This window comes from Thalassospira marina, from assembly GCF_002844375.1.
In the GTDB taxonomy this organism is placed as follows: domain Bacteria; phylum Pseudomonadota; class Alphaproteobacteria; order Rhodospirillales; family Thalassospiraceae; genus Thalassospira; species Thalassospira marina.
Genome location: NZ_CP024199.1, coordinates 3,233,700 through 3,291,370 on the forward strand (window position 1 = coordinate 3,233,700; position 57,671 = coordinate 3,291,370).

Below are 57,671 nucleotides of genomic sequence, written 5' to 3' on the forward strand. Positions count from 1 at the left end.
CCGCTTTTGCGATGTGACACGCTGGAAGTAAGGTGCTGCCTGCCAAGCGGCACCGATAACCCCAAATAAATGCCGGTTTCGCCATCTTCGCCCAGATTTTTGTAAACATTGCCAAAAAGCGTCCAGTTGCCTTCCATCCGGCGGTTAAACGCAGCAGATACGATACGCGCTGGCGTTTCGCCGTTGTTTTCAAGATTGGTGAAACCAAGATTGATCACTGATGGATCAAAAGACAAAGGCAGCGAAAGTGCCACCTGATCAAGCGCACGGGGCGGCAGCATATAGGCGTTTTGGCCATCTGTGCCGGAATCGCTGCTATCGACCATTTCGGAAGCCAGTGCTGCCACATCGCTATATTCGGCAAAGCTGCGCTGGGAACGCAGATACAAATAAAACCCGTCAAAGGTAAATTCGCTTGATGCCGAAAGCTGCATGCCTGATCCCAACTTGCCGCTGGAGCCCGCCGCAGCAAAAGACAGAATACCGCGATCAAAGGCATTAAAAACAACCCCGCCCCCGGCAAGGGCCACATCAGGTGAAACTTCTGCATGGGAAGTTAGGGTTACATCGTCGGAAAACCCATAGCGCAATGTGCCAATGGATGCAGGGCCGCCATGATAATCGTTTGATTTGATGCCGTAATTGCGCCGGGCGACCCCGGCTGAAAGCGTAAAATCCAGCAGGTCCTTTCGCAACAGGCGTGGTGATGTAAAAAAGGGCAGCTCCATTACCTGTTGCTGCCCCATCACATCGCGAACCACCACTGTTGTCACCCCGTATCCGGACACAACAGGGATATTGGTAATTTCAAACGGCCCATCGGGAACGGAGGTGGAATATTGCCGGGCATTATTAACATATATATCAACCGTCGAGGGCACCGCCGCCGACCCGTTAACCGCTGGCAACGGGTTGGTCACGATATCGGGCCGCAAACCGAAATTACGCGAAATCTGCCCGCCCCCCAGCCGCACCGGGCGTGTCCAGATCAAACCGCCACTTACCAAGTCCCCCGCACGGTATTCCTGCATATCTTCGGGGTCCGAACGCACCCAGTAACTGTTAAGCCGGCGCATATCGGACCAGCCATTTTCGTCCAGGGTATCGATTACCACATTATTGGAAAACCGACCGACAGGGGAATAAAGCTGCATGTCAAAGGCACCTGAAATGCCAACATCATTGCCGCGTCCAAGCCCGGCACCATCGATGCTTTCGGTTTCGGCACGGACCAGATAATTCACAAGCCCGCCATAAAGCACCCCACCATCATGGTGGTCCGCCCCGCGATCGGTTACGGGATTAAGCATATTCACCCGCCTTGGCACGCGCGAGGCATCAAACACATTGAAATAGATGGCCTGTTCGGGTTCCGATATCCGGTAAAAGACCGACTGCATTTTCAGAAGTTCAACCAGCCCATCGTCATCGGTTGCCAGGGGGTCGGGGATAATACCCACATTGCGCAACTGCCCCGCATCAATCAGAAGGCCCCTTTCCGGGTCGCTTGAAAATGCCGCGACCCAGCCAGTGGACCGGCCATTGACAAACACCTCCAACTGCAATTCGCGGGGCATGTGGGAAATATCGGGTTTTTCCCCTTCCTGCGGCGTGGGTGACGCATAGGCAGGGGGAAATTCCTGGGCATTCCCGCAAGCCGGAATGATCGCATAACACATAACAGTCAGGGCAAATGCGTGACTAGTCGAGATCGACCGCACTGAACTGCCCTGCTTCGCTATCTGCGGTCAGATCATAGGGGCCAGCAAAGGCATGTGCGCCGTTTAAAACCCAGCTCATTTTTGAATTGCCCAGCACATATCCCAGCAAACCGGCATAGCGGACTTCCTCGTTCCCCTGCCCTGACAGGGAAAGGTTGGATATTTTCAGGCGTCGTGGCCCCCGATTTACCGCATCAAGGCGCATGGAACCATCGCTTTGGGTTTGGACATTCCATTCGACATCGGGCTGGTCCAACACCGCCTGCGAGAAAAACAGCGGGATCGAATGGCGCAAAACCACCGTCACATTGCCACCTTCCTGAAGGCTGGGAGATGGCAGTTCATCGACCACCAGACGATAGGATTCCTCGTTTACCACGGGTTGGCGGGACACACGCACAATGCGGATGATATTTTGCGACCCGGCCTGCAGGGTGGAAATGGGCGGACTTGCCACCACATCGGTCGTGGGCTGATAGGATTGCTGGCCATCCTTTTGCACCCAGCGAAAAACCCGAACCTGAATATCGACCGACTGGTTTGAATCATTCCATATTCGCAGGCCGGTTGCCGATGTTGGCGCGATCAGGTCCAGCAAAACAGGCGAAACGCGCAGGGCTGCCGCACTGGCGCCAGATGGAAAAGCACCAGAAACAAGCAAGGCAAGACCAAGCCAGACTGATGCCATAACGGAACCTGCAAAATGCAAGCAGCGCATGGGGAACCTCCGGTTGTTCAAATGCACGGATGATACTGGGCGTAAAATGCAGCGACGCCGTTTCGTACTTACCCGTTCGTACTTCCCGGTTCAGACTTACCCGTTCGTGCTAATAGGTGACTGTCACCGTAACGACATCGGCATACACCCCGGCACTGGGAGTAAGCTGGGCCGGGACCTGGCCATACACCGTGTAACTTTGCACATCCCCCGTCCCGACGGATGCAACCGTATCCGCGCCGACGGTATTGCCCCAGACCTGGGTTCGCCCGGCATCCTGATAAAGCTGGTAGGAAACGGTTTGTCCGCCAGGCCCGGTCATCAGGCGGCCAGCCACAGTGGCCCCAACGCCAAGGCCTGGGCTAAGCCCGACATTATAGGCCGTGTCATTGGTACACTGAACAGATACCGAGCTGCTGGATTGCACATTACTGTCAAGCACACCGAAGGATGCGAAATCCATATCCTCGGCGGAATCAACCTGGCATTCGGCGGTAATGGTTATCTGCACATTAAACTGGGCGGTAGATGTTTGCGCACGCGCCAGAGAAACGAAGCCAAAGACAAGCACCACGATGATGCAGTGCAGGATTCTGAATTTTCCCATGATATCGCACCCCAACGATCTTTTTGCGATCATTAATAATATTACAATTCTATAAAAAGACGTAAAAATCAACCTTAACGATTATAATTGGAAAAATTACAACATTATAATAACCAAAGGTTATCAACCCCACCTGACATCCGAATTGGTGCAACACACTATGCCCGTCCTGCCATGACACGCCCCACACAGCCGTAAATGCCCCAAGCCTCCCCGCCCGGCAGAAATGACCGGCATTTGGTTATTTTGCGGAAAACCACACAAACCGGCCTGCCATCCCCCTTGCCTGATCAGCCAGAAACACCGGCCTTGCCCCGCTTTAGACCTTGCGCAGGCATGGCGTAAAAATTGCTTGGTTTATCAACGCCTAACGCATCAGGCTGTTGAACCCGGCAAGATTTGCCGCCTTTTGGCATGCCCGGAACAGCACCTGGGGGGTTGGGTTGTGTTTCCCTTGTCAAACGGGAGATTTGAATGACGAGTGGCATAAGTGGTCTTGGGCTTGGCGGGCAGATATTTTCCAGCCGCAGCGCAGACAAAACGAGTGCCCTTGGTGCTATCGAAGATATCGCAGGTTTTAGCGCAGGAAGCGCGTCAACCGAGGACACAAAATCTTCCAGCAGCGTGTCTGGTACAGACAATCTGCTGAAGTATTCGCCGCAAATGTCTGACAGCTTGCAGGCATTTATGGTGGGGTTGCAGGAAAGTACGCAATCATCACAATCCAATGGCGCGGCCGAGGCCAGCCAGATGTTTGCCGACCTTGACAGCAATGGCGACGGAACGCTCAGCCGGGAAGAATTTCTGGCAGGCAAGCCCGATGACGTAAGCGATGAACAGGCCGAAAATCTGTGGAACCAGATTTCGGGCGGTTCGGAAAGTGGCGTCAGCCAGGATGATTTCGTAACCGCCATGCAATCGGGTGCCGGTGCGCCCCCGGCTGGTGGCGGAAGTGGCGGTGATGGCGAAGAAAGCTATGACGCACGCGACACCAACAAGGATGGCGTTGTCAGCCTTGAAGAATTGATGGCGGCAAGTTCAGGGATTGATTCGGTTTCCGATGACGACCTGGCAAACCTCATCAATTCCGATGCGGACGGGTCATCAGGCAGCAGTTCATCGGCCCGGACCGGGCAGGCAAATGCTGGCCTGTTTGGCGGGACATTCGCCACAACGGGATCGAATGTCAACTTTGACAATCGCGTGCTGGCACAAATGATGACAGCACAAAACAGCGCCTATCAGACCGGTGCTGGCGTGGCATAAGCCATCCTATACCCGTCTGCCAAAACATGACAAAGGGCACGCAATTGCAGGCGTGCCCTTTGAATTTCGCAATCAATTATCCGCACAACACCCCAATGCCACCCGTTGTGCCATGGTCGCGCAATAAGGGCGCGTGCCCCTAAAACAATTTGGGCGGGGCATCGCCGCGTTCTTCGCCATGCAGTTCCAGAAGCGCGCGGTTATAGGCCATCATCGCATCCTTTTCATGGACAAAGCCGATCATGAGGCGGTCTTCGGTACCGGCAACCACGGGCAAATGTTCCTCGCCAGTTTGCTCCATCAGGCGAATGGCATGTTCGATACTGTCTTCGCGGCAAACGGCGGGTGGTTTGACCCTTGCAAGCTGAATGGCGGTAACATCATCGCCAATTTCGGGGTCGAAGGCAGCATGTCGCAAATCAGCCAGCGTAATGGTCCCCAAAAGCTTGTCAGCGTCATCAAGGACAAACAGCTCGCCATAGGGCGCATTGATCAGCTTTTCGCGCAGGCGGCTAAGGGGTTCGTCCGGCAGGACCGTGGCAAATTGCCGCGACATGACATCGACCACCTTCAAACTGCGCAAAAGGTTTACTTCGCGGCCCCAGCGATGGCTAAGCCCGCGCTGGCGCAACTGCCAGCCAAAAAACGACCCGCCCTGGGCGTGATCCGCAATCATGGAGGCAATGACCGATGCCACCATGACCGCAATGGTCAGTTCGTAATCGCCGGTCAGTTCAAAAATGATCAGGGTTGTTGAAATGGGCGCGCCCAGCATGGCGGCTGCCACCGCCCCCATACCGACGAGCGTATAGGCCCCGTGACCGGAAGACAAATGTGGCAAAAGGGCCGTCGCCGTCAGCCCGAAGGCACCACCCAGCATTGCCCCCAAAAACAGGGCCGGGCTGAAAACACCGCCGCCAAACCCAAAGGCAAGGCATATCACCACCAGCACCGCCTTGACGGCCAGAAGCTGGCTAAGCAAGGACCAGGAATAAACCTCGTATAATGCATCGTTGATGGCGCCATACCCGACGCCAACCACCTGCGGATAGCCCACCGCCATCACACCCACGGCCAGCCCCGCCAATGCCGGGCGCCCCCAGACCGGAATGCGAGCGGCACGAATGAATTGCTGCGTGATACCAACGGAACGCACGACAAGAATGCTAAGGATACCAGCGCAAATACCCAGCAGGGCAAAGGCCGGAAATTCCAGAAAAGATGCGATTTCGTGCGCAGGGATCAGAAAGGCGACGTCATGGCCGAAATAAAGCCGGGTTAAAATGGTACCGCTGACCGATGCCAGAACAATCGGCGCAAATGCCGTCAGGGCATAATGACCCAGGGCCACCTCGTGGGCAAAAAGTGCGCCTGCCAGCGGGGCGTTAAAGGATGCCGCTACCGCCGAAGCCACCCCACACCCCAATAGGGTACGTGCGGCACTGCGCCGCAAATGCAAAATGCGCGTCAGCCAGGAGCCGATGGTCGCTCCCATATGCACAACCGGTCCCTCGCGCCCCAAAGATGCCCCACAGCCAAGTGAAGCAACATTAACAAGCGCAGCCTTAAGCCCGCCCCGCGCAGACATGCGCCCGTCATGGAAGGCGGCAGCATCGATCACATCAGCCACACCAAGGGCGCGGCGATCAGGCATAAAACGGTAAACAAACAGGCCAATCAAAAGTCCGCCCAAGGTTGGCACCAAAATAAGGTGCCAGGATGGTAAATCCTGCAGGAAATAATGCACGGCTTCATCAGACGAGCCATAGCCCAGCTTCTGGATCAGCAGCAGTCCTTCGCGAAAGACAATCGCCATCGCACCCACAATGGTGCCCACCACCAGCGCCAGAATGGACAGGACAAGCTGTTCGCCCTTCATCATGCGGCGCAAGCCAATAAATATGCGCGGATTTCGCAGCGAATTTTCGGCCAAAATACCCCCTGCCCCTATCATGCGGAACTACCAGGGCGCACACCCCAGACGAGTATATCGCATTGCACATCCACCACCGTCAATTTATCTGTCAGGAGACTTCGCCCACCCCCGCCAGATTGCGGTTTTTTCACATACATGCCAGCGCATCTGTGCGAAATTAAAAAAACGATCATTGATCTTTGGCTGCGCGATGCCCCATTCTGACAGCCAAATCAGATGCATACCAGATGCACGAACCTTTCGTTTCAGGACATTCAGTTAATGACCACCAGTCAATCGACGGGTACATCCGTGTCCCGCCCCATACCGCCTTTTGCCGAATTTGTCGCCCTGATGGCCCTGACAATGGGCATGGTGGCGCTTTCAATTGACAATCTTTTACCCGCCTTTGGCCCCATCGCGCGCGATTATGCCCTGTCTGATCCCAATGAAATCCAGCTTTTGGTTTTCATTTTCATGATCGGCTTTTCGCTGATGCAAATTGTCTATGGCCCGCTGGCCGATGTTTATGGCCGCAAAAGCACACTGATGCTGGGGCTGGTGATTTACAGCATTGGCACCGTACTATCATTTTTTGCCGACAGTTTTGAACATCTGCTGCTTGCCCGCTTTATCCAGGGGCTGGGGGCGGCGGCCCCGCGTGTTTTGACCCTGACCATCATCCGCGACTGTTTTGATGGGCGCGACATGGCGCGCGTGATGTCGCTGGTGATGATGGTGTTTATTATCGTACCGGTATTTGCCCCGGCCAGTGGCGGTTTGATCCTGTCTTTTGGCAGCTGGCACCTGATTTTCGGGTTTATGCTGTTGCTCGTGGTGGTGGTTGCGCTTTGGTACAAGCTGCGCATGCCCGAAACGCTGCACCCGGAATACCGGCATAAACTTTCCATTCGCCGCATCGCCCGTGATTTTGGCGTTACCGCCACCACCCGCCAAACTGTGGGTTATGCCACGGCCATGGGCCTGTGTTTTGGTTGCCTGATGTCCTATATCGGGTCGGCCGAGCAGATATTTGATTCATCGATCTACAAGCTGGGCGACTGGTTTCCGGTGGTTTTTGGCCTGATTGCAGCCGCCATGAGCGTGGCGTCCTTTGTCAATGCGCGCCTGGTGCGCAAGATCGGCATGCACAAACTTTCGCATTTCGGCCTGTGCGTTTTTATCGCGATGGGGGCCATCAATGTGGTGGTTGCGCTTGCCTATAATGGTGTCCCGCCACTTTGGATGTTTGGTCTTGGCCTGACGGTTGCGCATTTCGCCTTCATGCTGACCATGCCGAATTTCAATTCACTGGCAATGGAACCCCTGGGCGCAATTGCTGGCACGGCATCCTCGCTGATCGGGTTTTACACCACGCTGATCGGTGTGGTTTGCGGCACCATTGTCGGCCAGAATTTTAACGGCACGGTTATTCCGCTGGTTACGGGTTATCTTGCCCTGGGCGTTTTGTGCCTGGTGATTGTTCTGGCCACGGAAAAGGGCCGCCTGTTCCACCCCACCCATCAGGCGTAATGACGCGCCCCATGACGGAAAATCCACCCGTCATGGGGCCTTATCCCAAAGTTTGAAGCCGCTTTTAAAGGTGGCTTTTCCGGCATGGAAAAAGCCGAAATCAACCTTTGATTTCGTATGATTGCGCACCAAAGCGGGCATTTAACATTAACCAGCACAGCCTGTTTTAATCACATATAACTAATTCACGTCCTTGACGTTTTGCGCCAATTGATATTAGCTTTCAACTTGGGGTTTAGGGGCTTTTACGCGCACACCGCCATCTTCAGTCATCTTTCGCCCGGCAGGCGATGAGAGTGGAAAGATCGCAGTATGTCAAAGACGACCATATCATCCATCAGCACGGTCAAAAGCAAGCTGACCGCGATTATCGCCCGGACCAGACTGGTTGAAGCCGGGCGCATCCATATGGTTGGTTTTGATACCTTAAAAGATGCCCTTGGGGACCGCTGGGTCAGCGTGCGTGAACGGGTTTTGACCTATGCCGAAAACCGCCTGACACAGCATTTAAGCAGCCAGGATGCCTTTTTCCGCTATGGCGATGAAGAATTCCTGATCGTCTTTGCCAACCTTTCCAATCAGGCCGCGCAAATGCTGGTGGGCAAGGTGGCCGAAGAAGTCCATCAGTTCATTTTGGGGTCCCCTGATACCCAGTCCATTACCATCAAATCCGCCGTTCAGCAGGTGGATGGCGAATTGCTGTTTCAGGACCTGTCCCTGGCGGAAGTTCTGGCCGTTGCCCACAACCAGTCAACGGAAACACCCAAAAAACCGCGCGGAAACACTGCCTTTCGTGAAAAATCCCCGCCGGGTAAAATGCAGGGCAGCCTGCTGGTTGAGGATACAGGCGATATTACCGGTGAAATCGGCCCGCCGGAATTAACCCCAGTTTCCTTTGTTTTCCGCCCTCTTTGGGATGTAAAAAACAAACGCATCACGACATATCGCTGTGTGCCAACACGCAGAATGGCAGCGGGTTACACGGTCGAACAATATGCGGTTTTAAATGCCACTGACGGGCAGGAGACCGTTCTTGACCTTGATATCGCAACCCTGCATACCGCCGCACGCACCCTATCACGCGTGATGGATAGTGGTTTTGTTTTTGCCTGCAATGTGACGGTGCACTACGAAACCATGTCGCGCAATGATTCGCGCCGCGCCTATATCGAGGCGATTGATCAGATCCCCGTGCAATTGCGCCGGTTCTTTATCGTCGAACTGACGGAACTGCCCGTTGGTATTCCCATGGTGCGCTTTGCCGAATTTACATCGATCCTGAATGCGCGTATTCGCGCGATCAGCTGCCGCATCCCGCTTGATACCCGAAACCTGCAGGGATATGGCAATGCCAACCTGTTTGCCGTGACGATTGATCTGGGGGATATTCGCAAAAGCGAAGGCGAGATCATGAAGAAATTCGACCAGATCGCTGCGGCGGCGGCCAATACCGGGTTAAAAACCTGCATTACCGGCATCAAATCCACCAGCCTGGCCATTGCGGCGGCGGCATCGGGCATCACCTATATTGGCGGCAAAAGCGTGCGCGATGACCGCAAAATTCCCGGACGCGTCATTACCATGACATGGTCGGATTATTTCGGCTTTTAACCGGAATCAGCTGCAGGGGATGGTACAACACGCCCTTGCCCGCCGTGGCTGGCCCTGGTTTGCACGGCCAATTCACGGCCTTCCCCAAAATGCGCGCAATCACAACCAGTTCGATCGGGCGGGTTTGGCATTATCAAGCACCTTACGTATGGCGCGTGCTATGGCATCAGGGTTGACTGGCATTAACAGCGATGTTGCGTTTTTGGCCTGTTCGCGTACCACCGGCAATTCGATCTGGGTTAACAAAACAGCGGGCATTTCGGCATCAAGCAGGAAAAGTTGATCAAGAAACAGGCTGTGCTCTTCGTCTTCACGCGGAACACCTTCGGCGATAATGCCATCAAATTCATCACCCTCGCTCTGGGCTTTCATAAAATCGCGTTCGCCATCAAATTCGCGCACGTCATAGCCCAGTTCACGCAAACGCGCGACCAGTTGCAACCGGAAGGGGGCGTTTTCAACAATCACGGCCAGGCTTTCCGGCCCGCCCTTTAATTTGTCATGATTGATCACATGGGCCACAACCGGGGCCTGATTTTCGAAGCGCGGCAGATAAAGGATAATTTCGGTTCCCTTGCCCGGTTCGCTGTGCAGTTCCAGCTTGCCGCCGGACTGATACACAAAACCATGCACCATACTCAGCCCAAGGCCACTGCCCTTGCCGACTTCCTTGGTGGTGAAAAACGGTTCAAACACGTTTTTAAGGATTTCTGGCGGAATACCAGTACCGCTATCCTTAACATGGATTGCGATCATATCCTTTTCTTTGCCGGTGCCATCATTATGACCGTGGCTGTTGGCTGCGGTGATGGAAATTTTGCCGCCATCGGGCATGGCATCCCGCGCATTGATAGCCAGGTTAATCAGCGCGGTTTCAAGTTGCGCGGGGTCAACATAGGCCCGGCACAGGCCATAGGGCACATTACACACCAGCTGGATATTCTCGCCCAAGGTGCGTTCAAGAAGGCGCTGCACATTGCGTAACAATATATCCAGATCAACTGATTGCGGGGTTAATGGCTGCTTGCGCGAAAAGGCCAGCAACTGGCGAGTAAGTTCGGTTGCACGCTCAGCGGCCATTTCGCACAGGTCGATATTGACCCGCGCCTCGGCATCATCGGCAAAGCGAATGGCCAGTTCATCGATATTATTCAAAATGACGGTCAGCAGATTGTTGAAATCATGGGCAACACCGCCTGTCAGGCTACCGACCGCCTTTAATTTCTGGGCCTGAAGCAGTTCTTCCTGCATTTCAACGCGCCTTGTGATGTCGCGGAAATAAACCGATATGCCCCGTTCAAACGGGAAAATACGGTTCTGAAACCATTTGTGGCGCACTGCGGAATAAACTTCAAATTCCCGCATTTTGCCGGTTTCCCGCGCCTTGTGAAATTCAGCAAAAACCACGGTTTCACGGGCATGGGGCACCAGTTCCCAAAAGGACTTGCCGATTAATTCGCTTTCAGGCGCGCCAAAGCTTTCGCTGGCCTGATGATTGACATGGGTAAAACGCCAGTTTTCATCAAGCGAGAAAAAATTATCGGAAATGGAATTCAGGATTTCGCGGGTATTGCGTTCTTTCTGTTCGGCATCCTGGCGGGCCTCGGCAGCAATTTCGAGGGCCTCGATATTCTTGCCTTCCAGCAATAGATTTTCGATCACGACAAAACACAAATCGCCAAACTGGCGGGCAATAACCCGGCCGATTTTATCGCCGACGGGCAGGCCAAAAATGGTAAAATCGATATGGCGCACCAATTGCGCGCCCGACAGATGCATATGAAAATCTTCGACCTGAACCTGCCGGTCGGCGCGTTTGCGTTTGCCACTGGGCCGAAGCCCCGACGAAAACTTTGCCACGCCATCGCCCCAGGTCACCTTGCCGCCCATTTCAAAGGCGGTCTGATTATGCAGTTCCGACCGACCAACCGCTTCATGTGCCAGATTGCCATCCACCGATGACACCTCGATGCGCAATTTCTGGCAGTTTAGCAATTCAACGCAGTTCGCCCCCAATGCCTCCAGCGCGGCGGGGATATTATCGCTTTTTTGAATTTCAGTGGAAAACATGGCCAGATGGCGCAATCGCCGGGATTGCCGGGCGATCAGCGCTTCGCTACGGATATAGGTTTGCAAGCTGTAGCGCGCCAGCGACAGCACAATCGCCGCCACAATCAACGCGACCAGCACATCACCCATGATCGTGGACAGATAATGGTTATAAACCGACCAGTAAGGGGTGCTGAGAACCAGGCTAAGCTGCCCGGTTGGCACATAAAAATAGGCGCCAAGCAACATGTGGCTGAAATCATCGAAGGTGGATGATTTTTGCGCCCGGCGATCATCGGCGGTAAACAGCACAGATGCCGAATGCGCCGCATAGCGCCCCTGCACCCGCTGTTTTTCATCGATCGAATATTGGAAAAGCGGGCTGCCATTGCGGTTTAAAATTTCAATGATCCCGCCCGATGCCACCTTGAGCTTGCGAAACGCATCAACAAAACGCTGCACGCTGATGGTCGCCGTGATCATACCGGCAAAATCATTTCCGGGGGTTTTGATGGCACGCGAAATGCGCAGTACTGTCTGGTTGCGCGAGGCCCCAAACATGCCCACCGCCGGACCGCTGATATAGGTGCCGCTATCCGGTTTGTTTTTCAGATACAGAAAATCAACCCGGTTGCTGAAATCGGACCGTTCATGTTCAAAGGCAAGGTCGGAAACATATTTCATCTTGCCGTCATCACCAACGACGATGATTTCATCAATGCTGCTAAACACGTCGCTTTGACGTGCCAGCCTTTCGTCAATTTCACGTGGTGATTTTTCGCGCCCCGTTCCCAGTTCGTAATTGCGCACAATGCCAATCAGTGCGGCCTCAACATCGGCGAAAATGTAATTAGTGTGCTGGCCCAGGCTTTCGACCACGTCAAGAACGTGGGATTTCTGAACATGGACTTCTTCATACAGATAAAAGCCGATCTTGACCGGCACGACGATGCACAGCGAAAACAAAAACAGCCGCGATGCAATTTTATAGGCCTGAAGCGCGTTACGGGGCCGCGCGAAAAAGCGGTGCATATCCATCATAACGGTTGCCACCTTTGCCATTGTCGCGCGTCACAATAATCTGGTGATGATTTCGACCAGCATGCGCACCCGAAAAGGTTTGGGCAAAATCTCGTTCGCGCCGCTGCGTTTGGCGATTTCCAGAAATTCAAAATTCTGGGTTCGCCCACCGCCCGACATGGCAATGATCGGAATGGTGGCATCAAGCTTGCGAAGCTCGGGGATCGCCTCGATCCCGCCAAGGTCGGGCATGATGATATCCATCACCACAATATCGGGGCGATTGCGCTGGAACGATTTGATGGCCTGGTTACCATCAATAGCCAGACGCACATTAAACCCCGCCGTGTTCAGGCCACTGGCAATTGTTTGACGAACCATATTGTCGTCTTCCACAAGAAGTACATTTTTCATCTGCCTTCTTCCCCCTCTTGTGCACAGACAGGCCATCACCCGGCAGGCGACAAGCACTATCCGGTCTTAAAATGTGTTCTCCTTTTTCTTCTGCAGATGCGGGTTTGCCATGCCTTCTCGTTCGCATGTCTGTTTTGGCATTTGCCATATGCATGCGTGATATCGTCCCGGCAACAATACCACTCCTAGTTGATATATGATGTCAATATAAACCTTGGAATTACGTAACCCTGCCATTTGGCAGAGCATCACTGAGGAAGGAACGCAGTTGGCAGCATGACAGCACCGGCCACCAACCCAGCATATGCCGCTGGCAGAAAATATCAAAAAACCAGCAACTACCCCGTAATATTCAGGCGACTGATAATGCTTTGATTTTTCGGGCAAGCGCCAAAAACCAGCACGGCGCATCGCGGCATTGCAGGCATTTATGTGCGCTTCATCACTACTCGACCTATTGATTATACGTAGGGATAGTATATATAATCACAGGTATAAAAATGAAATAACGGCCAGGAGCAAGCTGCCGCAGACAGCCCGTAAAACTGCAAAAATAACAATGACCTGATGCCGAATAAGCACCGGGACATTGCCCGGATCCGGGAAAGCAGGCGAATCACCGCCGGTTTTACATACCGCGATCCAGAAATGCCGGTCCCCAGGGACTGGTCACACAGGAAACAAAGATACATTCATCGCAGCAGAAGCACGAACAAGAGACGACAATGCCGAAAAGTCCAATGTCCCAAATGGATTCTGTTAAAAGCAAGCTGACCAATATAATTGCCAAAAGCAAACTGGTTGAAGCAGGTCGCATTCACATGGTGGGCTTTGACACGGTCAAAGAAACACTGGGCGACCGGTGGGAAGCCGTCCAGGAACGGGTAATGAATTTTGCCGAAAACCGGCTTACCGCCCATCTTGGCAGCCAGGATACATTTTTCAGATATGACGGCGACCAGTTCCTGATTGTTTTTGCCAATCTGTCGCACGAAGCCGCACAAATGCTGGTTGGCAAAGTCGCCAGTGAGGTGCACCAGTTTATTCTGGGATCACCCGACCTTGAAACCATCAGCGTGAAAACCGCCGTTGAACAGGTGGACGGTGAATTGCTGTTTCGTGAACTGACCCTGGCCGAGGTTTTAACCAGCGCACATGATGCCGCACATCTTTGCCCGAACGGGGCAAAGGATGCCGCCAAAGCCAACGCAGCCCGCAAAAAACCGGTTGCCACCAAAAAGCAGGGCAGCATCCTGATCGAGGATGACGGCCTTGATGCAAGCAATATCGTGGTGCCGCAGCTCGCCCCGATCAGCTTTATCTATCGGCCGCTATGGAATGTTTATAACCAGCGCATCACCAATTATCACTGCATTCCCATTCGCCGGGTTTCCGCGGGTTATATCATTGAAGGATATGACGTTTTAGGCACCAGCGACGAAATTGAATGCATTGTTGATCTGGATATCGCAACGATCCAGGCGGCGGGCAAAACCATGGCCAAGGCCATTGAACATAACATGCTGTTTGCCTGTAACCTGTCGGTGCATCACGAAACCCTGTCGCGGGCGGAAACACGCCGCATTTACCTTGAGGCCCTGGACCGCATCCCGCCGCAAATCCGCCGGTTTTTCATTCTGGAAATTGATGGTTTGCCCGTCGGCATTCCCAGCATGCGCATTGCCGAATTCACATCGCTTTTGCACAGCCGTATCCGCGCGATTACCTGCAAGGTCGGGATGGAAGTGCGCAACCTGCAACCCTATGGCAATGCCAACCTATTTGGCGTGACCCTTGATCTGATCGATAACCGCAAGCCCGAAATTGACGTGATGAAGAAGTTCGACCAACTGGCGGCGGCAGCAAACAATATCAACCTGAAAACAGCAGTGACCAATATCCGCAGCACCAGCCTTGCCCTGGCCGCAGCGGCGGCTGGCATCACCTATATCGGCGGCAAAGGCGTGGGTGATGACAACAAACTCCCCGGTCGGCTGCGCAAGCTGACCTTCAATGACTTTTTCGGCATCCCCGATATGGTGCAAAACCAGTCCGCCTGATCCCGTTCCAAGAGGAAAAGGTACTCCAAAATCAAAGGCCGCAGCATTCATCGCTGCGGCCTTTGGTTTGTCAGCTATTTATCACGGCAAAATTACGGGGCAAATCGCCCAAACCATTCGCGCTAAGCCCCGTCGAACAAACCACGCAGGGCACGGGCTACTTCGGATGGCTGGGCTGGCAAATCGACCGATGCAGCATTAGCCGCCTTGCCTGGGCGGCTGACACCGGCATTAACCAGATAAACCACCTTTAACCCGGCATGCAGGCGGAAAAGCTGCTCTACATGTTCGGCCACTTCGGATTCTTCACCCAGCAGCAATTCGGCGATTACCCCGTCACAGACAAAGCCGGAACTGGCTGTTTTAAGGAAATCACGCTGGGAGCCAAATTCATCCACCCGATAGCCCAGACCGCGCAACCAATCCGCCAGATAACGGCGGAATTGCGGGTTTTCCTTCACCACAACCAGATGTTCCTTGCCTTCCAGCGATTTGATATCGGTGGGCAATTCGTTCTGGAACAGTTTGGCGCCGGTAAATTGCGGCAGATAAAGAATAACCTCCGTCCCCACGCCAACAGTACTGGCAATTTCCACCCGCCCGCCGGACTGATAGGCAAAGCCATGCACCATGCTAAGGCCAAGCCCACTGCCCTTGCCCACTTCCTTGGTGGTAAAGAAGGGTTCAAACACGTCTTTTCGGACTTCTTCTGGCATGCCGGTGCCGGTATCACGCACCGATATGCGCACAAAACTGCGCAGCTGATCGCTTGATGTGGCATCCTCGACCATTGCCATTTCAGCACGCAGGTAAATGGTGCCACCTTCGGGCATGGCATCACGCGCATTGACCGACAGATTGATCAATGCATTTTCCAGCTGAACCGGGTCAACAAAGGCATGGGCCAGGTCATCACCGGCTTCAATGACAATGGCAATTTCACTGCCCAGCGTTCGTTGCAGCAATTGACGAACCGTTGCCAGCAGGCTGGCAATATCAACTTCCTTGGGGCTTAAGGGCTGTTTACGTGAAAAGGCCAACAACTGCCGTGTCAGGCTTGCCGCACGGTCGGTTGCCATTTCACACAGTTCCAGGTTTTCAGCGAGGTCGTCATCCTCGGCCATTTTCATTGCCATCAATTCGATGTTGTTTTGCACCACGGTTAGCAGATTGTTGAAATCATGCGCGATACCGGCCGTCAGGGTGCCAATGGCCTTTAATTTACGGGTCTGGCGCAATTCATCCTGCATTTTTACGCGCCGGGTAATATCGGTAAAATATACTGAAATGCCGCGTTCAAACGGATAGACACGGTCCGCATACCAGCGTCCGCGCTCGTCCGAATAATATTCAAATTCGCGTTTTTCACCGGTTTCACGGGCCAGGTGAAATTCCGAATAAATGAACCCTTCACGCAAATGCGGCATCAGATCCCAAATCGAACGGCCCAGTAATTCACCCGCCGGAAAGCCCAGAACCTCCATCGCCTGCTGATTGACATGGGTAAAACGCCAATGTTCATCGAGCGCAAAGAAGTTATCGGAAATGGAATTAAGGATTTCCTCGGAAAAGCGTGCCTTTTGAACCGCATCCGTTCGGGCGACTTCGGCCTGCATCTGGCTTTTGCGGGCCAGTTCGGCAGATTCCAGGGTTTTGACCTGCAATAACAGGTTTTCAATCGCGGCCATCGCCAGGTGGCTGCATTGTTCGGAAATGGCCCAGCCGATGGTGTCTTCCTCGGGTTGGCCGGCCACCGAAAAATCAATATAGGCGACTTCGCCCGTACCATTCAGGCGCATGCCAAAATCGCCCCGGCGGGCAGAGTTTTCCTGTGGATTAGGGGCATCTTCATGGAAAAACAGGCGTCCCAACCAGTGATAAAACCGCCCCCGGCTGCCCTGAATGGCAAGGTCTGGCCACTGGTTATAATGCGAGCGATCATTGCGTTTCTTTTGCACAATCTGCTGCATAAATTGTCCGTCCGCACGCCGCACTTCGATCTTAACACGTTCACAATCCAGCACTTCCGCACTTTTGGTACAAAGCGCCTGAAGGGCATCGTCGACGGTTTTGCATTTTAAAATATCGGTCGAAAATTCGGCCAGGCGGCGCAGGCGATAGGACCGATAGGCAATCAACGCCTTGTCACGCCGGTAACTGCGGAAACTGTAATGTGCCAGCAGCAAAATGACGGTCGAAATCGCAATCGAAATCAGGATGTCAAAAAAGCTGTACCATAAAAACGGGCCATAGGCCGTGGCATAGGGCACGCGCACGACAAAGCACAAATCCCCGGTTGCAATCGGCTTGTAACCGCCCAGTTCCAGATTTTCGATATCGTTAAAGGCCTGGGCGGCATCGTCACGATACTGGGTGCACATCAGCGTCGTTTCATCACTTTCAAGAAGCGCGCCTTTCAGCATGCGGCCATCGCGAAACGACACCTGAACGAGCGGCCGGCCATAACGGTTCAGGATGGCGAGGTAACCATCATTGGCGATTTTGACACTGGTGAAAATTTCGGCGATCCGTGGCAGCCGGACCGTAGCCGAAATAATACCGTTAAACCGCCCGTCAGCGGTATGCAGCGGCAAGGATGCATGAATGGCCCGAACATTAACGCCATCCTCGACTGCAAAATGCACAGGCCCATCAATGAACAGATCACGGTCAGAATTCAGTTTCAGATATTTGAAATCCGAACGCTGCCGCACATTATGAAACAACGAATTGCTACCACCCGATGCATATAGCATTTCGCCATTGCGGCTATAGATATCAATCTCGTCGATAATGGCGATCACATCGCGCTGGCGCGTCAGGCTAAGGTTAATCTCATAAGCGTTTTTACCACTGGCAATATCGGCCGCCAGGCTTTGGCGTGTGGCCTTTAGCGATGTTTCAACATGGCCCAGCACATATTCGGCATTGTGGCTTAGGGTATCGACAACATTTAACAGATGGCCGCGCTGGTTACCGGTTTCGGCCTGAAAATAGAAAGCGCCGCGCAGCAGCACGATTGCCACCACAACGACCAGAAACAGCCGGGTTGCCAGGCGATAAACCCGTGCAGCATCCAGCGACCGGCCCAAAAACCGCCTGCGCCAGTTACGAATACCCGTCACGATGTCAGGACCGTGCGGATCAGGGCGACAAGCGCGCGAAGCTGAAACGGTTTGGGTAAAATCTCGGTCGCGCCACACCGTTTGGCAATTTCCAGAAATTCCATATTCTGCGTACGGCCACCGCCTGAAACCGCAATGATCGGGATGGTCGCATCGATCATGCGAATATCGCCGATGGTTTCAATACCACCACGGTCGGGCATGATCACATCCATGATGATCACATCGGGGCGGCGCAGCTTGAATTCCTTAACCGCCTGTAGCCCGTTATAGGCCATCGTGACCTCGAACCCCGCAGCCTTCAGGCCACTTGATACGGTTTTACCAACCAGCATGTCATCCTCGACAAGAAGAACCTTGCCTGCCATGCCCGAAACAGTCGCCGATGCCATCTAAACCTGTCCTCTAACTCAACCGAAATTATAACCATAAGTATATTAAACTATACCAATGGATATGACGGTTTAAGTAGAGATTTTCAACCGTAAAATGTCGCCCAAATGGCAGAACGACACGAAAAAGCCGAAGCCCTGATAAAAGGCTTCGGCTTTTCAGTAAGTTGCGAAATCGCACTCATCCTGCTGTGCGTATGATACGCACCCTGCCCGGATTAACGCGGATCGTAGTTCAGGTTCGGAGCCAGCCAGCGTTCGGCAACCGACAGGTCCATGCCTTTGCGCTTGGCGTAATCTTCGACCTGGTCGCGTTCGATTTTACCCAGGCCGAAATATTTGGCATCGGGGTTGGCAAAATAAAGCCCGCTGACCGATGCGGTCGGCGTCATGGCATAGCTTTCCGTCAGCGTTACACCGGTATTCTTTTCAGCATCCAGCAGGCGCCACAGGGTGCCCTTTTCGGTATGGTCCGGGCAGGCCGGATACCCTGGTGCCGGGCGAATACCCTGGTATTTTTCCGCAATCAGATCATCGTTGGACAGGTTTTCGTCGCTGGCATAAGCCCACACTTCGCGGCGAACCTTTTCATGCATGGTTTCGGCAAAGGCTTCGGCAAAACGGTCACCCAGTGCCTTCACAAGGATGGCATTGTAATCGTCATGCTCGGCTTCCATTTTGCGCGCGATATCCTCGACCTCCGGCCCGGCGGTAACAACAAAGCCACCGATATAATCGGTTTTACCGCTGTCTTTGGGCGCGATGTAGTCAGCAAGGGCGCGGTTGGGGCGCTTGTTATCTTCGCGATACATCTGCTGGCGCAGGGTATGGATGGTGATGGGTTCGTTTCCATCGGGTGCCGGGGTGATTTCAATATCATCACCCACCGAATTTGCCGGCCAAACACCGACAACCGCACGCGGCTTGAACCATTTTTCATCAACAATGCGTTTAAGCATCGCCTGGGCATCGGCATAAAGGTTACGCGCTGTTTCACCCACAACCGCATCATCAAGGATGGCGGGGAAACGGCCATGCAGTTCCCAGGTTTCAAAAAACGGCTTCCAGTCAAACCGTTTGACCAGTTCGGCCAGATCGAAATCCTCAAACACCGTCAGGCCCGGTTTGGCCGGGGCGATGGGCGTAAAGGCATCCCAATCCAGGCGGGCCTTGTTGGCGCGCGCATCGGTCAGGGCAAAGCGGCGTTTCTGCAATTGCTGGGCGGCATGGCGTTCGGCCATGGCAACATATTCATTACGCAATTCGTTAACAAAAACTTCGCGATGGGTTTCGGAAACCAGCTTGCTGGCAACACCCACTGCGCGCGATGCATCAATCACGTACACAACGGCCTTGTCGTAATTCGGCGCGATTTTAACCGCTGTATGCACCTTCGATGTTGTCGCCCCACCAATCAAAAGCGGAATATCAAGGCCTTGGCGCTTCATTTCGGCGGCGACAAAGGTCATTTCTTCCAGCGACGGTGTAATCAGACCGGAAAGCCCGATCATATCGACATTTTCGGCCTTTGCCGTTTCGATAATCTTTTGGGTCGGGACCATCACGCCAAGGTCGATGACCTCGAAATTGTTACATTGCAGAACAACACCAACGATGTTCTTACCGATATCGTGAACGTCACCCTTCACGGTTGCCAGCAGGATTTTACCGTTGCTTTCGCGTTTGCCGTCCTTTTCCTCCTCGATATAGGGGATCAGGTAGGCAACAGCCTTTTTCATCACGCGGGCAGATTTCACCACCTGGGGCAAAAACATTTTACCAGCACCAAACAGGTCACCAACAATGTTCATGCCATCCATCAGCGGGCCTTCAATCACATGAAGGGGCCTTTCAGCCTGCTGGCGGGCTTCTTCGGTGTCTTCCTCGACAAATTCGGCAATCCCGTTAACCAGCGCATGCGCCAGGCGTTCCGTGACCGGCTTTTTACGCCATTCAAGGTCGGCTTTCTTTTCGGCCCCACCGGCACCTTTGTATTTATCGGCAATTTCCAAAAGGCGGTCGGTGGCATCCGAACGGCGGTTCAGGATCACATCCTCGACCCGTTCGCGCAGTTCGGCAGGGATTTCTTCATACACCACAAGCTGGCCGGCATTCACGATGCCCATATCCATGCCAGCCTTGATCGCGTGATACAAAAACACCGAATGCATGGCTTCACGCACCGGGTTATTGCCCCTGAACGAGAAGGAAACGTTGGAAACCCCGCCCGATATTTTGGCGTAAGGCAGGTTCTTCTTGATCAGCTTACAGGCTTCGATGAAATCGACGGCGTAATTGTCGTGTTCTTCAATCCCGGTCGCGACAGCAAAAATGTTCGGATCGAAAATGATGTCTTCGGGCGGGAAACCGACTTCATCGACCAGCACACGATAGCTGCGCTGACAAATTTCAAACTTGCGGGTAACCGTGTCGGCCTGGCCTTTTTCATCAAAGGCCATCACCACAACAGCAGCACCATAACGGCGCAAAAGTTTGGCCTGGCGAATGAAGGGTTCAGGCCCTTCCTTCAGGCTGATCGAGTTAACGATGCCCTTGCCCTGCAGGCATTTCAGGCCGGATTCGATCACGTTCCATTTCGAACTGTCGACCATGATCGGCACACGGGCAATGTCGGGTTCTGCCGCCACCAGATTGATAAATTTCACCATCGCCGATTCAGCATCGAGCATCGCATCATCCATATTGATGTCGATGATCTGGGCGCCGTTTTCGACCTGTTCGCGGGCAACATCAAGGGCTGCTTCGTAGTTTTCCTCGACGATCAGCTTCTTGAATTTCAACGAACCCGCAACGTTGGTGCGTTCGCCGATATTGATGAATCTGGATATTTCGGACATCGTTCTCTCAGTCTCTCTCGGCTTTATTCTTATGCGGCATCAAACGGTTCAAGGCCCGACAAACGCATGCGCGGGGCAATATCCGGGCTTTTGCGCGGGGCGCTACCCTTTACAGAATTGGCAATGGCACGAATATGCGCCGGCGTCGTCCCACAGCACCCGCCCAACAGATTGATCAGGCCGCTTTCGGCCCATTCCTTGACCAAAGCCGCCATTTCATTGTCGGTCTGGTCATATTCACCAAATTCGTTGGGAAGGCCCGCATTGGGATAAACCGAAACGCGGCATTCGGCAACACGCGAAAGTTCAACCACATAGGGGCGAAGCTGGGCTGCACCCAATGCGCAGTTAAGGCCAATTGAAAACGGTTTGGCATGACGCACCGAATTATAAAACGCCTCGGTCGTCTGACCCGAAAGGGTACGGCCCGATGCATCGGTAATGGTGCCCGAAATCATCACGGGGATATCTTCGCCGCGTTCTTCGATCACTTCGGAAATCGCAAACAGGGCCGCCTTGGCATTCAGGGTATCAAAAATGGTTTCGACCAGCAGGGTATCTGCCCCGCCATCCAGCAGGCCATTTGCCGCTTCTTTATAGGCAGTATAAAGCTGGTCAAAGGTCACACCGCGATAACCGGGATTATTCACATCGGGCGAAATGGATGCTGTACGGTTGGTCGGCCCGATAGCACCGTTAACAAAGCGCACATCGCCGGGATGGGCCGCTTCCCATTCATCACAAGCCTGACGGGCAAGCTTTGCACTTTCGTAGTTGATCTCGTAAGCAAGGCTTTCCATGCCGTAATCGGCCTGGGCGATGGTCGTGGCACTAAACGTGTTGGTGCCATTCAAATCCGCCCCGGCGGCAATATATTGCAGGTGAATATCCTTGATGATTTCCGGCTGCGTCAGCGACAGCAGGTCATTATTGCCTTTGACATCCTGTTTCCAGTCCGCAAAGCGCTCCCCGCGGTAGTCTTCCTCGGTCAGCTTGTGTTTCTGGATCATGGTGCCCATTGCGCCGTCCAGAATCAGGATTTTTTCTTCGGCGCGCTGTTTCAGCAGGGCGATACGTTTCTGGCGATCAGTCATGATTGGTCATCCTGTCTTTGGGTCGTGGCGGCGCAATGGCACCTTTATATCGGGTCGTCAGGCAGAAGCGGCAACCTGTTTTGCGCGAATGCCCAACGCATGGCAAATGGCATAGGTCAGTTCGGCACGATTCAGGGTATAGAAATGGAAATCATTGACCCCTTCGGCGATCAGGCCTTCAACCTGTGAAATGGCTTCGTGGAAGGCCACCATCCGCCGGGTGTCGGGGTCTTCATCAAGGCCATCAAAACGGTGATGCAGGCGCTGCGGCACGCCCGCACCACACATATCGGCAAATTTCAAAAGCGATGCAAAATTGGTGACCGGCAAAATACCCGGCACAATCGGGGCCGTAATACCGGCCTTGTCGCATTTGTCGCGGAACCGCAAAAATACCTCGTTATCAAAGAAGAACTGGGTAATCGCGCGGTTGGCGCCGGCATCGAATTTGCGCTTCAGGTAATCAATTTCAAAATCGGCGGTCGGGGCATCGGGGTGGGTTTCCGGATAGGCGGAAACGGAAATATCGAAATCCTCGATCTTTTTAAGCCCGGCAACCAGATCAACCGCATAGTCGTAGCCACCTGGGGTGGGGACATATTTACCACCGGCATCGGGCAAATCACCGCGCAGGGCGACAATGGAACGAATGCCTTCATCCCAATAGGTCCGTGCGATCCGTTCAATTTCATCGCGGGTATGACCCACGCAGGTCAGGTGTGCGGCAGCGGCAATACCGGTTTCGCGCTGAATGCGGGTGACACTGGCATGGGTGCGATCACGGGTGGAGCCACCGGCCCCATAGGTTACCGACACAAAAGAAGGTGCCAGCGGCGCAAGCCGGTGGATCGAACGCCACATGGTTTCTTCCATCTTTTCCGTTTTGGGCGGAAAAAATTCAAAGGAAACCCGCAAATCGCGACTGTTAGAGGCGGTTTGTTGAGTGTTGTCACGCACTGGCGTCATTGTCGTCTACCTTGTGTTCAAATGCCCTTGCGGGCGATGTTCGTTATCTTTGGGCCAATACACCACCACATGCAGGCTGGCGAATTGGCAAATTCTGTTAGGTCCTCAAATACCCGGTTACTCGGCAGCCTTCCCGGCCCCTGTGGCGTTCCCGGCCCCGGCGACATTCGCCATGGCCGCACCCACGGCATGGCCACGCCACAGGCACACGGTTAAGGGCTTACCGGGCAGATTAACCACCTCGTCCATGGCAAGTTTCGAGGATGCAAACCAGTCCTTCATCGCGCCATCGTCAAAACCCAGGCGGCGATGGGCGTGCTGTTCGCGCAGTTCTTCCTGATCGTGCGGTGCAAAATCAACCACCAGCAGCGTCCCACCCGGTGCCAGCAGGCGTGCAGCCTCGGCTATCGCGGTTTCGGGTTTTTCGGCGTAATGCAAAACCTGGTGTAATGTAATCACATCAAAGGCCGCATCGGGATAAGGCAGCTGATACATATCAGCCTGGCGCACAAGGCAATTGGCAAGTTCGGCGCGTTGCAGGCGGGCACGCGCCACAGCCAGCATTTCGCGCGACATATCAACGCCCACCCCTTCGGCTGCGGTTTTACCCAGCAGTTCCAGCACCCGGCCCGTGCCGGTGCCAATATCAAGGATACGCTTGCCTTCAAGGTTACCAAGGGCAGCCAGAAGGGCGGCTTCGACTTCCGCCTCGTCAATATGAAGCGAACGGATGGTGTCCCATTCGCCAGCGTTGGCGCGGAAATATTCGGTTGCCACCTGTTCGCGCTGTTTTTTCACCTGATCCAGGCGGGTGCGATCCAGCGACAGGGTTTCATCGTCGCGGGGCAACAAGGCCAATACGGGTGCGACCAGATCAGCCCCCGGCCCGCTATGGGGTGTACGGTAAAAGACCCAGGTTCCTTCGCGAAAACGCACCAGCAGGCCCGCTTCGCAAAGCAGCTTTAAATGACGCGATACACGGGGCTGGCTTTGCCCGATGATCTGCGTGATTTCGCTAACGGTCAGTTCGCATTCAGCACAAATTGCCAGCAACCGCAAACGGGTTGCTTCTGCTGCAGCGCGCAAACCTGCCAGAACCTGTTCCATGACGCTCTCCAATTCCTCATGCAGATATAAAGATATGTTTATGTCTATTCAAGGAAAAAGTAACACCACCCAAACGGGGTGTGGCATAAATGTCATAGCCCGGAGGATAGTCCGCCATAGTTTTTTTGATGTATGGCGTTTAAACGCTCCATATGCTAACCACATGATATACGGGGCATATGCGGTATCGCAGGATGCAGATTTGATGGGTAGCGGGGTTGCAAGAGCAACGACCCTGCTTAAATCTGTAGCCGGGGATATAGCCGGGGGCCTTCAAATAGATTTGTAAACCGTTGGCGAAAAGAATGAATCTGAAAAGCATACGGGCACTTTGTGTTGGGGCATCGTTGTCCGTTTTGACAGCATGTGCGTCGACTCAGCCGGCGCAGGATCAGACTGTTTATGATCCGATCGAACCTGTGAATCGGGTGGTGCACAATGTTAATGGTGCCGTCGATTTCCTGATCCTGTACCCCGCTGCGATGTGGTACGGCGATATTGCACCGCAACCGGTGAAAAATTCTGTCAGAAGTTTTGCCAATAACCTTGGCGAACCGATCAATGCGATCAATGCCCTGCTGCAGGGGGACCCCGAGCAGGCAGCCGCATCGTTGCAGCGTTTTATTGTCAACTCGACCATTGGTCTGCTTGGCTTTAACGATGTTGCGACCGAATTTGGCATTCCCTATCGCGACGAAGATTTCGGTCAGACGCTGGCGCATTATGGCGTTGGTGCCGGCCCCTATATCGTATTGCCGCTTTTTGGTCCGTCCAACCTGCGCGATACCACGGGCCTTGTGACCGACTATCTGATGAACCCGTTCACCTATGGTGCGGATAACAGCGACAAGGTTGCTGCGGCCTATTACGGTGGCATGGTTGCGGGCGCAGTCGATTCGCGTTACCGCAACAATGAAAATCTCGAACAGTTGAAGCAGACATCGCTGGATTATTACGCCGCCCTGCGCAGCCTTTACCGGCAGCATCGCAACAGCGTGATCCGCAATGGTGGCCCGGTCATGAATGATGACCCAAATAATGCCATGAATGCTTCGTTTGATTTCGATGATCAAGATGCCCCGGCAGGAGACAAATGAAACACTTACATGGACGATTTCTGATTGCCGGCCTGATAATGGCCTCGGCAGTTGTTGCCATTCCCTTTGGGCACAGCGCCCAGGCAGCAGCACAGCCGTCCGGCAAACAGTCGGTTATGGAAGTTGCCGCCACCCAGGACCCGAGCGATTTTATCCGCGGGCTGGGTGATGAAGCCATTTCCGAACTGGCCGGCGACAAGATTGACGATAGCAGCCGTCAGGAACGCTTTGTCAATCTGATGGACAAATATTTCAAAATGGACCAGGTGGCCCGTTTTGTTCTCGGTCGTTACTGGCGCAATCTTTCCGATCAGGAACTGGCAAACTTTGCTGACCTGCTTCAGAAATATCTGGCGCTGAACTATGCCAGCAAGTTCAAGGATTTCGACGGCGAGAAATTCGTTGTCGGTGATTCCAACGAAAACAAGAAAGACATCTTCGTCAATTCACAGGTCGTTCGCCCCGATGGACCGCCCGTCAAAATCGTTTGGCGCCTGCGGGAATTTGACGGCAGCCTGCGCATTATCGATGTGTCGATCGAAGGTATCAGCATGGGCATCACCCAGCGCGACGAATTTGCAGCCGTTATCCAGAATAACGGTGGCAAAGTGCAGGCCCTGACCGACATGCTGAAGAAAAAGACCGGCGGGAATTAAACACACGAATCCAACCGGAATCCTTCCACCAAACAAAAAAGGCCTGCCAACCATGTTGGCGGGCCTTTTTATTTGGACACGAAGTCACCTCAGGAACAATCACTTTCAAAAACTATCCTTGCGGATAAAACTTTAATCGAAATTTACGTAGGTTTCACTTACCTTTCCATCAAACAAAAAAATATCAACTGTCAAAAACAAGCTTAAATCAAAATAAAAAAACAGACACAGCCCCACCCCACTTCAAATACAAAAAATCCTTCTTACAGCATTTTTCTAAACTTGTCGTATTCTTGAAAAAGCATAAAGTTGTTGCGCTGTTTTCACCTCTTACTCAACAAGTGCCGGATGGGTGAAACGGTTTAAGGAAACAAAAATACTATCAGTTCAACTCTGCGGAGAAATTCTGATGACTAAGCTTGGGGAAAATGGCCGTATGCGTTTGCATCTGCTGCTTGGGGTTTCAGCAGTTGCGCTCAATATCGCGCTAATGACCGCGCCGCCAGCACAAGCCGCGCCCTGCCCGCTGGAATCCAATACGACAATCACCACAAACCAAAGCTGCATTTCATGGACAGGCGGCGACCTGTCAATCAATTCCGGGGTTTCCGTATCAGGCACAATTACCAACGGCATAAGTGCTTCTGGTGTCGTGGGTAACCTTGAGAATAACGGCGTGATTTCAGCACCGGGAAACGACGGGTTTTACAGCAGCGGCGGAACCATTCAGACCCTTACCAACACAGGCACCATTTCCGGTTTTGTCGGCATTTATGCTGAAAACAGCGCCAGCATATCAACGATCATAAATGACACGAACGGAACAATAACCGGTACCTACACCTTATTCGCATCTGGCAACGCGAACATAAATTCGATTGAAAACAGAGGGCTGATCTCAGGTCAAACGGCTTTATATTTTACCAGCGCAACCATTGGCAGCCTTACCAATAGTGGAACGATTGCAGGTAATATCGACGCCAACATTGACCCAGGCTTGACCATAACAGGTAGCAATTCATCCTCTGCCTATGGTTTATTTACCGGCTCATCTGGCGGCACTTCAAGCAGCGACATCGGAATTATCACCCATACCCTCACAGATTTGACTTTCGATAGCGGCTATATATGGCTGAATGACAATGTTAATGTCGGCGCAAATCACACGGTTAAAGTCAATAACGCGACGATCAAACTGTCCAACACCATTTCGATCACCGGCGACTACACACAGACCGGCGGGGGCTTGGTTTCCTCCATCACCAGCGACAGTCAGTATGGTGCGCTGAATGTCTCCGGTCAGGCCAACATCAGCAACACCACGCTGGTCCTGCAGGGCAGCAACCTCCAGGCGGGTGATCACTACACCATTGTCAGCGTAAACGACCCAAGCGGCAATTCCAGCATAACGTCAGTATCCGTCATCGGCACTAACGGGCTCTCGGCAACAACACAGGATAACGGCGGCAATTTGGTCGTCACTCTGACACAGGGATCTGCCAAATACAGCCCCGTTGGCCAGGCAACGGGCGGGGCCGCATCCTCGTTTGGCAGCGTGCTTGACAAACTTAACGGGGGAAGTTCGCCACAGGCACAAGCTTTCCAAAGCAATGTTCTGGCGGTGATTGACAGCCTGGCAAACGACCAGCAAAAAGGGGCGGCAATCAAACAACTTGCCCCGGCAAACGCAGCCAACACCATGCAAATGTCGGCCCAATCAACCGCTATTGTGCTGGGTGCTGTGGATGCCCACCAGCAACTGGCGATGGGCGGAGATAACGGCATCTATGCCGGCACCGGCAAGGCGGCTGGTAATAGCACCGCCCAAAGCGCACTTTGGGGCCAGTTCCTGGGAGGATCATCCCATTTGGCCGGAAGTTCCGACAATGATGGCTTTACCAGCAAAAGTTTCGGTCTGACATCGGGCTTTGACCATCTGATCACACCAAACCTTCTGGGCGGTGTCGCGCTTAGCTGGCTGCGATCATGGACCGATGGCAGCAACGATTCCAGCGGATCAACCCAGCGCCTTGATAGCTACCAGCTTACAGCTTACAGCACCTATAGACTGGGACGTTTGGCCCTTGATGGACAAGCCGGAGTTGGCTGGAACCATTTTGATCAGAAGCGCAATGTCTCGTTCCTTGGCCAAACAGCCGGTGCCGATTATGACGGACAGCAATATATGGCCCGCACCCGGGCCGGGTATGATTTTTACGTTGGCGCCAATACCACCCTTACGCCATTTGGCAGCTTGCGCTGGATTCATGCTCGCAACGAATCCTATGACGAAACCGGGGCCGGATCGGCCAATCTGTCAGTTGATTCCCAAAATAGCGACGTTGTGACCCAGGAACTGGGCGCACGCGCACAATGGCAGCTTGATACCGCCTATGGCACATTAACCCCCGAAATTTCGGCAGCATGGGTGCATGACTATACCGATAGTGCCCAGACATCGACCGGGCAAATTGGCGGTGCGGCCTATTCGGTTGAAACCGAAGGCCTGCCGTCAGATGGGGTGCATATCGGGGCGGCCCTATCACTGGCTGCAACGGACAGCACCGATATTCGACTGGAATATGATGGCGAAATGCGATCCGGCTATCAAAGCCAGACGGCAACGCTTAAGGCAAACTGGAATTTCTAGGACGGGCGCTGCCCCACAATACCATGATCAAACGGCGACCTCTGGTCGCCGTTTTCTTTTGCCCAAATAAATAAGTTTTGGGAATAAAGGTTATTTTTCTTTGTGAATAACAGCAACGGTTAAAAACGCCATTGCCCGCGCGTATTTTTCCGCAAGACGCTTGGCATCCTGCGGGTTTACCGCATGCAGGCCATCCAGCTTCGCCATATTATGCTGCATATCGGACAGCTTCACGATACGGGCCAGGGCACTTTGCTGCAAACGGGGTAGGTAAACGTCAAAATAATCTTCATCCGCACGGCGCGTCATACCATCCACACCGCTGCGAATGGCTTTCCCAAAGCTTTCTTCGATCTCGGCCAGGGTAACGGGGGTGTCTTCAACAATATCATGCAGCCAGGCAACGATTTCCGCTTCACGGCCATGCACACTGGCGCGCTTTGCCACATCGCTTACGTGGTCGATATAGGGGCGGCCCAGTTTATCGACCTGGCCTGCGTGAAACCGTTGCGCCCATTGGCGCGCCAGTTCAATTTTGTCATCGCCTGAAACCCTACTTTCAACGCCCATGCCTGTCCCCACCCCTTTTCGCTGTTCGTTCACAATCCAGGTTACGTCATGGCGGGCAAAAATGGCAAATGACGGGCATGAAAAAAGGCCACCCGGAAATTCCGGATGGCCCTGATCAGATCGCAGCAGCGATTTACGCCATTAACCGCGGGTCAGCGGTTTGTATTTGATGCGGTGCGGGCGGGTGGCCTCTTCACCGTAACGGCGTTTGTAATCGGCTTCATATTCCTGATAGTTGCCTTCGAACCATTCGACATGCGAATTGCCTTCATAGGCCAGGATGTGGGTTGCGATACGGTCAAGGAAGAAACGATCGTGCGAGATAACCACGGCACAACCGGCAAATTCCAGCAGACCTTCTTCAAGGGCACGCAAGGTATCAACGTCAAGATCGTTGGTCGGTTCGTCAAGCAGCAGAACGTTTGCGCCGGATTTCAGCATCTTGGCAAGATGTACGCGGTTACGCTCACCACCGGAAAGCTGACCGACTTTTTTCTGCTGATCCGCACCTTTGAAGGCGAACTGCGAAACATAGGCACGCGAGCTCATCGGACGTTTACCCAAAAGGATTTCGTCCAGGCCGTCGGAAACTTCCTGCCAGACGGTTTTGTTTGAATCAAGCGCATCACGCGACTGATCAACATAACCCATCTTGACCGTTTCACCGATCTTCAGCGTTCCCGAATCCGGGGTGTCAGCACCGGTCAGCATTTTGAACAGCGTGGTTTTACCCGCACCGTTCGGACCGATCACACCGACGATACCACCCGGCGGCAGACGGAAATGCAGATCATCAAACAGAAGCTTCTCGCCAAATGCCTTGGTCAGGCCTTCTGCGGTGATAACTTCATTGCCCAGACGCTCGGACACCGGAATAACGATCTTGGTTGAATCCGGTACGGCCTTTGCGGCTTCGGCGACAAGATCATCATAGGCACGAACACGGGCCTTGGATTTCGCCTGACGGCCTTTCGGGTTCTGACGGATCCAGTCCAGTTCCGAAGCCAGCTGCTTCTGACGGTTGCCTTCCTGACGGGCTTCCTGCGCCAGACGCTTCTGTTTCTGTTCAAGCCAGGACGAATAGTTGCCTTCGTAAGGAATACCCTGACCACGGTCGAGTTCAAGGATCCAGCCGGTAACGTTATCGAGGAAGTAACGATCGTGGGTAACCAGAATAACAGTACCCTGGTAGTCCTCGAGGTGACGTTCAAGCCAGGCAACAGATTCAGCGTCAAGATGGTTGGTCGGTTCGTCAAGCAGCAGAATGTCCGGCTTGGCCAGAAGCAAACGGCAAAGTGCAACACGGCGGCGTTCACCACCTGAAAGCTTGGTCACGTCGGCATCTTTGGGCGGGCAACGCAGTGCGTCCATCGCAATTTCCAGCGTCCGCTCAAGATCCCAGCCATTGGCGGCATCGATGCGTTCCTGAAGCTCGCCCTGCTCGGCCAGCAGATCGTTCATTTCGTCGTCGGTCATCGGTTCGGCGAACTTGGCACTGATGTCGTTAAAGCGCGCCAGATCGTCAACAACCTGCCCGCAACCTTCCATCACGTTGCCCAAAACGTCTTTTTCCGGGTTCAGCTGCGGTTCCTGTTCAAGGTAGCCGACATTCACCCCCTCTGCCGGCCATGCTTCACCGGCGTAATCCTTTTCGATGCCCGCCATGATTTTAAGCAGCGTCGATTTACCGGCACCGTTGTTCCCGAGAACACCGATTTTAACGCCCGGCAGGAAGGACAGCGTAATACCTTTGAAAAGTTCGCGACCACCCGGAAGGATCTTGGTCAGGTCCTTCATGACGTAAATATACTGGTAGGATGCCATTAAATTCCCCATCCAAAATGAACCGCGCCCCGCGGTTGCGGGGCAAATATTGTGGGCCGTTTGTAACCGAGCTGCCTGCGACAAACAACGGCAAAGAAGCAAAACCGCCAATTTGCAACGCCATGGCAGCCATGCCTGAATGCACCGGGGCGATTCCGCCCACGCCAACCCCCATGGTTTTACCTGATCTGGCATTTGCGGTCCAATGCGCAACCGCAAGCCCGGAAAAAGGCCGAAAACACGCAAGCCCACCCCCAGCCATAACCAGACTTTAGTCGTAGCTGCCCGCTTCCAACACCGGTTGAAAGAACGAAAAACGGCAGTTTTTCAAGCTTTTCACGTTTCAAGACTTATCTGCGCGCCCTGTCATTCGACTAAGGGTTAGTACATGGGCCATACTCAAAGCTGATAGGAAAATTTCATGGTGTGCCGTGCAACCAGCACGATCATGCACCGCATTTTTCTAAAGTCCGGGTGATCAATAACAACATTACCCAGCCCGGCACGGGAAGGTTCATATCCGAGGAAGGAGACGCGCAATGGAAGACAAATCCGGCGCAGAGTACTGGAGACGCAACGTCAAACTGGTGCTGACCCTGCTGGTCATCTGGTTTGTTGTCTCTTATGGCTGCGGCATTCTGTTTGTAGATGCCCTCAATACCATTTCGATCGCTGGCTTCCAGCTTGGTTTCTGGTTTGCCCAGCAGGGGTCGATCTATGTCTTTGTGGCCCTGATCTTCGTCTATGTCCGGCAGATGAACAAGCTGGACCGTGAATTCAACGTTCAGGAAGACGAATAGGCCCACGCAGGCCATTTGTATTGGGGAGCTTTTTCATGGATCTTACGACCCTTACATATATTGCCGTGGGGCTTAGCTTTGCGCTTTATATCGGCATTGCCATCTGGGCAAAGGCCAGCACGACTGGCGAATTTTACGTTGCCGGCTCCGGGGTGAACCCGGTTGTTAACGGCATGGCAACGGCGGCTGACTGGATGTCGGCGGCATCATTCATTTCCATGGCCGGTTTGATCGCCTTTTTGGGTTATGGCGGTTCGGTCTATCTGATGGGCTGGACGGGCGGTTACTGCCTGCTGGCAATGTTGCTGGCACCGTATTTGCGCAAATATGGCAAATTCACCGTGCCGGAATTTATCGGCGACCGTTTCTATTCAAAAACGGCCCGTATCGTTGCCGTTGTCTGCCTGATCTTCATTTCCTTTACCTATGTTGCAGGCCAGATGCGTGGCGTTGGCATCGTGTTTTCGCGCTTCCTGGAAGTCGACATCCTTACCGGCCTGATCATTGGCATGGGCATTGTGTTTGTCTATGCGGTGCTGGGCGGCATGAAGGGCGTAACCTATACCCAGGTCGCGCAATATTGCGTGCTGATCGTGGCCTATACCGTGCCGGCAATTTTCATTGCCTTCCAGCTTACCGGCAATCCGCTGCCGCAGCTGGCATTTGGCTCAACCGTCACGGGCAGTGGCGATTACATGCTTGATCGCCTCAACCAGGTCGTTACCGAACTGGGCTTTCTTGAATATACGACCACCAGCAAATCCACGATCGACATTTTCGCCATTACCCTGGCGCTGATGGTTGGTACAGCTGGTTTGCCGCACGTTATTGTCCGCTTCTTTACCGTGCCCAAAGTGCGCGATGCGCGTTCATCCGCTGGCTGGGCGCTGGTCTTTATTGCCATTCTTTACACCACCGCCCCGGCTGTGGGTGCAATGGCCCGCCTTAACCTGACCCAGACGGTACAAACCGGCCCGGTTGGCTCGCCCGATGGCAACCTTGTGTTTGAACAGCGCCCGGACTGGATGAAACGTTGGGAAAGCACTGGCCTTCTGGCATTTGAAGACAAAAATGGCGATGGCAAAATCCAGTATTACAATGATGCCAATGCCGAATTTGCCGCCAAGGCCGAACAATATGGCTGGAAAGGCAATGAACTGAAGGTCGATAACGACATTATGGTTCTCGCCAACCCGGAAATTGCCCAGCTTCCGAACTGGGTGATCGCCCTGGTCGCAGCGGGTGGTATTGCCGCGGCCCTTTCAACGGCGGCTGGCCTGCTTCTGGTGATTTCGGCCAGTATCTCGCACGATCTGCTCAAAAGCACGTTTACGCCTGATATGACCGAAAAACAGGAACTGATGACTGGCCGTATTGCCGCGGCTGTTGCCATCGGCATTGCCGGTTACCTCGGCTATAACCCGCCGGGCTTTGTGGCACAGGTTGTTGCCTTTGCCTTTGGCCTTGCTGCAGCATCGCTGTTCCCGGTCATTATCATGGGGATTTTCTCCAAAAAGGTGAACCGCGAAGGTGCCATTGCCGGCATGCTGACCGGGCTTGTTTTCACCATGGGCTATATCATCGCCTATAAGGGTGTTTTCATTACCCCGATCCTTGCCAACACCGCCGATAACTGGCTGTTCGGGATTTCCCCGGAAGGCATCGGGTCGATTGGCATGGTGCTTAACTTTGCCGTGGCTTTCATTGTATCGAAAATCACGGCGGCACCGCCGCAGCACATTCAGGACATGGTCGAACAGATCCGTATCCCCAAAGGTGCTGGCGCGGCTGTTGATCACTAAAACCTGCAATGACCATGTCTGGTTGAAAATATTTCAGCCAAATTGATCAGGGACCCCCGCGATGTCAAAGACATGCGGGGGTCTTTTACGTTAGGCTGGGCGCCGGTAAAGTGACATACCATCTGGCAGCCTTGACCGGCCCTTTTGCAACCGGGGAATGACATGAGCCTTGAACTGAAAGACATCCGCGATTTTCTGGCAGCCCACCATCCCTTTGACCTGTTGCCCGAAAGCGACCTGGACCAGATCCCCGGTCGCCTGACCGCGCGGTATTTCCGCAAGGGTTCGGTTATTTTGCAGCCCGATATCACTTGCCTTCATTTGCACATCGTGCGGACTGGCGCAGTTGAAACCCATTCACCCGATGGCCAGTTGCTTGCCCGCCTGTCAGAAGGCGAATGTTTTGGTGTGCGCGCCATGTTTCGCGGCGGCAAGGCCGCCAACCGCATCACGGCCATTGAAGACACCCTGGTTTACCAGTTACCCGAAGGTGATTTTCACGAACTGGCCCGCCAGCACCCGCAATTTGCCTATTTCTTTGAATTGATGGGCGGTGCCCGCCTGCGCGGCGGCATGCAAATGGCCGAAGAACGCGACGAAGACCAGCTAAAACTGATGAGCCTGCAGGTCGGCGACCTGATTGCGCGTGATGTTGTCAGCCTGCCGCAAACCGCAACACTGCGCGACGTTGGCCAGCATATGAGCCGCGAGCGGGTTTCCTGCCTGCTTCTGACCGATGAAAATGGCAAAGTCTGCGGCATTGTGACGGACCGGGACCTGCGCAACCGCGTTGTCGCACAGGGGCTGGATTACGCAACACCGGTTTCCGAAGTCATGACCGCCAACCCCATTTCCATCACCCCCGATGCCTATGCCTTTGACGCCCTGCTGACCATGACACGCCATAACATTCGCCATTTGCCGGTGGTGGCAAACGGGGCGGATACGCCGGTTGGGGTTATTACCACCACCAACCTTTTGATGCGCCAGTCGCTGTCGGCGGTGTATATGGCAGGCCAGATCAGCAAAATGGACAATGCCGGTGATATGGCCGGTGTGATTGCGCAAATCCCCGAATTGCTGCGCCAGTTGATTGATGCCGGAGCAACATCGCAAAATGCCGGGCATATCGTCACCACCCTTGCTGATACGGTAACATCGCGCCTGCTGGAACTGGCCGAAAAGAAATTTGGCCCACCGCCTGTGCCCTATGTGTGGCTGGCGGGCGGTTCGCAGGGCCGGCAGGAACAAACCGCAATATCCGATCAGGATAACTGCCTGATGATGGATGATGCCTTTGACCCCACGCAACATGGTGATTATTTCCGCAATCTCGCGGAATTTGTGTGTGATGGCTTAAACACGGCCGGGTATGTTTACTGCCCCGGCGAGATGATGGCCAAAACCGAAAAATGGCGCCAGCCGGTGGCAACCTGGCGGCAATATTTCACCAACTGGATTCAAAGCCCCGAACCCAAGGCCTTAATGCTGTGTTCCGTGTGGTTTGACCTGCGCCCGATTTATGGCAAAGCAGCCCTTTATGAACAATTGCACCGCCAGATTTTAACCATGGCATCGGACAACCGCATTTTCCTGGCCTTTATGGTCGGCAATGCCCAAACCCATCAGGTGCCGCTGGGCTTTTTCCGAAATTTCGTCATGATCCGCGGCGGCGAACATGACCGCACCCTTGATATGAAACATAATGGCGTGGTGCCGATTGTTGATATTGCCCGCATCCATGCGCTGGGCAATGGCATTTCGGCGGTTAATACCACCAGCCGCCTGCAGGCCGCGATCCACACCACATCAATCAGCGCGCAGGGCGCACGTGATTTGATGGATGCCTATGAATTTATCAGCATCACGCGCCTGAAACACCAGGTGGCGCAAATCCGGTCTGGCGAGAGACCCGATAACTTCCTGCATCCCGAAAGCCTTTCCGCCTTCGAGAGAAGCCATCTCAAAGATGCCTTTAACGTGATAAAAACCTTGCAGTCCGCCCTTGAAAGCAGCTTTGGCAAAAGCGGCACCTGAAAAACAGGCAGGATAAACCGGCCGACAAGCGCGCCTTGCACACAAAAAGCAACGCAGGAAAAAACATGGGTCTGCACGAAAAAATCACGGATAGTCAGCTTTACCGCCGCTGGATAAAAAAGCGCGCGCAAGGCCCGCTGGCCCAGTTTTACGACATTACCCCCGTCGCCCCGGAACGCCGGGTTTCCGACATTGAATTTGTTGCCGTTGATCTGGAAACAACAGGCCTGAATGCCAAGCATGACGAAATTATCAGCATTGGCTGGGTGTTGATCCGCAATCGTGGTGTCGATTTTTCAAGTGCGCATCATAGCCTTGTGCGCCCCACCCGCGATGTCAGCGAAAGTTCAGCGGTAATTCACGGCATTCTTGACAGTCACGTCGCCGAAGCCCCCGATATCGACACCATCCTGCGCCAGTTATTGCCCATTCTGGCCGGGCGGGTGTTACTGGCCCATCATGCGCCCATCGAACTGGGCTTTTTGGGCCGGGCCTGCAGACGCCTTTATGGTGCCCCTTTGCAAATGCCCACGGTCGATACGCTGGTTTTGGGCCTGCGCGATATTCATCGGCAGGGCACCCCGCTTAAAAGCGGCGCGTTAAAGCTGCAAAACCTGCGCAAAACACATAATTTACCGCCCTATCGCGCGCATAACGCCTTGACCGATGCCATTGCCACGGCGGAACTTTTCCTGGCCCAGATCAACAAGCGTGATCCTAAAGGCGAACTTGAGCTCGACCGTGTCCTGCGCTAAGCCATAATTATTATCTTAACGCGTAATCACCGCGCCAGCAGGGACCGGAACCATGTTTGTTTTTATCTTCACAACCATCGTGGTCGGTTTTGCCTGCGCCGGTTTTATCATGCTGGGTTTCCGCCTGAGCGGCCGTAAGGCCCCCAAATATCTGATCCCGTTGACTGCGGCATTGGGGATGTTTGGCTATATGATCTGGGATGATTATAGCTGGTTTGACCGCATTTCGGCCCGCCTTCCCGGCGACGTCACCATTAGCGAAACATTTGCCACCAGCAGTGCCTATAAACCCTGGACGCTACTAAAAGCCCCGATCAACCGTTTCACGGCCTTTGACCAGGGCAAAACCATTGCCAACCCCCAAGACCCGGCGCAAAAACAGATCACCACGGTTTACCTGCAAAAGGGCCATCAGGCGATGGCGACAACCCGCCTGATTGATTGTGACACCAACCAGGCCGGTTTTATCACACCCGATACCGCCCTTGATGAAAACGGCTTTCCCAATGGCGATTTACAAATGACCGCCCTTGAAAAAAGCGACCCGGCGCTACGCTTTGCCTGCCTGAACTGATTTCTCTTATTCCATTAACCCCAAATTCCGTCATCGCCGGGCATTTCGATAACAATTTTGCCAAGTGGACCGGCATCAAGATGGTCCAGCGCGGCAGGTAAGTCCTCCAATACAAAGGTGCGATCAATCACCGGCTTCAGCCCGCTTTGGTCAACTGCGCGCACCAGGCGTTCCAGTGCCAGACGGTGCCCGGTGCCAATGCCATGAATGGTCACATCCTTCATCAGGATCGGCATCAGTGGGGATGAAACCTCGAATCCCTGAAGGGCGCCGATCAGGTAAATATGGCCGCCAACCGCTGCAATTTCGGCAGCGCGGCCCAGATGGGAACCACCCACCAGTTCCAAAATATGGTCCGCACCATAATCATGGGTAATGTCCCATACGGCGTGTGCCAGATCCTGACTGTGCCGGTCAATTACATGATCTGCCCCCAAATTCCGCACGCAGTCAAACTTTTGCGGGCTGCAGGAAACAATCACCGTTGCACCCTGCATTTTTGCAATTTGAATGGCAAACAGGGCCACACCACCACTGCCTTCGACCAGCACAATATCACCCGGCTTTACATGACCGCGTTCGCACAGGGCAAACCATGCTGTCAAACCCGCGCAGGGCAGTGTACTGGCACTAACCGGGCTTAGCGATTTGGGTGCATGGACAAACCAGCTTTCAGGCAGGGCCACATATTGGGCCAGCACACCAGGGTAAAAACCGCCCAATGTCCGATAGGCAGGGAAATGGGCATTGCCAGGTCGCAAACCATCCACCCAGTCCGGGGTGAAGGATGAAATAACGTTATCGCCCAGGCAAAAACGGCCAACACCCTGGCCAACCGCCATCACCTGACCGGACAAATCCGACCCCGGCGTGAAGGGAAATTCAAGCGGCAGGCCACGCCCGGTTTCGATCACCATTTTATCACGGTAATTCAGTGAAACCGCTTTCACCTTTACCAGCACTTCGCCCGGTTTGGGGCTGGGAACGGGTGCATCCTGCAGGGTTAAATGCGCCCGGCCAATGACATTCATCTGCCAGCGTTTCATTGTTTCGGTCATCGGTTACCTCCGTTCATGGAAATACCCGGCGCATTGGCAAAAATGCTGTTCTGCCATTGTCTGATTGCCAATGCAGGAACGTGGCCTTTAACAATTTCGCCGGGCGACTGGCTCCGGAAACTGGCAGATTTGATTGTTATGTTTAATACGATATAATTTTGATTATTTACTGAATAAGGCTCAGCAATATGAAAGGTTCGGAATTTGCCGAGCTAACGGCCTTTATGGCCGTTACCCGTGAACGCAGCTTTCGTCGCGCGGCACAAACGTTGGGCGTAACGCCTTCGGCCCTAAGTCACACCATTCGCAGTCTGGAAGAAAGGCTTGGCGCCCGATTATTAAACCGCACCACCCGCAGCGTCGCGCCGACACAGGCAGGGCAAGCCCTGTTTGACCGGTTGGGACCGGCAGTTGGAGACATCGAAGGGGCCGTGCGCGATGTTGGCGCCTTTCAAACCCAGCCGCGAGGCAATGTGCGCATCAACCTGCCCCGGCTGGCGGCACATAGCGTTATTACCCCGATCCTGGCCGACTTTACCGCAGCCTTCCCCGATATCCAGCTTGACCTGATGATTGATGACAACCTGACCGACGTGGTTGCCAAAGGGTTCGATGCGGGCATTCGTTCAGGCGAACTGGTTGCGCAGGATATGATTGCGCTGAAGTTAACGCCTGATTTGCGCATGGCTGTTGTCGGCTCTGCCACCTATTTTGCAAAAAGGGCCAAACCTGCACATCCAGCCGATTTAAAATCGCACGTTTGCGTCAATTACCGCTGGAATGAAACCGGCGCGCTGTTTCCCTGGCATTTCGATAATGGCCAACAACAAATCGATGTGCAGCTAAAGCAGGCCATGACCGTTAATGACATTGATTTTCTGTGTGATGCGGCCCTTCAGGGTATTGGGCTGGCTCTATTGCCGGAAAGTTTTGTCCAGCCCCATATCGATGATGGGCGGCTTATACGGGTACTTGATGACTGGTGCAAACCCTTCGCCGGTTTTTACCTGTATTACCCTAACCGGACACATATGCCCGCTGCCTTGCGGGCCTTTATTGATTTTATCAAATCTTCGCGAGCAATCCGCCCCTGAAACGACCGTTCGGCGTTTTAAAACCCGTGCGTACCGCCACCGCATACACTGAAAAGCGTAGATAAACGACTACTTCAAGTCTGCCTTCAATGCCTTGGTGCAATTACCCCACAGACAGGCAGTAGCAAATCCGTTGCTTGACGCATCGCTATATTCAATGAAATATAGCGATAATTGATCCCCGAAAACTGGAGCCTTATGAATGTTTAGCCCCCTGCCCCGAACCATGCTGCATCTGGCAGCGGGTATTGGCATGTTGACCCTGCCGGTATTTGCCCATGCCGAAGACATTACCGTTTTTGCCGCCGCCAGCCTGACCGATGCGATGGGCGATGTTGCCAAAGCCTATGAGGCGCAAAACCCTGATGACCATGTGCGTCTGTCATTTGCCAGTTCATCCACCCTTGCGCGTCAGATCGCCGCAGGTGGCCCGGCGGAACTGTTTATTTCCGCCAATGAAAAATGGATGGACTGGCTTTCGGACCAGGACCTGCTTGAAGCAGGCACACGCAGCGACCTTTTGGGCAATTCACTGGTGCTGATTGCCCCGGCGCAAAGCGATCTGGGCAATATCACGCTTGATGACAAAAGCGACCTGACCAGCCTGATTGGCGAAGACGACCGCATCGCCATTGGCGACCCGGACCATGTACCTGCCGGCATTTATGGCAAACAGGCACTTGGCAACCTGGGCATGTGGGAAAAAACCGAACCCCGCCTGGCACGGGCCGATAATGTGCGTGCGGCCCTGGCCCTGGTGGAACGCGGCGAAAGCCCGATTGGCATTGTTTACGGAACCGATGCCGCAATCAGCAAGGGTGTTAAAATCGTTGCGACTTTCCCGGCAAACAGCCATCCTGCCATCACCTATCCGGTTGCAGTGATGAAGGAAATGAAAAACCCGGCATCAACCCGCCTGCTGGCTTTTCTGAAATCATCCGATGCAAGCACCATTTTCAGCCAGTATGGCTTTACCCTGCCCCAACAATAACGACGACCAAATCAGCAAGTAACAGGCCCATCCCCCATGACGCTGTCGCCTGCCGAAATTGATGCCCTGCTGTTAAGCCTTAAAATTGCGGCCGTTGCCGTGGCAGGGGCCCTGCCCTTTGCCATTTTGGCGGCCAGCATTTTGACATTCGGGCGTTTTCCCGGCCGGTTTCTGCTGGACGCGATTGTGCATTTACCGCTGATCCTGCCGCCAGTCGTGATGGGGTATTTACTGCTGATCAGCTTTGGCACCCGCGCCCCTATCGGGGCGTGGCTGCTTCATACATTTGATATTCGCCTGGTTTTCAGCTGGGGCGGGGCGGCCCTGGCGGCAGGTATTGTCAGCTTTCCCTTTCAGGTGCGCGCCATTCGCATTGCACTGGAAAATATTGACCCCGGCCTGCATCAGGCGGCCGAAACATTGGGTGCCGGGCCATTTGACCGGTTTTTCAACATCACCCTGCCGCTTGCCCTGCCGGGCATCATTGCCGGGGCGATTACTGCCTTTAGCGCCAGTCTGGGCGAATTTGGCGCGATCATTACCTTTGTCTCAAACATTCCCGGCGAAACCCGCACCCTGCCGCTGGCGATTTATACCGCCATTCAAACACCGGGAGGCGAACTTGCCGCCGCACGGCTTGCCGCCCTGTCGATTGGCTTGGCCCTGTGCGGATTGATCATTTCGGAAATGACCATGCGCGGTATTCGCCAGAAACTGACCGGGCAGATCCGCCCATGAGCCTGAAGATCGACATTCGCCACCAAGCCGGAAACCTTGATTTACAGGCGCAATTCACGGTGGAACAACCGGGCATCACCGCCCTGTTTGGCCCGTCAGGCAGTGGTAAAACCACCCTGATCAATGCTATTGCCGGTTTGATCCAGCCCGATAACGGCACAATTGCCATTAACGACAGCACGGTTTTTGATAAAGGGACAAAAACCCATTTGCCGCCGCGCAAAAGGCGGGTGGGTTATGTGTTTCAGGACGCAAGGCTGTTTCCGCATTTAACCGTGCGCAAAAACCTGTTTTTCGCCCATCGCCGTGCAACCAACCCATTGCCCGATAATGAAGTTGATGCCGTCATTTCGATGCTGGGTATTGGCAATTTGCTATCGCGCCGCCCGGCCAAACTTTCGGGCGGGGAACGGCAGCGTGTGTCGCTGGGCCGTGCGCTTTTGGGTAATCCGGATATTTTATTGCTCGACGAACCCCTTTCCGCCCTGGACCAGGCACGCAAGGAAGAAATCCTGCCATATCTGGAAGCACTGCGTGATCAACGCCGCCTGCCGATATTATATGTCAGCCATTCGATTGATGAAGTCGCCCGGCTGGCCGATCATATTGTGGTTATGGAAAATGGCCGGGTGCGTGCCAACGGGTCGGTATTTGATATTCTCGCCCGCACGGATTTGGCCCCCTTGACCGGGCAGTTTGACGCTGGTGCCGTTATCCCCGCGACCGTGACCGGGCATGATATCGCAGGTGGCATTACCTATCTAGGCTGTGCAGGGCACCAATTGATTGTGCCGCTGCTGGCACCGCCGGCATCCAAACGGGAACAAAGAACGGGTCAGGATCAGGCACAACCAAGCCCCAATACCCCGCGGCAAACACGCCTGCACATTCGTGCGCGTGATGTCATGATTGCAAAATCGATCCCCGATGCCATCAGCGCCAATAATGTGCTGCCCAGTACCATCATGGCCCTGACACCGGTGGGATCCGGCAGTGTGGATGTTGCCCTTCGTCTGGGCCATGCCAGCACAGGCAAAACCCTTACCACGCCGCTTATTCAGGCGCGCATCACCACCTGGTCGGCACAGCGCCTGTCGCTTGCGGTTGGGCAGCAGGTTTATGCCGTGATCAAATCAGTAATGGTGGATGGAAAATTGCGCGATACCGACGCCTGATCGCCCGTTAAAAACCGACTGACAGGCGCATCAGAGATCGTCATTTTCGGATGCATTCGCAACGGGTGCGCCTTCACCACCTTCCGGGGCAAGGCAGGCTGCAAGGTCGGCAAGGCTGGCCGTCATCGCGGATCTGGCCTGTTGCTCGGCCGCAAGGTAAATGGCAATCACCCGTTCGCCCATTTCAGTAAGCGACGCGCCCCCATGCGCCTTGCCGCCAATGCGGGTTTCAATAACCGGGCTTGCGAAACTGCGGTTCAATTCATCGATCAACAACCACGCCCGGCGATAGGACATGCCCATCTTTCGCGCCGCCGCCGAGATGGAGGCCTCGTTGGCAACGGCGCGCAAAAGGTCGATCTTGCCATATCCCAGGCGAACGCCACCGGGCAAATCGATTTTCAGACGGATTTTCAAGTCATTGGCATGTGTCATGGGCCAAGATTACCCGATCCACAATCGCGTTTCCATATGGCATTAGAGCCGCTTTCCCGGCCCGGCATGACAAGGCACGGCAATGCCAAATTAAATAACAGGCAGAGCCACAAAGTGCGCTGCCTGTCATCCAGTTCCTGCATCAACCGGCTTTTTCAATGGGGGCTGTGATCAATTGACCGGCGTGATCAATGGTTTGCCCGCAAAAAATGCCACCAGATTATCGACAACCAGTTGCCCCATCGCATCGCGGGTTTCAACCGTGCCGCTGGCATGGTGCGGATAGATCACGACATTATCCAGATCGGCAAAAGCCGGGTTCATGTGCGGTTCGTTATGGAACACATCCAACCCGGCCCCGCCAACGATACCATCACGCAATGCGGTGATCAGGGCGGGTTCATCAATTACCGTGCCGCGCGCAATATTCACGACATAGCCCGTCGGGCCAAGGGCACGCAGCACATTCATATCGATCAGATTGCGGGTGGCTTCGCCGCCCGGGCAGGCCACCACGAGCACATTGGCCCAATCGGCCAGTTTCAACAGATCATTGAAATACTGATAGCTGACATCGCCCTGTTCACTGCGGCCAAAATAACCCAGTTCAACGCCAAATGGTTCTGCCCGGCTGGCAATGGCCTTGCCAATACGACCCAGGCCAACAATGCCCACCTTTTTGCGGTTAAGCGTTGTTGTCAGGGGCATGGGGCCGTTTTTCGACCAATTGCCGCTACGCGCCCAGCGATCCCCGACAACAAGGCGGCGCAGGGTTGCCAGCATTAGCATGATCGCGGTATCGGCAACGTCGTCATTTAAAACATCGGGCGTGTTGGTAACACGAATGCCGCGCGCCGTGCAGGCGGCAACATCAATGGAATCATACCCAACCCCAAAGCTGGTAATAACTTCAAGCTTTGGCAATTTTTCAATCAACCCGGCAGGAATGCCCACCCCCGCCGTCGTCATGACCAGACGCACCCGATCAGCAACACTGGCAACCAGCGCGTCCCGGTCGCTGCTTTGGTCAAAACGGTGCAGCACATATTCCTGTGCCAGCTTTTCCATTTGATGCGGACGCGCAGGGGAAACGACAAGAACGTCACGGCTATCAGACATATTATGACTCTCCTGAAAAAAGCGATCCTGATGCCAGACCGGCGCAATCGCCCATTTATCATTGGTATGACCAATAATGCCCAGAAGCGGCAGCAAGATGCAATGGCTGTGGGAAAATTTCCTGTCCATGTGCCATTAAGGCAATGAAATCAAATTTGTTTTATTTTCCCACACAATTAAACCGGGAATGGAGGTGGATGAAAAAGGTTGCCTGAAAACCACCCCAGCACTGGCCAAACCGGCACGGGAAAAGTCAGCATATGAATATTATACAGGCGCATAGAAACGCCTAACCGGCAGCCCTGCAGTATTGTGCCCGGTCCGCCCCCCCTGCTCCGATACACTAGCCTGCATGCTGTTTGACGAAATCGATAAAGGCGCGCAATGCGGCGGGCATCTGGCGGCGGCTGGGATAATAAAGCGACCAGCGATTGGTCGCGGGTGTCCAGTCTTCCAATACCTGCACCAGCTTGCCGGTTTCAAGTTCCGGTAGGGCATAGCCATCGATGATGAAGGCAAGACCAACACCGGAAAGGGCTGCACTGATCGCACGCCTTGCATCACTGGTGGTAAAGCGCCCATCAGGCAGCAGGTTGAATTCTTCATCACCTTTACGGAAATCCCATTCAAAATAGGCCCCGCCGGGAAACCGTATTTTGATGCAGTCATGATTTAGCAAATCACGCGGATGAACCGGCATTTCGTGGGCGGCAAAATAATCGGGCGACCCAACAACGATATATTTCAACGGTTTACCAATGGGGACTGCGATCATATCCCGCGCAATGTCGCTACCGTATCGGACACCCGCATCAAAGCCTTCGCTGACCATATCCACCAGGCTGTTATCGGCAATCAGTTCCACCGACACACCGGGATAGGTTTTAAGAAAAGCTGGCAATAACGGCGACAAGACAAAATCCACCGCAGGCATGGGCGCGTTGATGCGCAAACGCCCCACCGTCTCCCCGCGCAGGGATTGCACTTCATCCACTGCCTCGCGGATATTGTCAAACGAGATACTGACCCGTGACATCAGCATATCGCCAGCTTCGGTAAGGGCGATGCTGCGCGTGGTGCGGTTCAGCAGGCGCATACCCAGCTGGTCTTCGATATTTTGCAAAGCCTGGCTCATGGCCGGGCCGGAAACACCCCGTTCCGCGGCTGCCTTGCGAAAGCTACCAGCCCGCACAATGGCAACAAAGGCTTCAAGGTCGCTGAAATTGATCCGTCGCATTGCCGGTTTCCTGCCATTAATTGCCAAACCCGTTTATCGAACCGACCCAACATGCCCGAAAAAACGCTGGCGCGCATTATTACAATTAAAAAGCAGTGCTTACCATATCAAGAAGATTTAGCGGCATTTTCTTATCCATCTATGTCCGGCATCCTTTTGCCCTGACGGCTGGATGCGACAGAAGCATTGCATCGCCTGTCACTGTTTTCCGTAAACCAATGGCAAAGATTGATGCGATTTTTCAAAACAGCCCCGTTACTGGCGATCTGTTTTCTGGCTGGTGCCGCCCACGCCCAGAATGCCGATGGCGAACGTCTTTTCAAACAGCGCTGTGGCGCCTGCCATTCGCTAAAAGCTGGTGAAAACCGTGTTGGCCCGTCCCTGGCCGACATTAACGGTCGCCCGGCCGGTAGCCTTGAAGGGGTGCGTTATTCGCCTGCTTTGCGCGATTCCGGCATTCGCTGGGACGCCACAAACCTGGATGCCTTTGTGGAAAATTCCAAAAAGCTGGTGCCCGGCACCCGCATGAATATCCGCATTTCCGACCCCGACCAGCGCAAAGCGATCACGGATTATCTGTTATCGGCCCAATAAACCTGCCAGCAACCGCCCAAAGGAGCCTTCGATGTTACGCATGACGATTAATGGCCAGCCGTTTGAAACCGACGCCCAACCCGACACGCCGCTTTTGTGGGTATTACGCGAACATCTGGGCCTGACCGGCACCAAATTCGGATGCGGGGCGGGCATGTGCGGGGCCTGCACCGTGCATATTGATGGCGAAGCCACCTTTGCCTGCCAGATATCCCTGGCCGAGGTAACAGACGCCAAAATCACCACCATCGAGGGCCTTTCGGAAACAGGCGATCATCCTTTGCAAAAAGCCTGGATCGCCGAACAGACCCCGCAATGCGGTTATTGCCAGTCCGGACAGATCATGCGGGCTGCCGCCCTTCTGGCAAACAATCCGACGCCCAGTCGCGATGAAATTACCGAATGGATGCAAACCAATATCTGCCGCTGCGGGACCTATCCACGCATCATTCGTGCCATTGAACGCGCCGCAACGGAGTCCTGATCATGAACGATATTTTAAAACCTTCCCGGCGCGGTTTTCTGATCGGGTCCGGTTCGCTGGCAATTGCCCTTCTGGCATCGGGTGGTGCGGGCATTTTGCGCAATAGCGCACAGGCAGCATCCGCCACGCAGGATGTGAATGCATGGGTCACCATCCATGCCGACGATAGCGTGGCCATCCGGTTTGCCTCTACCGAGATGGGACAGGGTGTTATGACGTCCCTTCCCATGATTGTGGCCGAAGAACTGGATGCCGACTGGTCCAGGGTAAAGGTTGAACAGGTTAACCAAGGCCCGCTTGAAACCTATGGCAACCCGCAAACAGGCGGCATCCTGTTTACAGCAGGCAGTTCATCGATCGAAGGATATTACGACCGCCTGCGCCTGGCCGGTGCCACCGCCCGGCGCATTTTGATGCAGGCCGCCGCCAGCCACTGGAACGTCGCACTGGCAGAGGTCACCACCGGGCCGGGAATGGTTATTCACGCGCCAACCAGCCAGCGCCTGCGTTATGGCGAAATCGCCAGCTTGCCAACCCTGCCCGAAAATGTCCCGGCAGCAACCGAGGCCGATTTAAAACCACGCAGCGAATGGCGCATTATCGGCACCGATCAGGACCGGCGTGATATACCCGGTAAAACGCGTGGCGAAACGGTTTATTCCATTGATGTGCGCCTGCCCGGCATGGTTTATGCCGCACAAATTTTGGCACCGGTCGAAGGTGAAACACCTGCAAATATTGACGATACCCATGCCCGCGCCATCCCCGGTGTGGTGGATGTCATCGCCCTTAAAAACAGTGTCGCCATATTGGCCGAAAGCTTTGAAACGGCAATGGCCGCGCGCGAGCAGGTAAGTGTTAGCTGGTCGGAAACATCGCGGTTTCGCAATGCTGACAGCCAGCAGGAACTGGCCGATATTCGCGCCGCAGCCGAAAACCTTGAACGCGAAGCCGTAACCTGGTCCAGCCGGGGGGATGCAACGGCCATTCTGGCGCAAAACAGCGCACAAACGGTTTCGGCAACCTACATCACCGAACATGTCTATCACGCGCAGATGGAACCGCTTTGCGCGATTGCCAGTGTAGATGAAGATGAAAAAGGCGCCGAAGTTTGGCTGGGAACGCAAAGCCAGACATTATCAATTGTTGCCGCAGCCCAGACACTGGGCACCACACCAGACCGCATTCGTTTCAATGCCATGCAAATGGGCGGCGGTTTTGGTCGACGCACCTTTTTTGCCCGCGATATTTTAAGCGATGCGATCATTCTTTCCCGCCAGATAAAACGTCCCGTCAAACTAATATGGACACGCGAGGATGATGTTAAAAATGGCTGGCTGCGCCCGGCGACCGCACACCATATGACGGCCCTATTGGATGACAAAGGCGATGTTCGCGCCTTTCGCCACCGGGTTGCCAGCCCGTCCATTTTTGAGTTTGCCGCCCCGCAACGCTGGGAAAATGCCAAAGGCCGCGACCTTCTGGTGATGGAAGGCACGGAAAGCAGCGATTACGATATTCCCGACCTGATCGCGGAAAATGTGCTGATGGAACGCCAGTCGCGTGTTTCGGCATGGCGGGGCATTGGCTGGGGCATCAATTGTTATGCACGCGAATGCTTCATTGACGAACTTGCCAGTGCCGCTGGCAAAGACCCGGTTACGTTCCGCCGTCGCCTGCTGGCAAAAAGCCCGCGTGGCCTTGCGGCGTTAAATGAAGTGATCCGCATGTCGGAATTTGGCAAAGTGCCCGAAGGCCGCGCCCACGGCCTTGCCTTTGCTGGTTACAAGGCAACCATCGGCGCGGGCGTTGCCGAAGTTTCCATCGACCCGGAAAACGGGTTTGTGAAGGTTCACAAGTTTTGGGCGGCGGTTGATCCCGGCATTACCATTCACCCGAAAAACTGCGAAGCCCAGGTCGAAGGTGGTATCATTTTCGGGCTGTCCGGGCTGATGCGCGAACGTATCACGTTTAGCAACGGTGAAATCGATCAGAACAATTTTTATGATTACGAGCCGATGCGCATTAACGCCATCCCGGAAATTGCGGTGAATATTATTGATTCCGGGGCGGCGCCATCGGGTGCTGGTGAAATTGGCATTCCCATGACCGGTGGAGCCGTGGCCAATGCCGTGCGCGCCCTGACGGGGCAGAAATTGCAACATATGCCCTTTGCCATCGAAACAGCCTGACCATCTGATAATCCAGGCATCAACCAACAAAACCGCCCAAACAGGGCACGAGCAACCCAAACCAGCAGGCCGGAAAAGATGAAAACCACGCGACGCGATATTCTAACGAAAATGATTGTTGCATCCGGCCTGCTAACATTGCCACGGCTGGGCGCAAAGGCAGCAAAAGCAGCCGGTGCGCCCGATTTGGCAGGCCCGCTTTTAGATGCAACACCGGCCTGCCACGCCGATGGGCCCATCACCCTTTCCACCAGCGAAGGCCCCTACTTCAGCCCCGCCAGCCCGCAACGATCCGACATCCGCGAAGGTAAAAATAATGGCGTCGCACTTTTGGTTGGTGGTTATGTTTTAAACCGCGATTGCACGCCGGTATCCCAGGCGCAAATTGAAATCTGGCAGGCGGATGATCGCGGCAAATATGACAATGACGGTTATTATCTGCGCGGGCACCAGATAACGGGGGATGACGGCAAATGGGCGTTTTTGACCATTATCCCGGCGGCCTATCCCGGCCGTTGCCAGCATATCCATTTCAAGGTTCAGCGCCCCGGCGGGGCCGTTTTAACCAGCCAGGTTTTCTTTCCCAATGATCCGCTTCATGGGCGTGATTACCAGTTTGATGGCCGATTGCTGCTGAAAATGGATGAAACAGGCCCGCAAAAAACAGGCCTGTTCAATTTTGTCCTGGCCTGATCAGGCCGTATTACCGGGTTTGAAGAACGACGCCTAGTTAAGGCGCTGTCCATTTTCTCTATCAAAAACATGCACATGGGCCGGGGAAACGGCCAGATGCAGGTTTGACCCCGCAGGGGCGTCAAACCGTTCGGTCAGGGCAACCGTCACGGGTTTGTCGGCATTGCGCCCGTATAAATGGGTTTCGGCACCGGTTGGTTCGATCAGATCAAGGGTAAAGGGAATGGTGCCGGTCGTGCCTTCCGCCGCAATTTTCAAATGTTCGGGGCGCAAACCCACCGTAACGGCGGCCCCTGCCGGGGCATCAATGGCATCGCCAACACGCAGCAGGGCATTTTCGGTGCGCACCAGTGCGCCACTGGCATCACGTTCCAAAATGCCATCCATCAGGTTCATTGACGGGGAACCAATAAAGGTGGCAACGAAGATATTGGCAGGGCGATCATATACTTCCAGCGGGGCGCCAACCTGTTCGATCTTGCCGTGATTTAAAATCACGATCCGGTCAGACATGGTCATCGCTTCCATCTGGTCGTGCGTCACATAGATGGCTGTTGTGCCCAACCGGCGTTGCAGGGCGCGAATTTCAACGCGCATCTGCACCCGCAATTTGGCATCCAGGTTTGATAGCGGTTCGTCAAACAGGAAAACCTGGGGACGGCGGACAATGGCACGCCCCATGGCAACACGCTGGCGCTGCCCACCTGAAAGGGCCTTTGGCAAGCGATCCAGATAGGGCGACAGGTTCAGCATTTTTGCCACATCTTCGACAGCCGGGCGGATTTCGGCCTTGGGCACATTTCGCAATTTAAGGCTGAAACCCATATTTTCCGCGACGGTCAAATGCGGATAAAGAGCATAATTCTGAAAAACCATTGCCATGTCGCGGTCCTTGGGGGCCACGTCATTAATGACGCGGCCATCCACGGCGACGGTTCCATCGGTGATTTCTTCAAGGCCGGCAATCATCCGCAACAAGGTGGATTTCCCGCAACCGGACTCGCCGATCAGCGAAACAAATTCGCCGTCATTGATGGTCAGATCCAGGCCGTGAAGTACTTCCACGTTGCCATAGTTCTTTTTCAGATTAGAGGTGGTCAGATTGGCCATTGAAGAACTCCGAACAGAGGAAGCGGCCCTGCCGCCCCCAAAACAGCAAGGCTTAAGACAGAACGACAACTTTGGTCAGGTGACGTGGCGCAGTGGTATCCAGGTTCTTGAACTGGGCAATACGTTCGCCAAATACCTGCAAGGCAGGCAACATTTCAATCACACGGGCCAGCCCGGTTTCCGCAAGCGGGATCGAAATATCACCCGGCCCGCCAAGACCAATAACCTTGCCGCCCTTATCCTGGATTTCTTTTGCCAGTTTTGCTTCTTCGGCGGCGGTATCGGCACTGTAAAGCAACACCACCAGCGAGTTTTCATCAATCAGGCTGATCGGCCCGTGACGATATTCCATCGGGTGGAAGGTCTGGGCGTAGCTCAGGCTCATTTCCTGAAGTTTCAGGGCACCTTCGGCGGCAATGCCATAATGCGCACCCGCGCCCAGATAAACAAAATGTCCGCGCCCGTTAACGAAATCAGCGTCAACCGCACCCAATTGCGCCAACGGCTTTTGCGCCAGTTCGGTGATCGAGGATGCAATATCGGCCCCGGCAAGACGCAAACCGGCAATCAGCATCAGCGATGCCGACGAGGTCATGACAACGCCTTCTTCCCCGTGGGTGGGCAGATAAACGGTTTCGCTGGCAGCAACATCAATCGAGCTTCCCTTTTCACAGGTCAGCGCGATGGTCCGAATGCCGTTTTTACGGCTGTAATCCACCGCCTGGACTGTTTCGGTCGATTCACCGCTGCGCGAGAGGGCAACAACACAAACATCGTCGCGTTTGGCGAGATAGGCCGAAGCACGACGTGCCCATTCACCGCCGGGAACGGCCAGGGCATTGCGCCCGCCAATGTTAAATGCCGATGCAATGGCCTGTGCCAGATAATAGGATGTGCCACATCCGACCACAACGACAGTGCCCTCGGTTAGCGCAGGCAAATCGGCGGTGATTGCACCTTCCCAATAGGCGAACTGCTCAACGATGACGCGCTCGGTCACATTCATTTCAGGATCCTTTTTGTACAAGCGTAAAGATCGTTATTTGGTTGCGCCGGCCATCAGGCCGCTGACCAGAAAACGATTGAGGAAAAGCACCACCAGAACCGGCGGAATGATTGCGATAATGCCCGCGGCATTGATCAGCCCGTAATCCACGTAATTGCGGCTGACAAATTCGGGGATCAGAACGGTAAGGGGTTTGGTTTCCAGTGTTGGTGAAAACACCAGCGGCACCAAAAACTGCCCCCAGGCATTCAGGAATGTAATAATCGCCGATGCGATCAACCCCGGGGCTGCCAGCGGCATAATGATCCGAACCAGCGTATAAACACGCCCTGCCCCGTCCATCCATGCTGCTTCTTCAAGCGAAAGCGGCATGGCCTGATAGACACTTCGCATCAGCCACAGGGCAAGCGGCAGAAAAGCCGACACATAAATCAGCGTGACACCGACATAGGTATCAACCAGATGCATCGCGATCATCAGCCGATAAAGCGGGATCATGACGGTATAGGCCGGAATGGCCAGTGTGCCGACGACCACAAAAAACAGAATGTTGCGGCCCGGAAATTTCAGCCGGACAAAGGCATAAGCCGCAAAAGCCGCAATCAGCACGGTAACGAAAGTCGCAGCCAATGACGTCACGACACTATTGATAATGGCGCGTGAAAATTGCGGCCAGACTGATGCAACCTTGTTGCCCTGTGACATGCTGGTACTGCCAAACAGCTTGGCATAATGTTCCAGCGTCATGTCGGACGGCCAAAAATGCGGTTCAGCCGAAATCAGATCGGTCGGCGAGGTAAAACTGGTTGCCAGCGACCAGTAGATCGGCCCGACTGACCACAAAACCAGCACCAGCACGGCAATCGCGGTTCCAATTTTACCACTGGCAAAGACAAATTTACGGTGTGCCATCAGTCAAACCTCGTTTCGCGGTAAACCTTGAGAACGTAAATCAGCGACACCAGCAGGGATGCCAGCATGGCCAGCAGCGACAACGCCATACCAAGCGAGAATTTGAGGTTCTGGAAGGCATCCAGATAAACCTGGATAATGACGGTTCGGGTATCGAGGCTGGCGCGATTAAGGATCCAGGCTTCGTCAAACAGATTGAAGGCAAAGACGGTAGACTGGCTAAGCGCGATGGCAAGGCCACCCGATATCAGCGGCAGGGTGATCAGGCGAAAACATTTGAGCGAACTGGCACCATCAAGGCGCGCGGCCTGATAAAGATCCTTTGGGATGCTTTGCAATGCCGCCAGCAGGATGATCGCGGTTAACGGCATCATGCGCCAGACATGCACAAGCGTTACCAGAAACAGCATGACATGGCGGTCATTGAAAAACAGCGCCGGTCCGGTCAGTAACCCGGTGGAATGCAAAAACCCAGTCAGCAGGCCATAGCTGGGATTGTAAATCCACATCCACACCACGGCATTGACGACAGGCGGCAAACACCAGGGCAGCACCACGGCCGCCAGCAGCCAGCGACGACCAATTGTCACCTTGTTAAGCAGCAACGCCGTGCCAAGCCCGCCAAGCGTTTCAAGGACAACAGCCATCACAACATAGTAAAAGGTATTCACCCAGGACTGGTTGACTGTCGTGCTGGAAAACAGGTCAATATAGTTTTTAAAGCCGACAAACGGCGTTCCGGCACGCATCGGGCTGACGCTATAGACGCTGTCGATCATTGTCGAAACCAGCGGCAGAAGAACCAGCCCCCCCATTATCACGACCATGGGGATGACAAAGGCAATACCGAGGGATGCCTCGCCGCCGAAACGGCGAGGTTTTTCACGTGTTAATGCTAGGGCCATTACTGGAGGTTCCTTGCGTCCGCTTACTGCTGGGACGCCGTTTCTGCTGCATCAGCAATTTGCGCGAGGGCGTCTTCAACGCTGATCTGGTCTTTGGCAGCCTGATTGATCGCCGTGGAAACTGCCGAAGAAAATTCGGGATACCAGCCCGGTGTTCCATCCGCAAAAAGCGGTTCAACACTGGCGGCCTGTTCCAAAAGGACCTTGCCGTCTTTAAGCTTGCCCTGTTCTTCAAGCTGTTTAAGAACACTTAAACGCGGCGGCAGATTGCCCAAGGCGTTATAGCTGTTCATCTGGGTTTCGGGCTTTAACATCCATTTGATAAAGGCCACCGCCGCATCGTGGTTTTCCGCCGAAACCGGTACGCCAATTGCCTCGGGCAGACCAATGGTGCGGGTTTTACCGTTAACCGAAGGCATCAGGGCTGCGGCAACATCATCGGCCACCTGCGATTTTGACGGATCGGAATAAACAGACAGGTTGCCTGCCCAGCCCGCAATATCAAACGAAACCTTGCCGCTTTTAAACAGTTCCTGAACATCAACATCCTTCAAACCGGTTGCCGATGGATCAATCAAACCATCCTTAAGCGCCTGGATTTCAAAGCTGAGCGCCTTGTACCCGCCAGACTGCGGATCAAGAAATTGCGGTTTGAAATCCTTGTCAAACAGATCACCGCCAAATGCCTTGGTCAGCAAATACCATGCTGTTGATGTGCCTTCAGTTGCCGAAAGCGGAAGACCAATCGGGTAATCGGCAAGGTTGGCATCCTTGATGGCCTTTGCCGCTTTCAAAAGGTCATCTGGCGTGGCCGGTGCCTGTTTGATCCCGGCCTTTTCAAGCTGGGTTTTATTGTAAATCAGGACACGGAAGTCGTTATTGTAAGGAACTGCCAGAAGCTTGCCATCGAAATTAAAGATTTTCGATGTCGGCACATCCTTGATCACGTCTTCGGAAAAATCATCATTTAGCGGGCTGTACCAGCCTGCCGCGCCAAACTGGCCAACCCAGGACCAGTCCACTTCGGTTGCGCTGGCCGGGGCGGTATTGGCGATCATGGAGGTCACGACTTTGGTATGGATTTCATCCCAGCCAAGGGTCTGGCTGCTGAGATTGATACCGGTTTCGGCCTCGAACTGATCTGTCATTTCCTTGGGGAAAGTTCCCCAGGGCGGCAGAAGAACAGAAAGGTCCTGCCCTTCAAGGGGTTTTGCATCATCAGCCAGTGCGCTACCCGCGACACCAACCTGCAGCATGGTTGCAGCCGCCAGTGCTGCAAGGAATGTCCGTCTTTTCATGATATTTGCCTCCTTATTATATTGATTGAAAAGCTTCATTCAGGGACATGGACAGGCCTTCGATGAAGGCCTTATCGGTGTTCCAGCCCGCCAGTTGCGCAGCGCGCAACACAGCACCCCCAACAGGTGGCAAAACAGGGGAAACTGGTCGTGACCCAACCCGGTCACACACACCGTTTAAAACATACGCATTGGCAAACACACCGCCGGCATAGCTCCAAGGCAGGGAGGAACCGGCATCCAGCCTGCGTTGCGCGGCACTTACATGCGCCGCCAGGCAATCACAGGCGCGATCAAGAATTTCGCGCGCATCCGACACACCCTGGTCGGCAAGCCCAGCCGTTATACGGGCAATGGCAGCAATCGATGATCGCCTGTTTTCAACGCCGTAAACCCAGTCGATCAACTGATGTTCGGCCAATCCCATTTCGGCCAGCAGGGCATGGGCAAACGGCATTGCATCGCTGCGCCCATCCAGCGCCATACTGGCAAGGCCCAGGCTTTCGCGGCCAATCCAGAAGGCACTACCTTCATCACCAAAACCATCGCCCCAACCGCCAATCCGGTAATGCGGGTCGTTTGTGCCATTCAAACTGGCCCACGCCATGGACCCCGTACCCGATAACACAAGCACACCAGCCGCCCCGGCAAAGGCACCATCAAAGGCAATGCGCACATCGTTTTGCACCAGAACGGGGCATGGCAATACCTGGCTTGCCAGTTCAGACTGCCGGGCTGAAAGGGCAAGAAGCTCGTCATGAAAGGGCAGGCCTGCCACAGCGGCTTTTAACCCCGGTTTTTGCAGGGCTGGCGCGACCATTTCCAAAAACAGGTCCTGCCAGTTTTCCTGTGCTGTCGGGTCAAGGCTGGGCCCGGCCCGCAGGCTGGTTACCGCCCCGCTGGCATCTGCCATGGCCGCCAGTGTTTTGGTGCCTCCGGCATCAAGGGCGAGAACATATTCCATCCCTATTCCGCGTCCCCAAACGCAACAGCCGTAAGGGGGGCGGCAATGTCGTTCAAACGGGTGCGCCATTCATCGGACAGGGCGTCGTCGGTAATGACATGCATTTCCCGACTGACCGGGGCAACACGGTAGGTCAGACGGTTGCCAAATTTCGATGAATCCACCAGCAGGGCCGTTTTGGACGACCGCGCAATCATCAGTTCGTTTACGCGTGCTTCGTGGTCATCAAGGCTGTAAAGGCAGCCATCATTGGCAATGGCCCCGGCCCCCAAAAACAGTTGGTCAAACCACAAACGTTCCAACGTCAATTCAGCAATCGGGCCAACCATTGATGCGTTTTCCGGGCGTAACTGCCCGCCGATCAATGTTACGCGAATATCGGGCACATCCATCAAAACCTGCGCCACGGTCACGCAGTTGGTGAAAACCGACAGCGGCATCGGATCAAGACGCAAACGTTTGGCGATTTGCAAAACAGTCGTGCCTGCATCCAGGAAAACGCTGCTTTTGGGCACCAGCAATTCATAGGCAGCATCGGCAATGGCGCGCTTTGCCGCCAGGTTGGAACTTTCGCGCTGTTCAAAGCCAACTTCGATCCCGACTGCATCGGCAATGCGTGCGCCACCATGGCTGCGCACAATGGCACCCTGCGTTTCCAGCGCCAGCAAATCACGCCGTACCGTTGCCAGTGATGCGCCAACTTCGTCAGCAATGTCCTGAATATGGCTGAAGCCATGATTGTAAAGATATTGCCGAATGGCTGACAGCCGATCGCCCTTCATCGAAATTCCGCCTCCCGTGTGAACCTGATAACCCCACAATCCGATCATAAAAAATCATTGTCAAGATTTTTTATGATCGAATATAAATCAAAAACGTCATGTAATTGACGTTTTATGATCGAAACCAACCGAAAGTAAGCAAGATGACGTACAATCCATTTCTGGAAATGCTGCGATCACGTGCCGACGGAGAGATAACGGGGATCCCTTCAATCTGTTCTTCACACCCGCTTGTCATTGAGGCGGCATTGATTGAAGGCAAGGCAAACCAGACACCGGTGCTGATTGAAGCGACCTGCAACCAGGTCAATCAGGAGGGCGGATATACGGGCATGACGCCGTCCGACTTTCGCCAGTATGTGGAACAGATCGCGCAAAAAACCGGGTTTGATCCGGCGCAGTTGCTGCTGGGGGGCGATCATTTGGGCCCCAACCCGTGGAAGGACCAACCTGCTGAAGAAGCAATGAAAAAAGCCGAAATCCTGATTGCGCAATATGCGCAGGCAGGGTTTGTCAAAATCCATCTTGATGCATCTATGTCCTGCCAGGATGACCCGGTGCCCCTGCCTGATGCGATCATCGCCGAACGTTCGGCACGGCTGGCACGCATTGCCGAACAAAGCTGTCGCGGTGAAAAACCGGTTTACATTATCGGCACCGAAGTCCCCATTCCCGGGGGCGCGATGGAGGCACTGGACCATCTGGAAGTGACATCGCCGCAGGATGCTATTGCCACATATGAGGCCCACCACGAAGCCTTTGCCAAACTGGGATTACAGGATGCATTTTCCCGCGTGATTGGCCTTGTGGTGCAGCCCGGTGTGGAATTTGGCAATGAAAATGTCGTGTATTACGACCCCCAAGCCGCAACCGACCTAAGTGCAGCGCTTAGCCAGCTTCCCGGCATTGCCTTTGAGGCCCATTCCACCGATTACCAACCGGAAACCGCACTTTCCGATCTGGTTCGTGATGGATTTGCGATTTTGAAAGTCGGCCCCGGCGTAACCTTTGCCATGCGCGAAGCCCTTTATGGCCTTGATAAAATCGCTACTTTTCTGGACCACAGCCCGGAAAAGGACTCGCTTGAAGAACAGCTTGAACAATTGATGCAGGCGGACCCCAAATATTGGGAAAAATACTATCACGGCGATGACCAGGCCCGCCGCCTGCAGCGGCATTTTTCCTATAGCGATCGCATCCGCTATTACTGGCCATCGGAAATTGCACGCAAGGCCGTGGATGGATTACTGGCACGCCTTGAAAAATATACGCTGCCCGAAACACTGATCAGCCAGTTTTTGCCCCGCCTTTACCCGCATTATGCCGCACAAAAAAGCAAACCATCGGCGCACAACCTGATCATTGAGATGATCCGGCTGGTGATTCGCGATTATGAAAAGGCCTGCCGCCGGATTTAACCCGCGATGAAACCGCCAAAGTGGTGAAACGCCACGCCACAAACGGGCAAAACCGGCAGGCATTTTCATCGCAATTGCCCCGCAATGCCGCACATATCTGGGGGATATAACACGGCATTGCGGGGCATTTTTTATCAATCAGGCGGTAAAGCCACCATTTACGTCAATCACGGTGCCAGTGATAAAGGCGGCATCCGGCCCAGCCAAAAACGTGATAGCGGCAGCAACTTCGCCAACCTCGGCAA

The 57,671-nt window shown here is 54.2% G+C and carries 47 protein-coding genes (2 of these 47 cut by a window edge); 21 read left to right on the top strand and 26 right to left on the bottom strand.

Annotated features, from left to right (window positions below; all coding sequences use genetic code 11):
* The 3 genes from CSC3H3_RS14745 to CSC3H3_RS14755 all read right to left on the bottom strand — a co-directional run.
* A protein-coding gene (locus CSC3H3_RS14745) for a fimbria/pilus outer membrane usher protein (protein ID WP_157831908.1) crosses the window boundary here: on the bottom strand, window positions 1-1,721 show its 5' portion. 760 nt of this gene lie to the left of the window's left edge; 1,721 of the gene's 2,481 nt are visible here — the first part of the coding sequence; the start codon lies at window positions 1,719-1,721; its stop codon lies off the left edge, out of view.
* A complete protein-coding gene (locus CSC3H3_RS14750; RefSeq protein ID WP_157831909.1) occupies window positions 1,702-2,409 on the bottom strand; it encodes a fimbrial biogenesis chaperone in 708 nt (235 codons plus the stop codon). Before CSC3H3_RS14750 ends, CSC3H3_RS14745 begins: the two co-directional genes overlap by 20 nt.
* Before the next feature lie 139 nt (window positions 2,410-2,548).
* Complete coding sequence (locus tag CSC3H3_RS14755) at window positions 2,549-3,046, bottom strand: Csu type fimbrial protein (RefSeq protein WP_101285310.1); 498 nt, start codon at window positions 3,044-3,046, stop codon at window positions 2,549-2,551.
* Window positions 3,047-3,520: 474 nt separating this feature from the next.
* Here CSC3H3_RS14755 and CSC3H3_RS14760 point away from each other — a divergent pair, with 474 nt between their 5' ends.
* Window positions 3,521-4,312: an EF-hand domain-containing protein gene (locus tag CSC3H3_RS14760; RefSeq protein ID WP_101285311.1), complete on the top strand. Its 792-nt coding sequence runs from the start codon at window positions 3,521-3,523 to the stop codon at window positions 4,310-4,312.
* Window positions 4,313-4,451: 139 nt separating this feature from the next.
* Here the strand turns inward: CSC3H3_RS14760 and CSC3H3_RS14765 are convergent, their stop codons facing one another.
* Entirely contained in the window at window positions 4,452-6,245 is a 1,794-nt protein-coding gene (locus CSC3H3_RS14765; protein WP_245881134.1) for a chloride channel protein, read from the bottom strand.
* 264 nt (window positions 6,246-6,509) lie between these two features.
* Between CSC3H3_RS14765 and CSC3H3_RS14770 the strand changes: the two genes are divergently transcribed.
* Window positions 6,510-7,760, top strand: a complete 1,251-nt coding sequence (locus tag CSC3H3_RS14770) for a multidrug effflux MFS transporter (RefSeq protein ID WP_101285312.1) — start codon at window positions 6,510-6,512, stop codon at window positions 7,758-7,760.
* 312 nt (window positions 7,761-8,072) lie between these two features.
* Window positions 8,073-9,371, top strand: a complete 1,299-nt coding sequence (locus tag CSC3H3_RS14775; RefSeq protein WP_101285313.1) for a diguanylate cyclase domain-containing protein — start codon at window positions 8,073-8,075, stop codon at window positions 9,369-9,371.
* A 99-nt stretch (window positions 9,372-9,470) separates the two neighbouring features.
* Here the strand turns inward: CSC3H3_RS14775 and CSC3H3_RS14780 are convergent, their stop codons facing one another.
* Both CSC3H3_RS14780 and CSC3H3_RS14785 read right to left on the bottom strand, forming a co-directional pair.
* Entirely contained in the window at window positions 9,471-12,461 is a 2,991-nt protein-coding gene (locus CSC3H3_RS14780; protein ID WP_172963432.1) for an ATP-binding protein, read from the bottom strand.
* Window positions 12,462-12,491: 30 nt separating this feature from the next.
* Entirely contained in the window at window positions 12,492-12,854 is a 363-nt protein-coding gene (locus tag CSC3H3_RS14785) for a response regulator (protein WP_157831910.1), read from the bottom strand.
* A 740-nt stretch (window positions 12,855-13,594) separates the two neighbouring features.
* On the opposite strand from CSC3H3_RS14785, the gene CSC3H3_RS14790 reads away from it, so the two are divergent.
* On the top strand, window positions 13,595-14,914 hold the full coding sequence (locus tag CSC3H3_RS14790) for a diguanylate cyclase domain-containing protein (protein ID WP_157831911.1): 1,320 nt from the start codon (window positions 13,595-13,597) through the stop codon (window positions 14,912-14,914).
* Window positions 14,915-15,036: 122 nt separating this feature from the next.
* On the opposite strand, the gene CSC3H3_RS14795 is transcribed toward CSC3H3_RS14790, so the two are convergent.
* From CSC3H3_RS14795 to CSC3H3_RS14820, 6 genes are all read right to left on the bottom strand, one after another.
* Window positions 15,037-18,039: a sensor histidine kinase gene (locus CSC3H3_RS14795; protein ID WP_157831912.1), complete on the bottom strand. Its 3,003-nt coding sequence runs from the start codon at window positions 18,037-18,039 to the stop codon at window positions 15,037-15,039.
* The gene (locus CSC3H3_RS14800; protein WP_101264823.1) at window positions 18,036-18,431 is read right to left on the bottom strand and encodes a response regulator transcription factor; all 396 of its coding nucleotides are present in this window, start codon (window positions 18,429-18,431) and stop codon (window positions 18,036-18,038) included. The genes CSC3H3_RS14795 and CSC3H3_RS14800 overlap by 4 nt, the downstream gene beginning before the upstream one ends.
* 218 nt (window positions 18,432-18,649) lie before the next feature.
* Entirely contained in the window at window positions 18,650-21,289 is a 2,640-nt protein-coding gene (metH, locus tag CSC3H3_RS14805) for a methionine synthase (RefSeq protein WP_101285318.1), read from the bottom strand.
* A 29-nt stretch (window positions 21,290-21,318) separates the two neighbouring features.
* On the bottom strand, window positions 21,319-22,383 hold the full coding sequence (locus tag CSC3H3_RS14810; RefSeq protein WP_101264825.1) for a homocysteine S-methyltransferase family protein: 1,065 nt from the start codon (window positions 22,381-22,383) through the stop codon (window positions 21,319-21,321).
* A 57-nt stretch (window positions 22,384-22,440) separates the two neighbouring features.
* Window positions 22,441-23,349 carry a methylenetetrahydrofolate reductase gene (gene metF / locus CSC3H3_RS14815; protein WP_101264826.1) on the bottom strand — a complete coding sequence of 303 codons (909 nt, stop codon included), beginning with the start codon at window positions 23,347-23,349 and terminating at the stop codon, window positions 22,441-22,443.
* Between the two features lie 117 nt (window positions 23,350-23,466).
* The gene (locus CSC3H3_RS14820; RefSeq protein WP_101285319.1) at window positions 23,467-24,456 is read right to left on the bottom strand and encodes an ArsR/SmtB family transcription factor; all 990 of its coding nucleotides are present in this window, start codon (window positions 24,454-24,456) and stop codon (window positions 23,467-23,469) included.
* Between the two features lie 431 nt (window positions 24,457-24,887).
* Between CSC3H3_RS14820 and CSC3H3_RS14825 the strand changes: the two genes are divergently transcribed.
* The 3 genes from CSC3H3_RS14825 to CSC3H3_RS14835 all read left to right on the top strand — a co-directional run bounded on the left by CSC3H3_RS14825 (window position 24,888) and on the right by CSC3H3_RS14835 (window position 28,859).
* Window positions 24,888-25,553 carry an MlaA family lipoprotein gene (locus CSC3H3_RS14825; protein ID WP_245881135.1) on the top strand — a complete coding sequence of 222 codons (666 nt, stop codon included), beginning with the start codon at window positions 24,888-24,890 and terminating at the stop codon, window positions 25,551-25,553.
* The gene (locus tag CSC3H3_RS14830) at window positions 25,550-26,209 is read left to right on the top strand and encodes an MlaC/ttg2D family ABC transporter substrate-binding protein (protein WP_245881136.1); all 660 of its coding nucleotides are present in this window, start codon (window positions 25,550-25,552) and stop codon (window positions 26,207-26,209) included. Before CSC3H3_RS14825 ends, CSC3H3_RS14830 begins: the two co-directional genes overlap by 4 nt.
* Before the next feature lie 409 nt (window positions 26,210-26,618).
* Window positions 26,619-28,859: an autotransporter family protein gene (locus CSC3H3_RS14835; protein WP_101285320.1), complete on the top strand. Its 2,241-nt coding sequence runs from the start codon at window positions 26,619-26,621 to the stop codon at window positions 28,857-28,859.
* A 90-nt stretch (window positions 28,860-28,949) separates the two neighbouring features.
* Here the strand turns inward: CSC3H3_RS14835 and CSC3H3_RS14840 are convergent, their stop codons facing one another.
* Window positions 28,950-29,429 carry an HD domain-containing protein gene (locus tag CSC3H3_RS14840; RefSeq protein ID WP_101285321.1) on the bottom strand — a complete coding sequence of 160 codons (480 nt, stop codon included), beginning with the start codon at window positions 29,427-29,429 and terminating at the stop codon, window positions 28,950-28,952.
* A gap of 141 nt (window positions 29,430-29,570) precedes the next feature.
* Complete coding sequence (ettA, locus tag CSC3H3_RS14845; protein WP_101264831.1) at window positions 29,571-31,253, bottom strand: energy-dependent translational throttle protein EttA; 1,683 nt, start codon at window positions 31,251-31,253, stop codon at window positions 29,571-29,573.
* 539 nt (window positions 31,254-31,792) lie between these two features.
* On the opposite strand from ettA, the gene CSC3H3_RS14855 reads away from it, so the two are divergent.
* The 5 genes from CSC3H3_RS14855 to CSC3H3_RS14875 all read left to right on the top strand — a co-directional run bounded on the left by CSC3H3_RS14855 (window position 31,793) and on the right by CSC3H3_RS14875 (window position 37,221).
* Complete coding sequence (locus tag CSC3H3_RS14855) at window positions 31,793-32,053, top strand: DUF4212 domain-containing protein (RefSeq protein ID WP_101264833.1); 261 nt, start codon at window positions 31,793-31,795, stop codon at window positions 32,051-32,053.
* 35 nt (window positions 32,054-32,088) lie between these two features.
* Window positions 32,089-33,855 (top strand): sodium:solute symporter family protein, encoded by a 1,767-nt coding sequence (locus CSC3H3_RS14860; RefSeq protein WP_101264834.1) that lies wholly within the window; start codon window positions 32,089-32,091, stop codon window positions 33,853-33,855.
* 162 nt (window positions 33,856-34,017) lie between these two features.
* A complete protein-coding gene (locus tag CSC3H3_RS14865; protein ID WP_101285323.1) occupies window positions 34,018-35,892 on the top strand; it encodes a putative nucleotidyltransferase substrate binding domain-containing protein in 1,875 nt (624 codons plus the stop codon).
* Window positions 35,893-35,957: 65 nt separating this feature from the next.
* Window positions 35,958-36,647 (top strand): exonuclease domain-containing protein, encoded by a 690-nt coding sequence (locus tag CSC3H3_RS14870; protein WP_101285324.1) that lies wholly within the window; start codon window positions 35,958-35,960, stop codon window positions 36,645-36,647.
* 52 nt (window positions 36,648-36,699) lie between these two features.
* Complete coding sequence (locus CSC3H3_RS14875) at window positions 36,700-37,221, top strand: hypothetical protein (protein ID WP_101285325.1); 522 nt, start codon at window positions 36,700-36,702, stop codon at window positions 37,219-37,221.
* Window positions 37,222-37,235: 14 nt separating this feature from the next.
* Here CSC3H3_RS14875 and CSC3H3_RS14880 read toward each other — a convergent pair whose 3' ends face one another.
* Window positions 37,236-38,279 (bottom strand): zinc-dependent alcohol dehydrogenase family protein, encoded by a 1,044-nt coding sequence (locus CSC3H3_RS14880; RefSeq protein ID WP_172963433.1) that lies wholly within the window; start codon window positions 38,277-38,279, stop codon window positions 37,236-37,238.
* 188 nt (window positions 38,280-38,467) lie between these two features.
* On the opposite strand from CSC3H3_RS14880, the gene CSC3H3_RS14885 reads away from it, so the two are divergent.
* The 4 genes from CSC3H3_RS14885 (at window position 38,468) to modC (ending at window position 42,277) form a co-directional block, all read left to right on the top strand.
* Window positions 38,468-39,373: a LysR family transcriptional regulator gene (locus CSC3H3_RS14885; protein ID WP_101285326.1), complete on the top strand. Its 906-nt coding sequence runs from the start codon at window positions 38,468-38,470 to the stop codon at window positions 39,371-39,373.
* A 202-nt stretch (window positions 39,374-39,575) separates the two neighbouring features.
* Complete coding sequence (gene modA, locus CSC3H3_RS14890; protein WP_245881137.1) at window positions 39,576-40,364, top strand: molybdate ABC transporter substrate-binding protein; 789 nt, start codon at window positions 39,576-39,578, stop codon at window positions 40,362-40,364.
* Between the two features lie 36 nt (window positions 40,365-40,400).
* Complete coding sequence (gene modB, locus CSC3H3_RS14895; RefSeq protein ID WP_101264839.1) at window positions 40,401-41,102, top strand: molybdate ABC transporter permease subunit; 702 nt, start codon at window positions 40,401-40,403, stop codon at window positions 41,100-41,102.
* Window positions 41,099-42,277 (top strand): molybdenum ABC transporter ATP-binding protein, encoded by a 1,179-nt coding sequence (gene modC / locus CSC3H3_RS14900; protein ID WP_101285327.1) that lies wholly within the window; start codon window positions 41,099-41,101, stop codon window positions 42,275-42,277. Before modB ends, modC begins: the two co-directional genes overlap by 4 nt.
* Before the next feature lie 30 nt (window positions 42,278-42,307).
* Here the strand turns inward: modC and CSC3H3_RS14905 are convergent, their stop codons facing one another.
* The 3 genes from CSC3H3_RS14905 to CSC3H3_RS14915 form a co-directional block, all read right to left on the bottom strand.
* The gene (locus CSC3H3_RS14905) at window positions 42,308-42,712 is read right to left on the bottom strand and encodes a winged helix-turn-helix domain-containing protein (protein WP_101285328.1); all 405 of its coding nucleotides are present in this window, start codon (window positions 42,710-42,712) and stop codon (window positions 42,308-42,310) included.
* A 171-nt stretch (window positions 42,713-42,883) separates the two neighbouring features.
* On the bottom strand, window positions 42,884-43,831 hold the full coding sequence (locus tag CSC3H3_RS14910; RefSeq protein WP_101286260.1) for a 2-hydroxyacid dehydrogenase: 948 nt from the start codon (window positions 43,829-43,831) through the stop codon (window positions 42,884-42,886).
* A gap of 343 nt (window positions 43,832-44,174) precedes the next feature.
* Window positions 44,175-45,068 carry a LysR family transcriptional regulator gene (locus tag CSC3H3_RS14915; RefSeq protein WP_101285329.1) on the bottom strand — a complete coding sequence of 298 codons (894 nt, stop codon included), beginning with the start codon at window positions 45,066-45,068 and terminating at the stop codon, window positions 44,175-44,177.
* A 231-nt stretch (window positions 45,069-45,299) separates the two neighbouring features.
* On the opposite strand from CSC3H3_RS14915, the gene CSC3H3_RS14920 reads away from it, so the two are divergent.
* The 4 genes from CSC3H3_RS14920 (at window position 45,300) to CSC3H3_RS14935 (ending at window position 49,031) form a co-directional block, all read left to right on the top strand.
* On the top strand, window positions 45,300-45,662 hold the full coding sequence (locus CSC3H3_RS14920) for a c-type cytochrome (RefSeq protein WP_101285330.1): 363 nt from the start codon (window positions 45,300-45,302) through the stop codon (window positions 45,660-45,662).
* A 31-nt stretch (window positions 45,663-45,693) separates the two neighbouring features.
* Window positions 45,694-46,146: a (2Fe-2S)-binding protein gene (locus CSC3H3_RS14925; protein WP_101285331.1), complete on the top strand. Its 453-nt coding sequence runs from the start codon at window positions 45,694-45,696 to the stop codon at window positions 46,144-46,146.
* A gap of 2 nt (window positions 46,147-46,148) precedes the next feature.
* Window positions 46,149-48,338 carry a xanthine dehydrogenase family protein molybdopterin-binding subunit gene (locus CSC3H3_RS14930; RefSeq protein WP_101285332.1) on the top strand — a complete coding sequence of 730 codons (2,190 nt, stop codon included), beginning with the start codon at window positions 46,149-46,151 and terminating at the stop codon, window positions 48,336-48,338.
* Window positions 48,339-48,416: 78 nt separating this feature from the next.
* Complete coding sequence (locus tag CSC3H3_RS14935; protein WP_101285333.1) at window positions 48,417-49,031, top strand: dioxygenase family protein; 615 nt, start codon at window positions 48,417-48,419, stop codon at window positions 49,029-49,031.
* 33 nt (window positions 49,032-49,064) lie between these two features.
* On the opposite strand, the gene CSC3H3_RS14940 is transcribed toward CSC3H3_RS14935, so the two are convergent.
* The 7 genes from CSC3H3_RS14940 to CSC3H3_RS14970 are packed head-to-tail and all read right to left on the bottom strand — an operon-like array spanning window position 49,065 to window position 56,008.
* Window positions 49,065-50,141: an ABC transporter ATP-binding protein gene (locus CSC3H3_RS14940; protein ID WP_101285334.1), complete on the bottom strand. Its 1,077-nt coding sequence runs from the start codon at window positions 50,139-50,141 to the stop codon at window positions 49,065-49,067.
* Window positions 50,142-50,193: 52 nt separating this feature from the next.
* A complete protein-coding gene (locus CSC3H3_RS14945; RefSeq protein ID WP_101285335.1) occupies window positions 50,194-51,147 on the bottom strand; it encodes an SIS domain-containing protein in 954 nt (317 codons plus the stop codon).
* A 33-nt stretch (window positions 51,148-51,180) separates the two neighbouring features.
* Window positions 51,181-52,059, bottom strand: a complete 879-nt coding sequence (locus CSC3H3_RS14950) for a carbohydrate ABC transporter permease (RefSeq protein ID WP_101285336.1) — start codon at window positions 52,057-52,059, stop codon at window positions 51,181-51,183.
* Complete coding sequence (locus CSC3H3_RS14955; protein WP_101264850.1) at window positions 52,059-52,964, bottom strand: carbohydrate ABC transporter permease; 906 nt, start codon at window positions 52,962-52,964, stop codon at window positions 52,059-52,061. Before CSC3H3_RS14955 ends, CSC3H3_RS14950 begins: the two co-directional genes overlap by 1 nt.
* A gap of 23 nt (window positions 52,965-52,987) precedes the next feature.
* The gene (locus CSC3H3_RS14960) at window positions 52,988-54,262 is read right to left on the bottom strand and encodes an ABC transporter substrate-binding protein (RefSeq protein ID WP_101264851.1); all 1,275 of its coding nucleotides are present in this window, start codon (window positions 54,260-54,262) and stop codon (window positions 52,988-52,990) included.
* Window positions 54,263-54,278: 16 nt separating this feature from the next.
* Window positions 54,279-55,226, bottom strand: a complete 948-nt coding sequence (locus tag CSC3H3_RS14965; protein WP_101285337.1) for an N-acetylglucosamine kinase — start codon at window positions 55,224-55,226, stop codon at window positions 54,279-54,281.
* 2 nt (window positions 55,227-55,228) lie between these two features.
* Window positions 55,229-56,008, bottom strand: coding sequence for a DeoR/GlpR family DNA-binding transcription regulator (locus tag CSC3H3_RS14970; RefSeq protein ID WP_101264853.1), 780 nt, complete (start codon window positions 56,006-56,008; stop codon window positions 55,229-55,231).
* Window positions 56,009-56,151: 143 nt separating this feature from the next.
* On the opposite strand from CSC3H3_RS14970, the gene CSC3H3_RS14975 reads away from it, so the two are divergent.
* Window positions 56,152-57,426, top strand: a complete 1,275-nt coding sequence (locus CSC3H3_RS14975) for a D-tagatose-bisphosphate aldolase, class II, non-catalytic subunit (RefSeq protein ID WP_101285338.1) — start codon at window positions 56,152-56,154, stop codon at window positions 57,424-57,426.
* A 138-nt stretch (window positions 57,427-57,564) separates the two neighbouring features.
* Here CSC3H3_RS14975 and CSC3H3_RS14980 read toward each other — a convergent pair whose 3' ends face one another.
* On the bottom strand, window positions 57,565-57,671 hold the final stretch of the coding sequence (locus CSC3H3_RS14980; RefSeq protein WP_101285339.1) for an SDR family NAD(P)-dependent oxidoreductase. The gene runs 649 nt beyond the window's last position; only the last 107 of its 756 coding nucleotides appear in the window; the start codon falls outside the window, past its right edge — the gene reads right to left on this strand; the stop codon is at window positions 57,565-57,567.

Bases quoted from the DNA above. Each gene is read 5' to 3' on its own strand.
- CSC3H3_RS14940 (WP_101285334.1), bottom strand. From the start codon at position 50,141: ATGGCCAATCTGACCACCTCTAATCTGAAAAAGAACTATGGCAACGTG.
- CSC3H3_RS14915 (WP_101285329.1), bottom strand. From the start codon at position 45,068: ATGCGACGGATCAATTTCAGCGACCTTGAAGCCTTTGTTGCCATTGTG.
- CSC3H3_RS14770 (WP_101285312.1), top strand. From the start codon at position 6,510: ATGACCACCAGTCAATCGACGGGTACATCCGTGTCCCGCCCCATACCG.
- CSC3H3_RS14935 (WP_101285333.1), top strand. From the start codon at position 48,417: ATGAAAACCACGCGACGCGATATTCTAACGAAAATGATTGTTGCATCC.
- CSC3H3_RS14860 (WP_101264834.1), top strand. From the start codon at position 32,089: ATGGATCTTACGACCCTTACATATATTGCCGTGGGGCTTAGCTTTGCG.
- CSC3H3_RS14905 (WP_101285328.1), bottom strand. From the start codon at position 42,712: ATGACACATGCCAATGACTTGAAAATCCGTCTGAAAATCGATTTGCCC.
- CSC3H3_RS14750 (WP_157831909.1), bottom strand. From the start codon at position 2,409: ATGGCATCAGTCTGGCTTGGTCTTGCCTTGCTTGTTTCTGGTGCTTTT.
- CSC3H3_RS14835 (WP_101285320.1), top strand. From the start codon at position 26,619: ATGACTAAGCTTGGGGAAAATGGCCGTATGCGTTTGCATCTGCTGCTT.
- CSC3H3_RS14925 (WP_101285331.1), top strand. From the start codon at position 45,694: ATGTTACGCATGACGATTAATGGCCAGCCGTTTGAAACCGACGCCCAA.
- CSC3H3_RS14790 (WP_157831911.1), top strand. From the start codon at position 13,595: ATGTCCCAAATGGATTCTGTTAAAAGCAAGCTGACCAATATAATTGCC.
- CSC3H3_RS14800 (WP_101264823.1), bottom strand. From the start codon at position 18,431: ATGGCATCGGCGACTGTTTCGGGCATGGCAGGCAAGGTTCTTCTTGTC.
- modB (WP_101264839.1), top strand. From the start codon at position 40,401: ATGACGCTGTCGCCTGCCGAAATTGATGCCCTGCTGTTAAGCCTTAAA.
- CSC3H3_RS14965 (WP_101285337.1), bottom strand. From the start codon at position 55,226: ATGGAATATGTTCTCGCCCTTGATGCCGGAGGCACCAAAACACTGGCG.
- CSC3H3_RS14775 (WP_101285313.1), top strand. From the start codon at position 8,073: ATGTCAAAGACGACCATATCATCCATCAGCACGGTCAAAAGCAAGCTG.
- CSC3H3_RS14840 (WP_101285321.1), bottom strand. From the start codon at position 29,429: ATGGGCGTTGAAAGTAGGGTTTCAGGCGATGACAAAATTGAACTGGCG.
- CSC3H3_RS14920 (WP_101285330.1), top strand. From the start codon at position 45,300: ATGCGATTTTTCAAAACAGCCCCGTTACTGGCGATCTGTTTTCTGGCT.
- CSC3H3_RS14950 (WP_101285336.1), bottom strand. From the start codon at position 52,059: ATGGCACACCGTAAATTTGTCTTTGCCAGTGGTAAAATTGGAACCGCG.
- CSC3H3_RS14955 (WP_101264850.1), bottom strand. From the start codon at position 52,964: ATGGCCCTAGCATTAACACGTGAAAAACCTCGCCGTTTCGGCGGCGAG.
- CSC3H3_RS14810 (WP_101264825.1), bottom strand. From the start codon at position 22,383: ATGACTGATCGCCAGAAACGTATCGCCCTGCTGAAACAGCGCGCCGAA.
- CSC3H3_RS14885 (WP_101285326.1), top strand. From the start codon at position 38,468: ATGAAAGGTTCGGAATTTGCCGAGCTAACGGCCTTTATGGCCGTTACC.
- CSC3H3_RS14875 (WP_101285325.1), top strand. From the start codon at position 36,700: ATGTTTGTTTTTATCTTCACAACCATCGTGGTCGGTTTTGCCTGCGCC.
- metH (WP_101285318.1), bottom strand. From the start codon at position 21,289: ATGTCCGAAATATCCAGATTCATCAATATCGGCGAACGCACCAACGTT.
- CSC3H3_RS14755 (WP_101285310.1), bottom strand. From the start codon at position 3,046: ATGGGAAAATTCAGAATCCTGCACTGCATCATCGTGGTGCTTGTCTTT.
- CSC3H3_RS14780 (WP_172963432.1), bottom strand. From the start codon at position 12,461: ATGATGGATATGCACCGCTTTTTCGCGCGGCCCCGTAACGCGCTTCAG.
- CSC3H3_RS14855 (WP_101264833.1), top strand. From the start codon at position 31,793: ATGGAAGACAAATCCGGCGCAGAGTACTGGAGACGCAACGTCAAACTG.
- CSC3H3_RS14865 (WP_101285323.1), top strand. From the start codon at position 34,018: ATGAGCCTTGAACTGAAAGACATCCGCGATTTTCTGGCAGCCCACCAT.
- CSC3H3_RS14945 (WP_101285335.1), bottom strand. From the start codon at position 51,147: ATGAATGTGACCGAGCGCGTCATCGTTGAGCAGTTCGCCTATTGGGAA.
- modC (WP_101285327.1), top strand. From the start codon at position 41,099: ATGAGCCTGAAGATCGACATTCGCCACCAAGCCGGAAACCTTGATTTA.
- CSC3H3_RS14970 (WP_101264853.1), bottom strand. From the start codon at position 56,008: ATGAAGGGCGATCGGCTGTCAGCCATTCGGCAATATCTTTACAATCAT.
- ettA (WP_101264831.1), bottom strand. From the start codon at position 31,253: ATGGCATCCTACCAGTATATTTACGTCATGAAGGACCTGACCAAGATC.
- CSC3H3_RS14880 (WP_172963433.1), bottom strand. From the start codon at position 38,279: ATGACCGAAACAATGAAACGCTGGCAGATGAATGTCATTGGCCGGGCG.
- CSC3H3_RS14820 (WP_101285319.1), bottom strand. From the start codon at position 24,456: ATGGAACAGGTTCTGGCAGGTTTGCGCGCTGCAGCAGAAGCAACCCGT.
- CSC3H3_RS14830 (WP_245881136.1), top strand. From the start codon at position 25,550: ATGAAACACTTACATGGACGATTTCTGATTGCCGGCCTGATAATGGCC.
- CSC3H3_RS14930 (WP_101285332.1), top strand. From the start codon at position 46,149: ATGAACGATATTTTAAAACCTTCCCGGCGCGGTTTTCTGATCGGGTCC.
- CSC3H3_RS14975 (WP_101285338.1), top strand. From the start codon at position 56,152: ATGACGTACAATCCATTTCTGGAAATGCTGCGATCACGTGCCGACGGA.
- CSC3H3_RS14785 (WP_157831910.1), bottom strand. From the start codon at position 12,854: ATGAAAAATGTACTTCTTGTGGAAGACGACAATATGGTTCGTCAAACA.
- CSC3H3_RS14760 (WP_101285311.1), top strand. From the start codon at position 3,521: ATGACGAGTGGCATAAGTGGTCTTGGGCTTGGCGGGCAGATATTTTCC.
- CSC3H3_RS14960 (WP_101264851.1), bottom strand. From the start codon at position 54,262: ATGAAAAGACGGACATTCCTTGCAGCACTGGCGGCTGCAACCATGCTG.
- CSC3H3_RS14870 (WP_101285324.1), top strand. From the start codon at position 35,958: ATGGGTCTGCACGAAAAAATCACGGATAGTCAGCTTTACCGCCGCTGG.
- metF (WP_101264826.1), bottom strand. From the start codon at position 23,349: ATGACGCCAGTGCGTGACAACACTCAACAAACCGCCTCTAACAGTCGC.
- modA (WP_245881137.1), top strand. From the start codon at position 39,576: ATGTTTAGCCCCCTGCCCCGAACCATGCTGCATCTGGCAGCGGGTATT.
- CSC3H3_RS14910 (WP_101286260.1), bottom strand. From the start codon at position 43,831: ATGTCTGATAGCCGTGACGTTCTTGTCGTTTCCCCTGCGCGTCCGCAT.